Raw genomic sequence first — 57,671 nt, forward strand, 5'->3', positions numbered from 1 at the left:
TCGAAATGCGATTCCACCAATTTTCGCTGTCAATCTTAAGCGGATATTAAAACTGCTAAATGAAAAAGAGTAAGAAATAGACAATGAAATAAGGCACTTTCTGTTCAAATCGAACAGAAAGTGCCTTGTTTTTATCTAAAAAATCAACTCGTCATTAAAAACATAAGTTTTTCAGTGCCCTCTTACTAGGTGTGCTTTTTCTTCTATTTTATTTACGTAATTGTTTAAATACTTTTTGGAAGGCTGCAACTGTTTTGGCAATATGTTCTTCCGTATGGGCCGTCGACATAAAAACACCTTCAAATTGTGATGGTGGAAGGAAAATACCTTCTTGTGCCATCATGCCATAATACTCTGCAAATAATGCTAAATCAGACGTTTTAGCTGTTTCAAAGTCCGTCACCTGTTCATTTGTTAGGAAGTAACCAATCATTGAGCCCGCACGATTTACTGTATGTGGAATATTGTACATTTCAGCGGCTTCACGGAAGCCGTTTTCCAATTGGTCACCCAACTTTTCAAAATGTGTATAGGACTCTTCCGTTAATAAACTAATCGTTTCAAGACCAGCAGTCATAGCAAGAGGATTTCCGGATAAAGTTCCTGCCTGATAAATAGGACCTGCTGGTGCAATTTCTTCCATAATATCGCGACGTCCCCCAAAAGCGCCAACTGGTAGTCCACCCCCGATTACTTTACCAAGGCAAGTAAGGTCTGGTAGTACATTATAATACCCTTGAGCTGAATGATAACCCACGCGGAAACCCGTCATCACTTCATCAAAGATTAAAATTGTACCAGCTTTTGTAGTAAGTTCACGTAAACCTTCTAAAAATCCTGGAAGTGGTGGTACACAGCCCATATTTCCTGCTACAGGCTCAACAATAACAGCGGCGATATCTTCACCATATTTTTCGAACATTTGTTGGACGGCTTCTATATTATTATATGGCACAGTTAACGTATTTTGAGCGATGCTAATAGGGACACCTGGACTATCTGGCAAGCCTAATGTAGCGACGCCAGAACCAGCTTTGATCAATAGTGAATCACCATGCCCATGATAAGAACCCTCGAATTTCAAAATTTTATCGCGTCCTGTAAAACCACGTGCAGCACGAATTGCTGACATCGTCGCTTCCGTACCAGAAGATACCATACGAATCATTTCTACAGATGGTACACGACGAATTACTTCTTTCGCCAACTCATTTTCAATTTTTGTAGATGCGCCAAACGAGGTACCCGACTCAGCAACTTTTTGAATAGCTGAAACAACTTTTGGATGTGTGTGACCAAGAATGAGTGGTCCCCATGATAAAACATAATCGATGTATGAATTCCCATCAACATCTGTAATAATTGCACCCTTACCACTTTCCATGACGATAGGCGCTTGATTTACGGCTTTAAATGCACGTACGGGACTGTTCACGCCACCTGGCATTAGGTTCACGGCTTCCGCATAAATTGCTTGTGATTTTTCAAAAGTTCTAGTCATTATTTTTTTCCTCCAACCAGCGAGCAGCATCTTTAGCATGATAGGTCATAATAAGATCTGCTCCTGCACGTTTCATACTCAGTAGTGTTTCTAGCACTGTTTTTTTCTCATCCATCCAGCCATTAATAGCTGCTGCTTTAATCATCGCGTACTCGCCTGATACATTGTATGCAACAACAGGTAAATCAAAATTATTACGTACATCACGTACGATATCTAAATAAGACAGCGCGGGCTTGACGATGAGAAAATCTGCTCCCTCTTCTACATCTGAAGTTGCCTCACGCATTGCCTCTAGTCGATTCGATGGATCCATTTGATAGGTTTTACGATCGCCAAATTTTGGTGCACCATCTGCAGCTTCACGGAAAGGACCATAATAGGCAGATGCATACTTCACAGCGTATGACATAATGGGTACATCTTCAAACCCCGCAGCATCTAACCCTTGACGAATAACTGTTACGAAGCCATCCATCATGTTGGACGGCGCGATAATATCCGCTCCTGCTTTTGCTTGCGACACTGCTGTTTGAGCCAATAAATCTAATGACGGATCATTGAGGATTCTTTCATCTTCTGACACAACGCCACAATGACCGTGTGATGTATATTCACAAAGACATGTGTCTGCAATAACAACTACTTCCGGATACTGTTTTTTAACAAAACGCGTTGCTTCTTGAACGATTCCATGATCGTGAAAAGCACCTGAACCAACTGAATCTTTCTCTGCTGGCAAACCGAATAATATAACAGATGGGATGCCTAACGATACAACCTCATCCATTTCTTCTTTTAAACGGTCGATTGAAAATTGAAAAATACCTGGCATCGAGGCAATTGGATTTTTAATATCCTTTCCTGCCATTACAAAAATCGGATAAATAAAATCCTCCTTATGCAAATGAGTTTCTTTCACCATTGCACGCATCGTAGCACTTTGACGTAAGCGTCTATGTCTTTTAAAATCCAATTTTGTCATTTTCATCTGTCCTTTCGTAACACAATTTCATCAATTACCGCCTGCATTGTATAAACTGTGGGCGTTATTATTTGCTGTGCACCGGCTGTTGCAAGCGCTTTTTCCGTTATATGACCAATTGCCGCAATATGCAGTTGCGACCACTTGATTTTTGGTCGTATTGTTCGTTCAAAAACACGAACAGCTGAAGGACTCGCAAAAACAATCGTACAATTACTTTTTGCTTGAATAGCTTCTAACATAGCAGCGGCGTATTTTATCGATTCGATGGTTTCATAAATCGTCCATGTTTCAACATGGCAATGCAAACCATCAACGAGTGTATTTTTTGCTAGAGAACCACGAATAAACAAGCATTGTTCATCGGTTGTAATGACAGTATTCATCTCTTCTACCATCGTATCTGCACTAAATCGTGTAGGTTTAAAATGCACTGAAAAACCAGCAGCTACTAAGGCTTGCTCCGTCTGATCTCCAACTGCCGCAATGCGCACGGACCATGCTGTTGCCTGCTTATCAAAACGTACCATTTTTGCAGCAAAAGCCTCGACGGCATGTTGACTCGTAAAGATTAACCAGTCGAAATTCATGCTTCTTCGCAAGAGCTGTTCATCTTCTTTTTGTTGTAACTCTGTCGTTTGGATAAGCGGGTAATGTTCCACCTGACCACCAAGTTCTTGGATATATGACGTGATTTTTTTCGTCACTGCCGTTCCCGTCAAAAGAATCCGTTCGTTTGTTAACGGTTTTTCACTGTTCATCTTGCTCAGCTTTAACGCGTTGGATTAAATCATAGGCTCCCTCAGCAGTTAACTTCTCCGCTACAATTTTACCAGCTTGTTCTGCATCAGTATGCGCAACAGTATGCGTATAAAATACGGAGGCATCAGGCGCTGCTACAAGACCTTCAAAATTTACTTGTCCATCTTTAAATGTTGCATAACCTGCTATTGGCACTTGACAGCCGCCATCCATAGCTGTAAGGAATGAACGCTCTGCAGTTGCAGTTTGCCATGTTGCAGCATCTGTCATTTTCGCCAATGCTTGCAATAACTCCTCGTCATCACCACGACATTCAATACCAAGAGAACCTTGACCTACTGCTGGTACACATACTTCTGTAGATAGAAATTCTGTTACGATCTCATCTGACCAACCCATGCGCTTTAAACCTGCTGCCGCAAGAATAATCGCATCATATTCTGCTGTCGCTAATTTCTCAAGTCGCGTATCGATATTCCCTCGGATCCATTTAATTGTAAGGTCAGGACGTACTTTTAATAGCTGGGCGCTTCTTCTTAAGCTAGATGTACCAACAACTGCTCCTTGCGGTAAATCTGCTAATTTCACATGATTTGTAGCTATAAAAGCATCGCGAGGATCTTCACGTTTAGGAATACAGCCGATAACTAAGCCTTCAGGTAGAACTGCTGGCATGTCTTTCATGCTATGTACAGCAAAGTCGATGTCCTGATTAAAAAGCTCTTGTTCAATTTCTTTAACGAATAAACCTTTACCGCCTACTTTAGATAACTGAACATCTAAAATACGATCACCCTTTGTTACAATTTCTTTGATTTCAAATTCAAATGGAGCTCCTGTTTTTTTCAATTCTTCGATAAACCAGTTCGTTTGTGTTAATGCTAATTTACTTCTTCTTGAACCTACGATAATTTTACGCAAATTTATCCTACCCTTCTATGCAAACCAAATTATATGAAGAATTCATTCCATCCCATTTTATCAGAAAGTGGATGAATACTACATTGTTAACAACTATATTCTTTTATAATAGCATAAAAACATGCTTGTAAAACGTACGATATCGTTACAATCTCCTATGGTAAAAAGTCTTTCTATTAAATAGTCTGCTAGGTGCAATTAACCGTTCAACTTCAGAATTACCAGTAAGATGGAGCCCTTCTAATAGCTAGGTTGGCATTGTAAAAAACCTCTAAAAAATCCAGAAGCTGAAGTTTTTTAGAGGTTGTCTTATTTTATTTTAGTACCAGAAATGAAAACCGGATAAACTACTACCTAAAAAGAAGTTAATAATAATAAATAAGAAGGCATAAATATTTGCCCATGCGTATTTAGTTGATCTTAATTTACCATTACGATTTAACACAATAATAATACAATAGGCTAGCAAGGAAATGATCGATCCCATAATTTTAATATCAAAAACGTTCAAATTATCAACGGTTACATATGCCCACATCAAACCGAGTACAAGGCTAATAAATAAAATGGGTACTCCGATAATAATCGACCATGTTGAGCTACTTTCTGCTTGTTGTAAAGAGGGTAGCCGCGTCCATTGCTTCGTCCATTTTTTCTTTTTTAGTACATTGTATAAAATCGTATAAAGTACGGAGAAAACAAAAGATAGTGAAAAAGCTACATAGGATAAAATCGCAAAAATAATGTGAATCAATAGTAATTCTGACAATAAATCCTGACCCACTGGTGATTGTACTAGTTGATTTGGTGCAAATGTATGGATTACCATAAATACAAATCCGATTATATTAATGAAGAATACCGGTAAATCCACTCGATAAATGCAATGTAATAAAATCGAAATTGATACAAGTAGCCACGAGTAGAAATAAATCCCTTCAAATAAAGTTAATATGGGGAAACGATGTGTTTCATACATATAGATAATTAAAAAAATCGATTGTAATACCCAAACGATTGAAACGAACCAAAAAGCGATTCGACGCGATTTAACATCTTTTTTCAAGTAGTCTATAAAATAAAATATTATCCCGATTGCATATAAAACGACAATCGCTTCATGCAATCTAGTCATAGTTAAATCGACCATACTATACTCCCCTTATGTTTCATAGCTTGAATAATGTAAACAGCTACTCAAATGAGCTAAGCCATTAAATATGCTAACAATATAGTCATTAAAGGATCACTCTTTATATGCCCTATTTGTAGTTCCATATTGGGAACAAAATAAAAAACGTCCTCGTATCTATATAGTAACACATAGATTCGACAACGCTGTATTATTTACGATTAAAATGATAATTTCGATTGTAATTCTTCACCAACTATCGAAGCTTTTTGGCGACGTTCTTTATCATGAAGCTGTTGTTTTTCAACTTCATCTTCTACGTCATCTTCAATGCCAAAAATTTGTTGGAATAATGCTAATTGCTTTTTGGCATCTGCAGTTCCTGCTAATTCTTTTGCTTGCAAAATCGGTTCTTTTAACAATTGATTGACGATTGATTTTGTATGCTTACTTAGCACTTTTTTTTCACGTTCTGTTAAATCAGGCATTTTATTTTCGATACTTTGCATCGTTTCCTCTTGGATACGTGTTGCTTTATTGCGTAATGCAGCAATAACTGGTACAACACCTAAAGTATCCATCCAATTTTGGAAATCGTGCAATTCTGTATCAATCATCGTCGTAATTTGGCTTGCTGCTTTTTCACGCTCTGCTAAATTCGATTCAACAATGCCATGTAAGTCATCAATATCATAAAGAAAAACATTGGATAGTTCGCCCACTTTAGGATCAATATCACGTGGTACTGCAATATCTACCATGAATAGTGGTTTTCCTTTACGTAGCTTCTCAACAAATTGCATTAATTCATAATCAATAACATAATTCGTTGCACCTGTAGAAGTAATAAGGATATCTGCTTCTAATAACGTACATTGTAATTCCTGCATTGATTTTGGTGTGCCATGGAATTTCTCTGCTAGAAGTTCCGCTTTAGATAAAGTGCGATTTAACACGGTCACTTTACGTACGCCGCTACCATATAAATTTTCCATTGCTAATTCGCCCATTTTACCAGCACCTAAAATTGCAACATGCTTATGTTCAAGTGAAGAAAAGATTTTCTTTCCTAACTCAACAGCAGCATATGATACCGATACGGCATTTTCTCCAATTGCTGTTTCATCATGTGCTTTTTTAGCGAAAGTTACGCTTTGTTTAAATAATTGATTAAACATTGTACCAGTTGTACCAATCTCTTGTGCTTCTAAAAAGCTATTTTTTACTTGACCAAGAATTTGTGTTTCTCCTAATACCATTGAATCAATACCAGAAGTCACCTTAAATAAATGTTCCATTGAGGCCTCATCTTCACGAATATAAAGATGACTCTCAAAATCCTCAACGGGAATCTTGAACCAATTTGCTAAAAATTTCTTCACATAATGACGACCAGTATGTAGCTGATCTACCACGGCATAAATCTCCGTGCGATTACAAGTAGAAATAATAACATTTTCTAATATGCTCTTTTCGTTTTGTAAAGCTCTCATCGCCTCAGTAAGTGCATTCTCTGTTATCGAGAACTTTTCACGAACTTCGACTGGAGCTGTTTTATAGTTCAACCCTACAACTATCGTATGCATGAAATCATACACCTCTCACGTTCAATATTAACAAATCATATTATACCACACTAAAAGTATTTTCTTTATTTACATAAGATAATTACGATTTCTGTCATAATTTCCTTCATTAGAATCATTCTTATATAAGTCTACCAAAGTTTTACCCTTCATTCAATGAATTGAACCTTTTTTACATATGTAAAAATGCAGTTGTTCTTATTGTTCTTGTAGTCTAACTAATTTTTCAAGTTCTTGCTGTCGCTCATCTAAACTATAATTCAAAAAGCGTTCATCAACTATTTGCTGTAATAATACCTTATTGTGCCTGTAAGTTTGTCGGCATTGTCCTAGAAATTGAATATAACTGGTATACTTTTCATCAAACTGTTCTTCTAAAGACCTCACTATTTTCTTTGTTAATGCCGGACTATTGGCGTTCGTGCTAACTGTTATCAATAGTTCGCCACGCCGCAACGTTGCAGGCAAAATAAAATCACTTAAAAAAGCATCATCTACACGACATACTAACCCTGCACACTGTTCTTGAATGGCATTGTTTAGCTCTAGCTGATTTGTTGCTATGATGCAGTATTTACTCCGTTCTACATCCTTTTTTTCATAAGGTCTTTGATGCCAAACAAGCTTCTTTAACATAGCTTGCTGAGCTATATAGGCTGTAGCTGTTGGGCTGACTACTGTCACGCTTGCACCACTATTAACTAATAAACGAATTTTACGAGTTGCAATTATACCACCACCGATTACTACAAAATGTAACTGTTCACTATTCAATTCTATTGGTAAATACGACATATAGCACCCCCTTACCTAATTATACCAAAAATCCATATAATCGCCTAATATCATTGACTAATATATGATTGGAACTACGTATCCCTCATATTATGTAGTATAAAAGAAGCTCCGAAATCTCAACGATTTCGGAGCTTCTTTGCCTTCTATTACCTTACATGCGACCTTCAATTTCAGCCCAAGCTTCATCGAAGCCTTTACCTGTTTCAGAAGAGAATAAAATCAATGGATCACTTGCATCCATTTGAAGCGTTGTACGGACAAGTTTTTTATGCTTTTCCCATTGTGCTTTTTTCACTTTATCTGCTTTTGTAGCAATAATAATACATGGGATATTATAATGCTTCAAGAAGTCATACATCATACAATCATCAACAGATGGAGCATGACGTAAATCGACAATTTGAATCGCTGCTTTTAAAAGATCTCGGCTTGTAAAGTATTCTTCAATCATTCTTCCCCATGCTTCACGCTCCGTTTTTGAAACTTTTGCGTAACCATAACCTGGTACATCGACGAAAAATAGTTCTTCTTCGATTTTATAAAAGTTTAACGTTTGTGTTTTCCCTGGTTTAGATGAAATACGTGCCATACTTTTACGACCAATCATCTTGTTGATAAACGATGATTTACCAACATTTGAGCGCCCTGCTAAAGCAAACTCCGGAAAGCCATCCTCCGGGTATTGATTTGGTCGTACTGCACTTATTACTAATTCTACATTATGAACTTTCATTTAAATTATTTCCCTCCGTCTAACGCTATTTTCAATACCTCGTCTGCGTTTGACACGAGCTTAAAAGTAAGCTCTTTTCGTACACTTTCTGGTATATCTTCAATATCATGTTCATTTTTCTTTGGAATGATAATCGTTTTCAGACCAGCGCGATGCGCACTTAAAGATTTCTCTTTTAGTCCACCGATTGGTAACACACGACCTCTCAATGTTACTTCACCTGTCATACCGACTTCTTTACGAATAGGCGTCTCCGTTATTGCGGACACTAAGGCCGTTACCATTGTTACACCAGCTGAAGGTCCGTCTTTTGGAACAGCGCCTTCTGGTACATGGACGTGAACATCATGCGTCTCAAAATAATCTGCGTTGACCTTTAATAAATCCAGTTTAGAGCGTACATAAGAAAGAGCTGTTTGAGCTGATTCTTTCATGACATCCCCTAGCTTACCAGTCAATTGCAGTTTACCTTTACCTGCTGTAATTGATACTTCAATTTGAAGTGTATCTCCACCAACAGTCGTGTAAGCTAAACCTGTAGCAACACCAATTTGATTTTCTTCTTCAGCAAGACCATAAGACACTTTATGATGACCTAAATAATCTGTTAGGTTTTTAACTGTAACAATAACACGTTTTTTCTCATCTGTCACAATTTGTTTTGCCGCTTTGCGACATACTTTTGCAATTGTACGCTCTAATCCACGTACACCAGCCTCACGCGTATAGTAACGAATTAAGTCTAACATAGCATCCGGCTTAAATTGAAGCTGTGATTTTTTCAAACCATTTTCAATAATTTGTTTTGGAGCCAAATGATTGATCGCAATTTGAAGTTTTTCTTGCTCTGTATAACCGCTGATTTGAATGACTTCCATACGATCACGTAGCGGTCCTGGGATTGAACCGAGATCATTGGCTGTAGCGACAAACAATACGTTTGATAGATCATATGTTTCTTCAATATAATGATCGCTAAACGTATTATTTTGCTCTGGATCTAGAACTTCTAACATCGCTGCAGAAGGATCACCGCGGAAATCATTCGACATTTTGTCAATTTCATCTAAAAGGAATACTGGATTGACCGTTCCAGCTTTTTTCATCCCTTGAATAATACGTCCTGGCATTGCACCAACATAGGTTCTGCGATGTCCCCGAATTTCTGACTCATCACGCACACCACCAAGTGAAACTCGGACAAATTCACGATTTAACGAGGAAGCAATAGACTTCGCAAGAGATGTTTTACCAACACCTGGAGGTCCTGCTAAACAGATAATCGGTCCTTTTAATGAACTTTTCAATTGCGTAACCGCTAAATATTCAAGAATTCGTTCCTTCACTTTTTCAAGTCCATCATGGTCATCATTCAAGATTTTCTCTGCCACCGCTAAATCTTGACGATCCTCTGTTTCCTTCGACCATGGAATAGCGATCATCCAATCAATATAATTGCGAATAACGCCGCTCTCAGCAGCTTGAGCAGGCAGTTTATCATAACGGCTTAATTCTTTTAACACTGCTTTTTCAGCATGTTCTGGCATCGCAGCTTCGGCAATTTTCTTTTTAAGCTCTGCAACTTCGCCTGGTTTACCTTCTTGGTCACCTAATTCTTCTTGAATAGCCTTCATTTGTTCTCGTAAATAAAAATCTTTTTGTGATTTTTCCACTGAACGTTTAACTTTTGAATGAATTTTTTTCTCAACATTCAATATTTCTTGTTCATTGGCAATACGTTGTAACAAAACTTCCAAGCGCTCTTTAACATCAACAGTACGTAAAATTTCTTGTTTTGCAACCATTTTCATAGGAAGATGCGTTGCAACAGTATCAGCTAGTAAACCTGCATCGGTAATTTCCACAGACGTATCTAAAAGTTCTGGAGAAATTTTACTTGACACTTTAATATATTTTCCGAAAGACTCCAATAACGTTCTCATGAGTGCTTCCATTTCAATTGTTTTTTCCTCTGAATCTACGAAAGCCTCCACATCAACAACTGTCATTTTTTCCTCGTCAATATAATCCAATACTTTTGCACGGCTAATGCCTTCAACTAAAATACGCGATGTGCCATTTGGCAATTTAATCATCTGCTTAATTTTTGCAAGTGTACCCATGCTATAAAAATCTTTTGTTTCTGGGTTTTCTTTTGCAATTTCCTTTTGAGTTACTAAGAAAATTGTACTATCGTCATTCATTGCCTGCTCAACAGCCGACATCGATTTTTCACGGCCCACATCTATATGTAACAGCATATGTGGGTAAACAATCAAACCGCGTAGTGGAAGTAAAGGTACTCTATACGTTCTCATTTTTTCTGCCATGTGAAGCCACCTCCATTTTATGATTGTACTAGGTTCTATAAAACATAAAAAAGCTGGCTTTCGAAATTGTGCATATTTAGCACTTAATCGAAGCCAGCTAGTATCCTTGTTTTGATTAGGCTGATGTTTTTTCGCTATCTGAATCTTTAACTTCAGTTCCATCTTCTAATAAAAGTTTTGGATGAGCTTTTTCAGTAAGTGTTTCCTTCGTAATAATACATTTAGCGATATCATCACGTGAAGGAAGTTCAAACATCACATCAAGCATAACATTTTCAATGATTGATCTTAAACCACGGGCACCTGTTTTACGTTCAATTGCTTCTTTAGCAATTTCAAGTAAAGCGTCGTCTGTGAATTCCAACTCTACATTATCTAAGCCAATCATTTTTTCATATTGTTTAGTTAATGCATTTTTTGGTTGCGTTAGAATTTGAACAAGAGCATCTTCATCTAGTTGCTCTAAGCTAGCCAATACTGGTAAACGGCCGATAAATTCAGGGATTAAACCGAATTTCAATAAATCTTCCGGTACCAAATATTTCATTAATTTTTTATCATCTGTTTTTTGTTCTTCTGTTGAACCAAAACCGATCACTTTTTGTCCTTTACGGCGTTTAATAATCGATTCGATTCCGTCGAATGCACCACCAACGATGAATAAAATATTCGTCGTATCAATTTGTAAAAATTCTTGATGAGGATGTTTGCGTCCACCTTGTGGAGGAACGCTCGCAACTGTGCCTTCTAAGATTTTTAGAAGTGCTTGTTGAACACCTTCACCTGAAACATCACGAGTAATGGATGGATTTTCAGATTTGCGTGCTACTTTATCGATCTCATCAATATAAATGATACCACGTTCTGCACGTTCGATATCATAGTCTGCAGCTTGTATTAGTTTTAATAAAATATTTTCAACATCTTCCCCAACATAACCCGCTTCAGTTAATGAAGTGGCATCAGCAATAGCAAATGGCACATCGATAATACGAGCAAGTGTTTGAGCAAGCAATGTTTTACCACTACCAGTAGGTCCGATTAATACAATATTAGATTTTGATAATTCTACATCGTCAATTTTACTTTGAGAATTAACGCGTTTGTAGTGATTATATACGGCAACAGATAGGGCTTTTTTAGCGCGCTCTTGTCCGATAACATAACTGTCCAATGTATTAAGAATTTCTTTTGGTTTTGGAATTTCTTTCATTTCAACATCTTCTTCAGTGCCTAGTTCCTCAACTACTATTTCAGAACATAGATCGATACATTCATCACAAATATATACGCCAGGACCGGCTACTAGTTTACGTACTTGTTCTTGTGGTTTACCACAGAATGAGCATTTTAGATTGCCTTTTTCATCATTAAATTTGAACAATTATTTCACCCCTATTCAAGCAACAATATTACAAGATTCTATTGACATTATCAAATATAACGTACTTTCTCAATAATATTTACTTTTAATTGTATGTACAAGAATGTTGCATTATATATGTGAAAAACAAGGTATGGAAGAACCATACCTTGTCAGATTTGAAGAAGATACCATATATGATTCATCAACAAATCAATTTATTACTGTAAAATTATTCAGTGATTTTAGCGTTTTCAACTAAGAATTCAACTGTTTTTTGGATTTTAATGTCATGCTCAAGAACTTCAGTACCGCCAAGAGCAGCTTTGATTTGTTCAGCATCCATATTGAATTGTGCAGACATTTTTTCTAATTCAGCAGTGATTTCTTCTTCAGTTACTTCTAAGTTTTCTGCAGCAGCGATTGCTTCAAGAACTAATGACACACGAACACGGTTGTTTGCGTCTTCAGTCATTTGCTCACGTAGAGCAGCTTCGTCTTGACCAGAGAATTGGAAGTAAAGATCAAGGTTCATACCTTGTTGTTGTAAACGTTGTTCGAATTCTTGCATCATGCGGTTGATTTCTGTGTTAATCATGCCTGCAGGAATATCAATTGTTGCATTTGCAGCAGCTTTTTCAACTAATTGATCACGTAAAGCAGTTTCAGCATTTGTTGCTTTTTCAGCTTTAGCAGCTTCCGTTAATTTAGTACGTAATTCGTCTAAAGATTTAACTTCTGCGTCGATTTCAGTAGCTAATTCATCGTTTAGTTCAGGAAGCTCTTTACCTTTAACTTCATGGATTGTTACTTTGAATGTAGCAGGTTTTCCAGCTAATTCAGCAGCGTGGTATTCTTCTGGGAAAGTAATTTCTACTTCTTTAGATTCGCCAGCTTTAGCGCCGATTAGTTGTTCTTCGAAACCTGGGATGAATGATCCAGAACCGATTTCAAGAGAATGGTTTTCGCCTTTGCCGCCTTCGAATGCTTCACCTTCGCTAAAGCCTTCGAAATCGATTACAGCTGTGTCGCCATTTTCGATTGCGTCTTCTTTAACTACTAATTCAGCAAGACGAGTTTGATTGTCTGCGATAATTTTTTCTACTTCCTCAGCAGTTACTTCAGTAGATTCTTTAGTAACTTCTAGGCCTTTGTAGTCACCAAGTTCAACTTCTGGACGTACAACAACATTAGCTGTGTAAGTGAAAGCTTCATCTTTAGCGATTGTTTCAAAATCGATTTCTGGTTGATCTACTGGCTCAATACCCGCTTCAGCGATTGCTGCTGGGTAGCTTTCGTTGATAACAATTTCAAGTGCATCTTGGTATAAAGATTCAACACCGAATTTTTTATCGAACATGTTACGAGGCATTTTACCTTTACGGAAACCTGGTACGTTAATTTCTTTTACTACTTTTTTAAATGCGCGATCAATCGCTGCATTTACTGTTTCTGCTGGAACTTCAACAGTTAAGACACCGTTGTTTCCTTCTTTTTTCTCAAATTTAGCTGACATTAATATAACCTCCAAAATAAAATTCAAAGTGCTTTAAAAGCGTTCGTTATTACGACTTTGACAACTGTTTTAGTATATCATAGTTCCAATCAGATTCAACTGATTTCATACTTCTGGTATATCAGAATATTTTTCGAGCGTTTTGATGAAGTCTAATAATTCATTGTTAGACACTTGATTTTGCTCGAATAACGAGTGTACATAATCAGTATACCCCTCTACTATATCATCTGCGCTGTATTGAAACCATTCAAAAGGATATGTTACTAAAATATGTCTCGCTAGTAAAAAATGAGCCATTTCTAATAAGCTACCCTCTTTTTCTAAGCGTTCCGTTATGCGTTCAAAAACCTCGAGAAACAGTGGTGTATCATCTGGCAGTAGCATTTCTGCAGTATTGACGACACGACTTTCATCAAATTTTTTAACGGTTACTTGCAGGTCTACTTGTTGCGCAACTAACATATATAATGCGATACTTTGGACCATCGGATGCACTTCTTCAGCTTCAATAATATCTTTTAATTGATTGGCAAGGGGGCGCACATTAATCTCCGTCAATCTTTGTAAATTAGTCAACTGCATAAAAAGAGGTTGATTAAAAAAAGTTGCTACTTCATAGTCATCTGGCTTTATTTCCGTTTTTTCTGGTGTATCATCGATTGAAAGATTTGCTAATTTTTCACTCAAACTTAAAATATTTTTAAACTTCTCCAACGATTCAGGTGGAATAACTTCTTCTTCAAGCAACGATTGAATAATTTGTTGCACATGGAAGAAATCTCTGAGTTCCATGCAGATAGATAAATAAAGTTCCATCAATTCAATATAGCGACTTGGACCTCGTGCTAATAATAATTCACAAAGTTCGCGTGCCTCTTGAAAACGGCGCATTTCATATAATGAGTACACATAGACATTCATCGAATGTTCATCTAACACTTCATATTGCATCGCTTCACTAAATGCTTCAACAGCTAATTCATAATTACTTGTTTCTGCATAGTCATGTCCGGTAGCTAGTAAGCGTTCAACTGTGCCCGGAAACATAATCATATTTTTATCGGTTAATAATTTTCCATGTTTTTTCTTCAACAGCACCCACGCTCCTTATTCGTTAGTTTAGCACACTGATTTTTCACTGAAAACCCGCTTTCATATATTCATGTTAGTAACGACAATCGTTTTAAGTTACTTGTTTGGGGTATGTAGTGTAATAGAAATTTCTTTTCACATAGAAAGCGCTTTTGACATCTATGTAAGCCAACCTAGTAATCCCCTTCTAGGTTGGCTTTTTTTTAATAATTTTTAGCGATCCATTCGACAATTTTATCGATATCCTCAATTGTTCCTACCGCATCCTCAACATACACGCTAATAAGTAGTTTCCTTCCTGTTTGCGTCTCCAAATAACCGGCCAATGTATTGACCGCTGACAAAGAACCTGTTTTTGCACGCACTTTATACGCTGTTGTTTTAGCCCCCAACCTGTCCCGTAACGTACCGCCAACAAGTCTTTTCTGCTTTGCTGCAACTGGTAAAGAAACGATAAATTCATTGAACCATTCTTTATGTTGAATTTTATATAAATAATCATTCATCGTCTTTGTTGTCACACCATTTTTATGCGACATCCCCGAACCGTCTTCAAAAATCCACGTTTCTTCATCAATTTCAAGATTTGCCAAAAAGCTTTTCACAACATGTAGTCCAGCTTCCGTTGTACCTTGTCGGTATATTTCGACACCCATTGTTTTAGTAAGAATATCGGCAATACCATTATTGCTCAGCTTCATAAATGGAATTAACAGCTGATTCAACGTTTCTGAACGCACTATTTTTCTTAATTCTGCATATTTCGGTATCTTTTTTTGTGTCATTTTTTTATTCTTCTTCATCTGAATACCATGATGCTTCATTTCTTCTTTCAAGAGGGCTAATGTATAAGTAGTCGGATTTTTCACCGTCACCCATTTACGCTGTGTCTCATTCACTTCGATACAGCCTGAAACAATTATTTCATTACTTTTATATTTGCGCTCTACCGTTAATGAAGCGCGATTTTTTACCGTTCTAGCATTATTGATAATGACTAAATCACCACAACTGGGCGTTATGTCAATCCTTGGTTTCTTACCTATTTTATTTGCCGTAATATCTATGATTATAGAACCTGTATCATACTCTCCATTAGGTGACATGGTTAATGCCGTTATTGGTGCTGCATAGTATTCAGATTCGTCATGCTTCCAAATACCCGGTGTGAGTAATTGATTATCAAATAACAGGTCATCACCATATAAACGCCCATTTACCGTCGTAATTCCTTGCTGTTTTAATGAATAAGCCAAACTATTGAGTTTATCGCGATTCAAAGTAGGATCGCCACTACCCTTTAAATAAACATCTCCATTTAATACAGATCCGTCAATTTCACCCGTAGTGTATAATGCTGTTGCAAATCGATAATGCCCTCCTAAATAGTCCAAAGCAGCTCCTGCAGTTAATAACTTCATTGTTGAAGCAGGTTTCATCATTATTTTTGCATTATATCTAAAGAGCGCGTCACCTGAATTTGCATCATTAATCATGACGCTTGTTTTAGCATCATCTAAACGCTCCTTGATGAATGCCATCAATTCTTTATTTTTTTGACATTGTTCCATTAAAGCAGCTTGACTCCTCATCGTTTCTTCTTGCATGCAACCACCCCTTTGCATCATTGTAATCTATAATTTACACAATATTCAAATAACAATCGTTTTATATTATGTCTATACCAACTAATGGTTGTGAAAAATAACCGTTACTCAGACAACCACCTTTTATAACAGTCAAAGATCAACACAAAAAGTCCTTTTCATGGATACAATTCCCGCCACCTTATTATTTTATACTTGATGCCATAGAGGTGGGTATAACCCTCTTCAAAAACGATGTATGAAGTAGAATCTTGCTTTCTTAACATAACAAGTTCTTTTATGCTTAGCTATATTGAAAAAATCATCAGCTCTAGCTGCCCATTTTTCAACGTATGAAGCGTTATACGTTGTTATATGTAATTAATATTATTTCCTACAAAAAAAGCGCCGAAATCCGTAGATTCCGACGCTTATATATAGGGCTTGGCTTAGTAAGCTAAACCGTAAAGTGCTTTAATATGAGAAAGGTAACGAATGTTTGAACCTTCTTTCATAAGTGAAGCCGGGAAGCCTTTAAGCTCAGTTTGGCTTGCACCCACAGTAGCGACTCCGTCTTTGCGACCAAGTGAAGCTAATGTACCAGAATCAACTGGTGTGAAATCGTTCATTTGACGACCATTTAAGTAAGCGAAAATGTTGTAACCAACTAATTCGCCCATTTGCCAAGCATTTTGAGCTGTTGGTGGGTACGGACGATCTGTCTCTTTGTTAGCACCTTTAGCATAAGCTGCAGCTGCATCACCAACAACAAATACGTCCGCATGAGATTCTGATTGTAAGAAGTCATTAACGACTGCTTTACCGCGGTTACATACAAGACCTGATTCTTCAACCATTGGGTATTGTGCAACGCCACCAGTCCAAACGAATGTGTTTGCTGTAATAGTAGAACCGTCTTTAAGATTAATAACATTTCCCTCAACGCCAGTAACAGGAAGACCTGTTAAGAATTCTACACCACGTTTAGCTAATGATTCTGTAGCTCGTTCTATTAAAGTTTGTGGTAATACTGGTAAGATGCGCGGGCCTGCTTCAACTAGCTTGATTTTAAGATCAGCTGGTTGTACGCCGTATTTAATCGCTTCTTTTGTCATATTGTCGATAATTTCACCAACAAGTTCAACGCCAGATAAGCCACCGCCACCGATAACGATTGTAGCATCTGCTTCGTTACCTGTTTTAGCGTATTCTTTAATACGTCCGATAATATGCTCACGGATTTGGTTTGCATCATTTACAGATTTTAATACCATAGAGTTTTCTTCTAAACCTGGGATACCGAAGTAACCAGTTTTAGAACCAACACCTACAACTAAAACATCATATGATAATGATTCACCAGTTGATAATTTAACAAATTTTTCTTCTGCTGAGAACGAATCTGCTTTGGCAATTTTAACATCGATGTCTTTACCTTTGAATAATTTTTCAAGTGGGAAAGCAACCGCTTTTTCATTTACCGTACCACCAGCTAAACGGTGAAGTTCAGTGATGATTTGGTGAGTTGGAAATTGGTTGACTACTGTAATTTGAGCTTGTTCTTTTGTTGCAAATTGACGTAATGTTAACGCTGACAATACGCCGCCGTAACCTGCACCTAAAATGACGATTTTTTTTGACATTATAGTTAAACCTCCATGATACTAAGTGTTTGAAAATTATTTTGTAGCTTTATGTTCTTTAGAAACTTCTAAAAATGCATTTGCAAAACGGAAAATACCTTGTACTTGTGGATCTTTTAGTAGTTTAAGCATTCCGAATAAACCGATTGTTTCTTGGTTATCTGCTGCACGATCTTTCGCTTCAATAGCTGTCGCTGCGATATCTTTTGCAGTTTTAACAACTGGTGTAGCCATTTCAGTAACAGTACCAATTGCGTCTGCTCTGAATGTATGATCTGTTGCTAATGTTTGAGCTACATCATAAGCTTTCGTTAAAGTAGTCATCATTTCAGTTAATTTTGGTAACTGGTCCACTAATGTAGTTAATGATGCCTGTACTTCTGGTTTTAATAATTGATCAAGTACATCTAATTGTTCTTGGCTTACTGCCGGTTGTTCTGATTGAGTAGTCTTTTCTGACATATTCAATTCTCCTTTACAATAGCTATTTCTATTACTGAACGGTAAAACCGAACATTACACTTATGAACCAACAAAATTGTTAGCTCATTATACTACATGCTGACATGTAATAATTGAATGAATAAAAAAATAATACTCCATTCTAACAGATTAAAATTAGCAGTCGTTTTGAAGTTTTATGTTACAAATTTTTAAAGAACGTGAAATATATCACATAAAAATGCATATAAACACGGTTAAAAAAACATGCAGAGCATCCCGACAAATGAAAGCTAAATTAATATGCTTTACACTTTTCATACTTCCAAAAAGAATTATACACTTCATACGTAGTAATTCCAATAGGTTGATTTTGATTTCTTTCACTATTTTTAGCTTTTTCACGTAAGATTTAGCTCAAAATCTATCAATGACGAGTGTTTGCTTGCTACTAAGATTTTTATTATTTTAACGTTAAAGAACCCTTTATTTTATTGAAATTATACTTTTCCACTATTTCATTATCTAAATATAAGAATAGTCAGTTTTTTTACACTAAAAAATAACGATATCCAACTGCAACTAAACAGGCTTTTTCTCATAAAAACCCCTTAATTCAATCAGAGGTTTTAGAAAAAGATTTTGTTTGTGTGTATTTTAAAAATAAAACAAGCAATGGCTGAATAACGAACAGTATGAAGAATGTTCGGAAAATCTGAAATCCAGCAACCAAAGGCAAACTAGCATCGACTTCATGTGCAACGACACCCATTTGATCCATACCACCCGGTGCTAGACTGAGAAGTGCTGTCGGAATATCGATTTCCTTCATATATGCAAAAAATAATCCTAAAACAATAGCTACTACGAATAATAAGGCTCCACTAAAAAAAGCCAAAGATAAAATTTGTTTTTTATTGTCTAAATCACGTGGTTTCATCATCAATGCTATATTCAGTCCGATGAATAACAAGGCTAAATCAATGAAGGGTGGTGATAATTCGAGTCCTGTCATACCAATACTTTGCAATAGAGCGGTGACAATCGTAGGTACTAGTAAAAAGGCTGTTGGAAATTTGATTTTTTTACCAAGTAACGCAGCCACTAAACATAAAATTAAAATCAGTGCCGTCATACTGTTCATATGGATGCTCCATTGCGCTGAAATGGAAGAAGTATCTGCAGTACGAACATCTGTAAAAAATGAAAAAACGAGAATAGGCATACCGATCACAATTAACAGAAGACGAATCGTTTGAGTTATCGTCACAATCGTTAAGTTTACATCCTTTGTTTCCTCCGCCATTACAATCATCTGCGTCATACCACCCGGAATACTACTAAGCAAAGCCGTTTGATAATTTATTTTGGCAACTTTTGAAATAACTAATGCCATAACTGCACTTAATGCAATTAATAAAATCGTCATAAGGAACATATAGGGTAGCTGTGCACTTATTTCTTTCACTGCTTCAGATGTTAATGCTTGCCCAATCGTATATCCGATAAAAAGCATGCCGATACTTTTCATGCTCTTTGGCCAATATAAAAAATCAGGGCGCCATGTATTAATCGTTAATGCACAGGCTAGTGGACCAAGTAACCAAGGAATGGGGATATGTAATACTGTAAATAATAGTCCGCCAATACTCCCGATCATTAACGTTAATAGAAATTTCTTTAATTGTAGTTTTGTCATGCTAAAACGCCTCTTTTACATATTAATTAGCGAACGATCTTGGAGTAAATCATGCAATGTATACTTTGTTAAAATAGCTTTTATCGCTAGCGATAATTCCGACGTAATCTCCTCGAAGGATTCATTCACTTGTTGACCAAAATAATTTTCTCCGGTTGTAGCAAGTAATCGATGCCACTCGGGTTGTTGACCTGGATTAACTGCATTATAAATAGCGAACAACGAAATATCTTTACTGTTTTTTGTCATATAATAACCGCCACCTCGTCCCTGTTGAACAGAAACAAGCTGTGCTTCAACTAATAAGGACAGAATTTTTCTTAATTGCGTTTTCTCATACTGAATTAACTTTGCAATTTCACTACTTGAATGTAATTTATTATGTGATGTCATAACAAGCATTGCCTGAAGACCGTAGCCAAAACGTTTAATTTGCGCCATAAACTCCCCCCCTAATCGGTGCTAATTATTACACACTTTACCTTGAATTTCAATCGTCAAAAAGAGGCAAATATTCCATACTTTCAAGAAAAAGTGTGATCCCCTATCCTCCATCAAAAAAACGTTTAAAACCATAAAAATCAGGTTTTAAACGTTTTTCTTTTGCCTTTTGATTATGTCCCAAAGGCGATTTGAACGCCCGACCTACAGCTTAGGAGGCTGTTGCTCTATCCAGCTGAGCTATTGAGACAGTTTATTACTATAATAATTATAACCGTCACCTCTATTATTTTCAAGTTCTCTTCAAAGAAAAAGAAGTCATCTCCACATAAAGTAGCTATGACTTCTTTCTATTCAAATGTAAAATTAGTTTTTCACAGCTTCTTTACGCTCATTTGCATATTCTGCTGCTGCTGTAAATACAACATCAGAAGAAGAATTTAACGCAGTTTCAAATGAATCTTGCACGACACTAATAACATAACCAACACCGATAATTTGCATAGCGACATCCGCTGGAATACCGATTAATCCACAAGCTAACGGGATTAATAATAATGATCCACCTGGGACACCTGAAGCACCTGCTGCTGATACTGCTGCCACTACCATTAAAATAATGGCTGTTGGAATATCTACATTAATGTTTAATGTATAGGCTGCTGATAATGTTAAAACAGAGATTGTAACAGCTGCACCTGCCATATTGATTGTTGCGCCTAATGGAATCGATACAGCATATGTATCTTTGTTTAAGCCTAATTTTTCACTTAATCTCATATTGATTGGAATATTAGCACCGGAACTTCTAGTGAAAAATGCTGTAATACCACTCTCTTTAATAGTCGTAAATACAAGCGGATATGGATTTCTTCTAGTAGCAACGAAAACAATTAATGGATTGACTACTAAAGCAATAAATAACATAGACCCGACTAAAATAATAATCAGCGTACCATATTCTTTTAATGCATTAAAACCATTGCTCGAAATTGCATCAAACACAATACCGACTATACCAATAGGTGCTAAGCTGATCACCCATTGTACAACTTTTGTGACTGCTTCTGCTGAGTTATTAATAAATGTTTTTGTTGAATCATTTGCTTTTTTGAAGGCGAAACCTAAAACGATTGCCCAAGCTAAAATACCGATATAATTTGCTGAAAGTAATGCATCTACTGGATTTGCAACAATATTTTGTAGTAGTGTCTGCATAACTTCCCACACATTTTGTGGAGGCGCAATATCTGTTACACTCTCTTTTAAAGTTAGTTTAACTGGGAATAACTTACTTGCAATAACACCGACTGTTCCAGCCAGCAATGTCCCAACTGCGTACAATACTAATACTGTTTTCATATTTGTTTTCGTACCTGCGGTATGGCTTGAAATAGCTTGTAATACAAGGACAAAAACAAGAATGGGTGCGACCGCTTTTAGGGCGCTAATAAACAGTGTCCCTAGCATGGCAATTGCAGATGCCTTGGGCGCTACAACCGCTAAAATTACACCGATTATAATACCGACAATAATACGACCTACTAAGCTCGAATCATTCCATTTTTTAATTAATTTACTCATAAAGTAATTCCCCCATCAACAAAGTATAATTTCAATATAATTACGGATTCCATTGGAGAAAACACTCTGTACCCTCCATAAACACATTCTATCATATAATTCATATATAAAGTGACTATTATATAATATTTATGTAATTGAAACCGTTTTCATTTATTGATTCCATAAAATATACCATATATCCCTTTTAGTTGATAGACTAAATTTTCGATAATCATTATATTGAAGTTTTTTATTTCTAAATTACTATTTCACGATTTTATTTTTTCATATTTTAAAAAAAGTGACCTCATCGCTATTAAACGATACAATATGCTATACAAAAAAATATAGGCATTTAGTCTTTCTATCTTTTTTTCAAATTTAGTTCAAATGTATTTTATTCGACTACATAAGAAAATAGTCACAAAAAATACACCATTTATAAACAATATAGTGTTACTATAGTTTCGAATCTAATTTTCAGGGGTGAGAATATGTTGTTCACAAAAAATCGTACAGAGAAAAAAACAATTGTCATTTCACAAGATCATGTCGGCTTATTCATTAGCGAACCAACCTTACTAACGCAGTTAACAATTATTGACTTGCAAAAGAAAGATCTTGCAAATATACGCTATTTACAACCCTATGTTAAAGAACAAATCGCTATGATTGTTACTCAATTCTATGATGCAATTGGGACTATACCACAGTTGAAAAATATTATTGAAGAGCATAGTCATGTTGATCGTTTACGTGAAACACTATCACATGCCATTCAACAAATGTTTGACGGTAAAATCGACAGCGCTTATATAGATGTTCGCAAACGTGTTGCACGCGTTCATGTTCACATAGGCCTAGAACCAAAATGGTATTTGGCTGCTTTTTTAAAAATCCAACAAGCCCTACACTCTATTGTTTGGACAATAGATTTACCTGCTTCACAACGAAATGACATGATTCAAGCGATTAGTAAAATTTGTAATTTTGAGCAACAACTCGTTCTGGAGGAGTATGAATTATTCTCCCAACAACTTGCCCATAAACTACAAGAAGATTTACACCAACGAGTACGTGAAGACCTAGGAGCCATCTCAAGCAATTTAGAATTTCAATCGATTAATACTGCCAATGCTATTTCCGAGCTAGTCGCAAGTTCGCAAGAAGTTGATGACTTCATCAAAACTTCCATTAAAGGCTCTGAAAAAACAAAATCAGCCTCACAAGAAGGTTTTACTAAAATGACGCAGTTACGTCACGACACAGCGAAAATTAATAATAGAACCGCTGAAATGTCTGGAATGATCCAATCATTAAACGAATCATCTATTGAAATTAAAGCAGTCATTGAAATTGTCAAAACAATTGCCAATCAAACAAATTTACTAGCATTGAACTCCGCTATTGAAGCTGCTCGTGCCGGTACACATGGTAAAGGTTTTGCCGTTGTTGCACACGAAGTACGAAAACTTGCAGAATTAACAAAGGAATCTGCCGATCAAATCGCTCTACTCATCGATCAATCAAATCAACAAACCGTTCAAGTTGTCAATGAAATCCAAGTTGTTCAAAAACTCGTGACAGCTGGTGAAACACAACAAAAAGAACTCGCAGTTGCCTTTGAAACGATTTCTTCTCATATTGAAGATACAATCATGGACTTTGGCTCTGTCAGCGAACAAGTTTCAACGCTCGCCTCTGTCATCACAATGATGTCCACATCTTCAGATGAATTACAAAATACAGCAAGTGAACTAGATGGTACAATTAAAGATTTTAAGTAAGGCATACTATGAAAAATGACCCTTTATGAATTCTAAAAATTCACAAAGGGTCATTTTTTATTAGTGATTAATCATGTAAATGTAAAGATTTAGTAGAAGCTGCATGAAGTTCATTAAATAAAGCTTCATTATCAACTAATTTTTGTCCGTATGACGGGATCATTTCTTTAATTTTTGATTCCCAAGCTGGCATTTCTGCTGGGAAACATTTGCTCATAACATCAAGCATGGCTGTTACTGCAGTAGAAGCACCTGGTGATGCTCCAAGTAAAGCAGCTACAGAACCATCTTGTGATGTGATTACTTCGGTACCGAATTGTAAAGTACCTTTACCTTTATCTGTATCTTTAATTACTTGAACACGTTGACCAGCGGTTACAGCATGCCAGTCTGAAGTTTTAGCATTAGGAATGAAATCACGTAGTTCTTCAACACGTTTTTCATGGCTTAGCATCACTTGTTGTACTAAATATTTAGTAAGCGACATCTCTTTAGCGCCACAAGCTAACATTGTGAATACATTATTTGGTTTCACTGAGTTAATTAAATCCATATTAGAACCTGATTTTAGGAACTTAGGAGAGAATCCACCAAATGGACCGAATAATAATGATTTTTTACCATCGATGAAGCGAGTATCTAAGTGAGGTACTGACATTGGTGGAGCACCGACTGCCGCTTTACCATACACTTTTGCATGATGTTGCTCAACAATTTCTTGATTATTACATACTAAGAAAATCCCACTTACAGGGAATCCACCGACATGTTTACTTTCAGGAATACCTGTTTTTTGTAGTAAACGAAGGCTGCCACCACCTGCACCTAAGAAGACAAATTTAGCTGTATGATAAGCAATCTTACCATCTTCACTCTTCACTTTAATTTCCCAACGACCATCATCTGTACGTTTAATATTTTGGACGCCATGATTATAGTTTACTTCTACGTCTTGTTTTTCAAGACTTTCCATTAACATGCGTGTTAATGCACCAAAGTTTACATCTGTACCTGAATTGATTTTTGTTGCCGCAATTTTATCGCTAGGATTGCGACCTTCCATCATAATCGGTAACCATTCTTTTAACACTGCAGGGTCTTCAGAGAATTCCATACCTGAAAATAGGTGGTTAGCTGAAAGCGCTTCAACACGTTTTTTCAAGAATTCAATATCTTTTTCACCTTGTACCATACTCATATGAGGAATTGGCATAATGAATTCTGAAGGGTTTTTAATTTTATTGTGATCAACTAAATAAGACCATAATTGACGAGATACTTGGAACTGTTCGTTGACATTAATCGCTTTTTTAATGTCGACAGAACCATCTGCATTTTGTGGTGTGTAGTTTAACTCACAAAGTGCCGAGTGACCTGTACCAGCATTATTCCACTCATTTGAGCTTTCTTCGCCAGCTTTAGCTAATTTTTCAAAAACTTTAATATTCCATTCCGGAGTTAATTCTTTCAAAAGTGTGCCTAATGTTGCACTCATGATTCCGGCACCAATTAAGATAACGTCTGTACTGTTAGTTTTGTTACTCATTATTACCATCCTTATATCTTAATATTTGCAGTAAGGCTGCAGATGCTTTGACAAAGGCCATTGCCCATGCGAAACCTGAATACACACCTTATCTGTATCAAAAATATCCTTATGTTAGTGTAGCATATTTACTAAAAGAATAAAATATGAACGAATCAAGTCAGCATTTCATTGTCAATTTTCAACAAAAATCATGTTTTACTTAGGAAATATCTTTAGTAGTGAGTAATTATAGTATTAGTTTAGGAAAGCGAAAACAGCTACCAATAGTCAAACAAAATTGTTAAATTCACTTCATTATATAAGTAATTTTAAGAATTTTTCGAAATTTATACCAGCTTCTTTTGGCGTGTTACTAAGTGCTGTATCAGCTATTGCAGTTGAGATGAATTGCTCTGCTAGCGACAGCCCCTTTAATAGAGAGTCTCCGCGCATTATACTTCCCATCATAATAGAAGCAAATATATCCCCCGTACCAGAATAACTTTTACCATTGTATGCTGTAAAAAACGTTGCAATTTGTTCCCCATCAAAAAAAGCAGTCCCAATTTGCGAAGTAGCAGCGCTATCTGAAGGTGGATGAATGCCTGTCATAATAATCTTTGCAGTCGTCAATTTTTGCAAGCGTTGCCCTATTTTCCTAATCATTGCCATATAGCCTTCTGCAGTTTGTTCTTTTGCCAAGTCATCATAGTTTAAACCGCTTAGTAAGCAACTTTCAGTCACATTTGGTGTGATGACTGTCGCTTCACTCACTAACGCCTTCATGCGTGCTAATAACGACGGTGTAAAGAATGTATATGCTTTTCCATCGTCCCCCATTACTGGATCAACGAGCAACACCGTATCCGCATGACGAAATTTTTCCAAAAAGCTAAAAATATGATTGATTTGCTCTTCCCCTGTGACAAACCCTGTATAAATACCTTCAAATGAAACATCCATTTTTGACCATTCATTTTCAAAATGATGCATTTTATTTGTTAAATCCTCGCAAAAAAAGCTGCTATAACCAGTTTGCGATGTCAAAATCGCCGTTGGTAAGGGTACGGCTTGTGTTTGCATGACCGACAAAATCGGTATCGCAACTGTTAACGAACATTTACCAAAAGATGATAAATCCTGTATTACCGCTACTTTCTTCATACATACCTCCGAAATAATTTGTTTTTCTTCTAGTATACAAAAAGAACTTACTTCTAACAAAGCTAGAAATAAGTTCTTGAGTTAATTATTTATCTTGATTCTTTTGGTGGTTGGCAAACATCACATTTACGTTGATTATTGTTTTTAAATTTAGTAAATGTTTTTTCGAAGTTTGTCCCACAAGCACATTTAAAAAGAAGTTTTTGAGAAAAGCCATGGTATTCAGTAGAGAGTAATTTACTTTCTGAATTCTTTTCTACGAATTCTCTGATTTTTGAGTATGTCCATCTTTTGTTCATTGTTAAGCACCTCCATAATTTGGGTTTTGCGGAGGCTTGGAGTAGCATTCCACATACATGTCATTAAGCTACTTATTATACCACGCCTCCTATGAAGTTAGTATAAGTTTTTCAACTTACACTTTAGAAACACAGTAAAACAGCGAATTACATATAAAACCTACCGATGACTACAAATGATAGATGCAAAAAACCTCGTCTAGTTACACCTTTTAATAGGATACTAGACGAGGTTTATTCAGTTAAGTTAGTTTAAAAAATTCTCTTTAAACACTTCAAGCTGGTGATCAACAGCAATTGGATCATTGAACATGAAGGCATAACCATTTGCTTCAATAACATGGCCTTTTTTCACAGCTGGAATATTTTTATACGATTTTGTATTTTGGAATGTATTATTTTGATCGGCATACTTACTAATCACTACATAATCACCAATATAATCGCCAATAACTTCTTGTGATAATGAGAAATAACCATCTTTAGCAGTTGCTTTTTTCACCTTATCTTGCATTTTCAAACCTAAAGCTTGATAGAGAACTTCTGTACCGCGACCCCATGCATCACCAAATACGGACATTTCTTTACCATAAGCTTCTAATACTGTAACAGTCGCATCTTCACCAATTTTAGCTTTAATTTCTTTGCCTAAAGCTGCTGAATTTGTTTTATAATCATCAACCCATTTTTGTGCCTCTGCTTCTTTCCCTACTAGGCGACCAAACTCAATATGTTGCTCCATATAATCTAATTTATTATATGTGACAGATACTGTTGGTGCGATTTTTTTCAATTTATTTAGTGTTTTAGATGTACTTGGTGCCACGATTAAATCAGGTTCTAAGGCACTAATTTTTTCAATATCATCTTCTGAAACAATCTCCACACCTTTTAACTCTTTATCATACAACGGGCTTTTCGTAGTCCATTCTTCAACACCTACTAATGGTATTCCCAATGCAATGAAATTGCCGCCATTCGTTAAAGCAACTACACGCTTTGGATTTGCAGGAACCTGCATATCCCCAGTTTCTGATTTATATGTGACCATCTTCGGCGAATCGTTATTAGCCGAAGCCTTAGTATCTTTTTCTTCTTTATTTCCACAGGCACTAATGATCATAACAAGTGCTAACAGCAGAATTACTAATGATTTTTTCACGAGTCCAATTCCTCCTACAATTAAATGATTAAATGAGAGTGATTATCACTTTCAATTACAAGTGTATTATTTACTGGAGTTTTTGTAAATGGATTTTTGCGTAATGATTTTGACGATTTTTCTACTATATTAATAGGAAGAACTTCATTTTTTTCTTAACAGCGGACATGTTTTCTTTTAAATCCAATGCGTCCGTTATCGATATTTTTTTCAATCGTTGCCACTGCTGAAATAGTTGTCGCTCTCCCATCAGATTTTACAATGTTGATGTTACCTATCTCTTTAGCAATAGCTAAAGCTTCTTTATGCAAAGGTTTAAAGGATACTCCAACTGTATGAATAAAATTATTCATAGCTAATTTTGTGCGTAACGGCTGCTCATGAACTTCATCTTTTATCGTATCTAACATGCCCTTCAGTTTTAGCATATCAAAATATTCATCTTTTTGATTACCCAACATCCAACAATAGCAACTCCAGCCAGCCGACATCAATAATTCATCACTACTCGCTATCCAACAGTCAGAAATTTCTTGCCCTAGTGGTGATTCGGCAAGTGTGACTGCGACAACAAAGTCAGAAATCATATAAAAATAAGCGCCTTCCATCCAACGATTAAAATCTTCAGCTGTCATGTTTTTTGCATCGGCAATAACTCCAGCAAAATACATGGCATCATAATTACCGGTAGCATACAGTTGTTCCGCGAGTGATTGATTAATGTGAATCTCCTTTTTCATAGGCTTCATCGCACCAGTAGCCACACCAAAAAGCGGCTCTTGTGCACCATTCGACATATATATTTTCTTCGATCTGTCCTTACCCAATATCGCTAATTCCGCCATCACCTGTTCAAAATTCAACAACAACACTCCCTACCGTATTAGTTAACACTAGTATACTTCATCCAAACAAAATAAACCGCCTAGCTATCAGGCTATTCCCTCTCTTTCCTTGTACGCGATTAAATATTTCCCTTTCATATGAATGAGCGTCACGAGCTAGAGAAAAATCGCGCTTTTAAAGTTAAATTTTATCGTAAACGGGTGTTACTTACCGCTTGACTCGGTTTACTTACCGCTTGAACCAGCTAGTTTCGATTACTCCCTTAATCGCGGCGATAATATTCGTTATCATGTGATTTTTCACGCGAACAATGACGATGATTTGATTTAAAAGTGATATTTTTAACTTATACAGGTGTTACTTACCGCTTGACTCGATTTACTTACCGCTTGACCTCATTTACTTACCGCTTGACCTCATTTACTTACCGCTTGGCCTCATTTACTTACCGCTTGACCCGATTTACTTACCGCTTGACCCGGTTTACTTACAGCTTGACCCGATTTACTTACAGCTTGACCCAGCTAGCTTCGATTACTCCCTTAATCGCGGCGATAATATTCGTTATCATGTGATTTTTCACGCGAACAATGACGATGGTTTGATTTAAAAGTGATATTTTTAACTTATACAGGTGTTACTTACCGCTTGACCTCATTTACTTACCGGTTGGCTCGATTTACTTACCGGTTAGCTCGATTTACTTACCGCTTGACCCGATTTACTTACCGCTTGACCCGATTTACTTACCGCTTGACTCGATTTACTTACCGCTTGACCCGGTTTACTTACCGCTTGACCCGATTTACTTACCGCTTGACCTCATTTACTTACCGCTTGACCCGATTTATGGAGGAATGATGTGAAATCCTTTATGATTTTATTTAAAAGGCATATACTGATAGATGAAGATAATAGAAGGGAATGATTTAGATGCCACAATCACTACAAGGTAAAGTTGCATTTGTTACTGGAGCGGGTCGAGGTATTGGCCGCGCAGTTGCAGAAGCATTAGCAAAAGAAGGTGTGACCGTTGGATTATTAGCACGTACAGAAGCACAAGTAAAAGAGGTTACGGAAGCGATTAAAGCAACAGGCGGCAAAGCAACTTTTGCAACAGCTGACGTGACAAATATGGAGGAAGTTAATAGCGCAATTGCCTCACTAACATCAGAGATTGGTCCTGCAGATATTTTAATTAATAATGCTGGTATTGGTGGTTTTGGTAAATTAGTCGAACAGGATCCAACAACATGGAAGAAAATCGTCGACACCAGTGTTTTTGGCACATACCATGTCACACACGCTGTATTGCCTCAAATGATTGAAAAAAATGAAGGTGATATTATTAATATTTCTTCAACAAATGGTCTAAACGGTGCGGCGACATCAACTGCTTATAGTGCAGCAAAATTCGGTATTATCGGATTAACTGAGTCGTTGGCACAGGAAGTTCGTCGTCATAATATTCGAGTTACCTCACTAGCACCAAGCACAGTCGTTACAGAACTTGCAAAAGATTCTGGTCTAGTAGATGAAGCCAAAGCGGATCGTATGATGCAACCAGAAGATTTAGCTGAAGTTATTGTCAATCAATTAACTTTACCGAATCGTATCTATGTTAAACAAGCAACAATATTAGGTACAAATCCTTACTAAATACCTGAAGGAAAAACCCGAAGTCCTGACCCATTTAATTGGTTCAAACTTCGGGTTTTTTGATGTTGTTTTATTTACCAACTAATTCACGATGCACGCGATCATAGGCTGTTGCTATTAATTCTTTATCCGCAGGAAATTGTTTATGTAATTCCTTTTTCATATCATAAATGGTTCCATATTGATGCACAATTTGATTATTCATAATCATCGCCCACAATTCTTCGATATAATGATTGTTTTCCAAAATAATTCCTCCTCTTCTACTTATTTCGACAAATAAAAAACACATGCCCTTTTAAAGGAATGTGTTGGATTTTTATGCAAAAACAAATAAGCAAAAAAGCACGCTTTTTTACATTGTTCGCACAAAACACCACCTAATTCCACGTAGGTCTTTGGTGTGTACTCGAATTAGGCAGGTCTCCTGACTTATCTTCAACACTTTTTTACTCCTTCCCGTCGAAACAGTGGTTACGTAAAAAAGCTCCAATTTACAGTTGCGGGACAGCGCCGGATTTCCACCGAACTTCCCTTTTAAGTATATTTTCATATACACCTATTCATGACACAAGTATGAATCTAAATATCATTTTAACATACAATTATTCATTTGGAGTTTAAATTTAATTATGATTTTTGACAAGTAATCATCGTAAAGATAAATGGTTCTTTATCGGGGTTTTCTTTATGCGGTTCGATAATTTTTTCTACTTTTTTTAAACCTACCTCTGCAAAATCTTTTTGAATGGCTTGCTCATTATAAAAATACATTGTTAAATTTGGCATGATTTCAAAATAATTCTCAGCTATTTTTTTCCCTTTAGCATACATAGGTGACTCTTGAGAAATTGTCACAAAAACCATTAGGCCACCGTCTTCTAATTGCTCATAACAATCTTTTATGAACTGTTGTCGTTCACCAGTAGGCAATAGATGCAGCAAAGCATAACTGTATATTCCATCATATTTTTTATCGTTAAATGGCATGCTTGTAATACCGCCATGATAAATGGGTACTGTTATCTGATGGGTTCGAGCTAATTGAATTGCCGTATCGGAAATTTCAATGCCCTCTACCTCCATACCATTTTCCATGAAAACTTTGGCATTGCGACCATAGCCAAAACCTGGTATTAACACCGTTTTCACTTTATTTTCAAGGAACCGCTCTTTTGTTTTAACAGTGGAATCTGCTGCTTTAAATCCCCACATTTCTCGATTTTCCTTAAAACTTTCTTCCCAAAATTCAGACATATCCATTCCTCCTCATTATAGAGTTTTAATATCTGTAATTAAACAAAAAAACATCCGAGTATGCTTTTTTCTTATGTTAAATTACCGATATGAGCTTCAACCTTATCGATTGCGCGCTGTATTAAGCAAGTAGAGTCTGTCTCCTTGCAGTAATCAAAAATAAACTCTATTACAGATTTAATATATCTATAATAGAGTTTATTTTATAACAAGTCAATTTTTCATTAGTATGGCATCTAACGAATAAGCCAATTGAATATTGTTTAATGATAGATTTGTATAGTATTTATTTGCACCACTGCCACCAATAAAAAATTTACTCATCTGTTGCTGCTCGGCGAATTCATCCAGTTCTTTTAAAACATCGCTGGAGTCTCTCATAATCTTGTCTGTCGTGGCAGACAATAATACAGTAGATGGCTGGAGTTTTTTCACTAAAACTTTGATTGTGTCCAATGTTGGTGAGCTGCCAATCAAAAATGTTTGGTATCCAGCTAACAATGTTTCTAATAGTAGAATTTGCAAAGGAATTTCATGAAATTCTCCCGGTAGGCAAGCCCCTAAAACAAGTGGTGCTTCCGCGGATTGTGGGTAGCTTCTACGGATATGAGCTAAATAATCTCGAACTGCTGCTGAAGATACTTTTTCTTGATGTTCAAACCATTGTTTGCTCTCCCAACGTTCGCCAACTTCTTGAAGAAAAGGCACGATTACTTCTCTTAGAAAACTTTTTAATCCAAGCTCTTGATGTGCCCTTGTCAAGATACGTGTGATTTCTACTTCATCAAAGACATTTCCCGCTTCTAATAATTTTATAAAAAAACTATTATTTTGCAGTGGAAGGACATCTGATTTTTGAAGATTGTCCATTTTTTTTTGCGTATTTAATGCCATGGATACAGCTAGTTTAGTCGTCATGCCTTCTCGTATATATTTTTGAATTTGTAATAATAGGTCAATATGTTCCTGTTCGTATTCTCTATATCCATTCTCTAATCTCTCTGGTGTCATAAATTGATATCTTTGCTCCCATTTTCGAATTGTGTCCTTGGATAAACCAGTTATATCTGCCACCTGACCAATTGTATAATGGGTTTTTTCATGTGAATGTTGGTTCATTTCAACCATTCTCCATCCTTAACTATATTATGAACCAAGTATATATTATTTATTAAGCGTTGACAACATTGTCCATACTTTTTGATAAAAGGTTTGACAAAAGTTATTTTAAAGTATAAATTATACTCATAAGTATAGTTAGAATTGGATGAATAAATTCACATTCTCGTTGACAATAAAGGAGACTATCACATGAAAAAAATTAGCGTTGTAGGGGCTGGCCCTGGTGGCTTAACAGCAGCAATATTATTGGCAAATGCCGGTTATGAAGTAGAAGTTTTTGAAAAAGAAGGATTTATTGGCGGCAGAACAAGTCCTATTCACATTGGTGATTTTACATTTGATCGTGGTCCAACATTCGTAAATATGATGTATTTAATTAAAGAGATATTTGATTTAGCAGACCGTAATCTAGAAGATTATGTGGAGTTGGTCGAATTAACACCACTTTACGATCTAATTTATAATACAAAACGTTTGACGGTTACTTCTGATTACGAGCAAATGATCTCTAATATTGAAGAAGTTTTCCCAGGAAATACTGCAGGCTACACACGTTATTTACAAGAAACACATAAAAAATTAGAGGCACTTGTTCCATTGCTACAAAAGAAAATGGATAGTATTACTGACTTACTTTCTATAGATGCTGTAAAAGCATTACCCGAACTAGAGATAGGTAAATCATTAATGCAAAAATTAGCCGAATATTTTAATGATGAAGAACTACAATTAGCCTTTACTTTCCAATCGAAGTATTTAGGTATGTCTCCTTGGAGTTGTCCTGGTGCATTTTCAATCCTGTCATACATCGAACAAGCATATGGTGTATTTCATATTAAAGGTGGCGTCAATCAACTAACACAAGCAATGGCCACTGTACTTGAGGAAATGAATGTCAAAATCCACTTGAATACGCCTGTTAAAGAAGTGCTAAAAACGAAGAAAAAAGTAGCGGGTTTACTATTAGAAAATGGTGATATTATTTATTCAGATGATGTTGTAATCAACGCTGACTTTGGATACGCTATGACAAAATTATTAAAAGAACCACTTGCTTCAAAATGGACGCCTGAAAAAGTGAAGAAAAAACAATTTTCTTGCTCAACATTTATGCTCTATCTTGGATTAGATACACAGTATGATTTACAACATCATACAATTATGTTTGCGGAAGATTATAAAAAAAATATGGAGGAAATTTCTGATACAAAAATATTATCTGAAGATATGTCCATCTATATTCAAAACCCTGTTGTTTCCGACTCCACTTTAGCTCCTGCTGGTAAGTCAACACTGTATGTGTTAGCTCCTGTGCCAAATAATTTTAGCGATATTGATTGGCCACAAATAAAAAAACAGTATCGAGATGTTTTAATCAAAACACTAGAAAGTCGTTTAGATTTAAAAGATTTAGAACAACATATTGAAGAAGAGCTTGTTTTTTCTCCACAGGATTGGGAACAGCAAATGAATGTTTATCAAGGGGCGACATTTAATCTTGGACATCAATTATCTCAAATGATGACATTTAGACCACATAACCAATTTAAACCGTATCAAAATTGCTGGTTAGTTGGTGGGGGTACTCATCCGGGTAGTGGTTTACCCATCATTTTAGAATCTTCACGTATTACAGCTAATTTAATTTTGGAACGAGACGGGATTAAAACTTATCCCATTCAACCGTTACCAAAAAAAGTGAATTATAGTATCCCTAAGGTGCCTGCCTATGATCCAACTACTATATAGAATTTATATTATATGGTTCGTTATCGGATTTTTCTTGGTGGGATTAAATTTAATCCCTCCCTGGCTAGAATGGGCTAATAGTATGTTTTTAATCTTGTCTGGTAGCTTATCCATTCTGTATGCCTTGTATACATTTGGTAGTAAAAAAGGGATTATGATAAGTGGTGGCATTTTTTTCACAACATTTACAATTGAAGGATTAAGTGCTCATTTCGATATTTTTTTCGGAAATTATGATTATACGCCCTTATTTCCTCCCCTGCTTTTTGGTGTACCAATCGGAATTGGCTTTGCGTGGATCACAATGATTATGGCAGGGCATGCACTTACTATTCATATAAAAAATCGCTTAACTCGCTCAGTTATTGCTGCTTTCTATGTTGTGGCATTAGATTTAATTCTCGATCCAGTAGCCTATATTGTAAAAGGTTACTGGATATGGGATGATACGAGTTTCTACTATGATATTCCACTTAGTAATTTTCTTGGTTGGTTTACAATTGCCTTCTGTTGGCAATTACTATTAACGACACAAAAAAACAACTCTTATTTATTTTTACAAAATAAAATAATTGTCGTTTTTTGGACAATTGCTATTCTTTTCATTTGGATTGCATTGTTAAATAAATTATTTTTAGCTTTTACTGTGTCTATGATAGCCTTTGTTCTTACTGAATTTTTGCGGAGGTCTGCACGTGAAAAAAAATAAACACTCACAATGGTTTTTTCGATGGGGACAGCGATACTTGCTCAAAAAAGCGTTTCATCAACTGAATGTATTGCATCATACCCCAACTGCACCCGTTTTAATTGTCGTAAACCATAGCAATTTTTATGATAGTCTTGTGTTATTTGAATTAGAACAACAAAATCTACTACCAAATTCAGTTGTTGCCGTAATGGATAAAGCGGGTTTAGACAAGCATAAATTATTCAATGGACTCGGTGTTGTGCCTGTTTCCACTCCGATGAAGCTATCTGAGTATAAACAACTAATCAGTTTGATGAAACAGCATTCCTTATTGATTTTTCCACAAGGAAAAGAAGAACATATTGAAAAGCGTCCTTTTTCTATAGAAAAGGGCGCTGCTTCATTATTACTTAAAAATCCTCATCACGGCATACTATTTGTTTCTTTATACTATTCTTATGGTGCAAAACCCAAAGGGGAAATTGCCTGTCGTATGTTGCATATTAAAGCTATGGATCGACCTCATGAATTACAGGATATTCAACATTTTATTGAAACGACAATGACAGCAGAGGTTGATCATCTCAAGGAGGATGTTATTATGAAAAAATTCGATAGCTATACGGAGCTATGGTAATCATCCTTGTTCTTTATATTTTCGGTACTATTTGGATGTGTTGGAATGTTACTCAGATGAAAAAACTAACTATAGTAGATACTGTAAAGCCTTTTGTTAGCATTCTTATTCCCTTAAGAAATGAAGAATCACATATTAAAAATCTAATCAAAAACTTACAGGAGCTAGATTATACAAATATAGAATTTATCTTATATGATGATGATTCAGACGATGACACACTAAATAAAGCCATTCATCATACCGCTACAGATCATCGCTTCCAAATTATAAAAGGCGGATTACTTCCTAATGGCTGGAAAGGCAAACCCCATGCTTGTCACCAACTTTCTTCCTATGCACAAGGTGATATTTTTTTATTTTTGGATGCCGATGTTCTATTAAAACCACAGACTGTTGATGCTGTCATTGCTTCTATGGTAGTAAATAAGGCGGATGCAATTAGTTGTTTTCCTCATTTTAGAAACAGTAGTTTTTTGGAATATTGTTTAACACCGTTGCTGCACTTTTTCATTTATATGCACTTACCTATTCGGCTTTCCAACAACCAAAAACTACTAACAGCAACTGCGGCAAGTGGTGCATTTATAGCTGTTACTTCGACTTGCTATCATGCGATTGGTGGGCATACTAGTGTGAAAAATAATATTGTGGAAGACGTAACACTATTTCAAAATATCAAAAAGAATCATTTTAACGCATTACTTTTAAGGGGCTCCGACTTTGTAGAATGTAAAATGTATGGTTCTTCTAGCGCTACTTGGCAGGGGTTTTTGAAAAATTGTTTTGCTGCTTTTCACCACTCCTACCTAACGGCTATCGCCATTATTTTTGTTTATACACTGTATTATTTATCCCCCTTTGCTTTACTGATCTATGGTCTTTTTAGTGGGCAATGGTGGACCATAATTCCGTATCTATGCATTACAATACAACGCTTGATTAGTGACTATTTAAGTAAGAACATCAATCTATTCTCACTGTTGATGCCCTTATCTGCTGCGCTATATATTGCGTTACTCCTTACTGCAATGTATAAATACACCGTCAATGACAAGACGAGTTGGAAAGGACGATTATTATGAGAAAAAAAGCACTGATTATTGGTGGTGGTTTGGGAGGACTTTCTGCAGCACTTACTTTGAGTACGGAGTATGATGTCCAGATTATCGAAAAAAATGCACAGCTTGGTGGCAAAATGCGCGCGATAAACCTTGATGGTTTCCATTTCGATTTTGGGCCAAATACCTTAACAATGCCTCATTATTTCTGGGATGTGATTGCTCCTTTTGGAGAACCAGAAAAAAGGTTACCCTTTAAAAAAATTGCATTGCCAACTCACCATCAACTAGATGATTTTGAGTTAGTTTTCACAACTGATCAACAAGCTATGATTGAACAACTTGCCAAAATCGATCATAAAAGTGCTCAAAATTACCCTGCTTTTATTCGTGAAATCACTTCCTTATACAAGCGTAGTGAAAAACCATTTTTACAAAAAACCTTTTTTAGTTTTGCTGATTATTGCGACCCTTCTTTGCCCGCTAGTATTATTCAAATGCATCCATTTACCACACTGTCTGCATTTTTAGAAAAATATTTTCCACACCCATTTGTACGTCAATTATTTGAACGTTTTGCAACGTATATCGGTTCTTCTCCTTTCGAAGCGCCCGCTACATTTGCACTCATTGCTTACTTTGAACTGGTAGAGGGGACCTATTCACTTGAAGGTGGCGCCTCTAAAATCGCTGCTGTCTTTGAAGAATTATTAATTGCTCAACATGTAGTGATTCATACAGATGAACTCGTGACTTCTTTGAACCACCTAAACAATAAAATCACTGGTTGCACTACGACAAAGGGGCATTATGAGGCTGATCTCGTCATTTGTAACGCTGATTATGACGTTTTCCAACAATTGTTAGGGCGAAAAACAACTAAAAAACAACGCTCTACCTCTGCTTATGTCGAGTTAATTGGTTTGAAAAGTCCAGTACCTTTACATCACCATAATGTACTATTTAGTGCTGACTATAAGAAAGAATTCCAAGCGTTACATACTGGGCACTACGCTGAAAATCCAACCGTCTATAGTTGCTATCCCTATGCTTCTGATTCCAGTAATCCACCTGCTCTTTTTGTCCTGATAAATGCACCAAGTAATGCGCCACTTGCTGTAGAAAAACTTACTCTGCAAGTAGATACAGCTCTATTGAAATGGGGGATCTCCAAACAGCATATTGTAACAAGACAGGTTTTACCACCGTCATTTATCGCAGAAGAATTTTTAACTGCAGGTGGTGCTATATATGGCCAAGCTTCTAATTCTTTAAAAAATAGTTTTTTCAGACCACGTAATCGCGATTCTCAATTTAATAATTTATATTATGTTGGCGGTTCTGTCCATCCTGGTGGTGGCTCACCCATCGTTGTAAAGTCCGGTTATGAAATGGCCAAAAGAATACTGAAAAATAATGAAGCGACTCTCACTAATTGAGATCTTGCTTCTTTTTTATTGCCCAAGCTGTCCTGGATTCTAGCATCATTTAGCAGGACTACTCTTACGACATCTTTACACCCTACTTCCTAAGTAATTATTGAAAAAATGAATGCTTATATATTTGGCAACCCCCTTATTATACAGTTTGAACCAATCGTTATACGATTATTTACCACTATATAGCTACTTGTTTTTGACATATCTTTTTACGCTTCTTTAGTTACGCCATTCATTATCAAAGAATACTCTGCTAAAATAAGTGTTACATCTTTTTTGGAGGGATCATATGAATTTTCTAACTAAACGATTGCTCGACATGTCTTTATCCAAAAAACTATTTTGGCTTGTACTAATTTGTTGTGTAATCGCTTCATTTCTATTCGTACATAATAATTATGCCTTTTACGATGATACGATTGTAGCTGTAACTGCGACCAAAATAGTTGATGAGCAAACAGTTACAGATCGTCATGACAATATGGATAAACTATTTACCCAATATGTATCTGCTGTTGTGAAAAATGGTAGCGCACAAGGTGATACGATTCGACTAACCAATAACTATTCAAAATCGCAGGCTTTCGACGAACCATATAAAGTTGGAGACGAGCTATTTGTGACACTTACTTCCAGTGATGCTAAAAAAATGAGTGCGACGATCACCGGTGTCAAACGGGATAAGTATTTACTATTAGTGGCTTGGATACTCGCTATCGTATTGCTACTCGTTGGAAAAAAACAAGGTTTTTCCTCTCTACTTACGCTTCTAGTGAATGCCGTTATTTTATCATTTGCTTTAGACTTGTATATAACACAATCAAATCAGTCGTTATTGTGGATTTCTGCAGGTTGTATAATACTGTTTACCATTTTATCTTTACTATTCGTCAATGGGCGAAACAAAAAAACTGCTGCAGCGATTATTGCCACTTTACTTGGGACATTCAGTTCATTACTGATCACCTATTTAGCACTCACAGTAACCAGTGGCAAAGGGCTGCGTTACGAAGAACTTCAATTCATCACGCGTCCCTATGAAATTGTCTTTATGGCTGGCTTATTTATCGGTGCACTTGGTGCCGTTATGGACGTTGCTATTACCATGTCAACATCTATGTTCAGCTTATACGACAAAGATCCTACCATGTCTATTAAAGCACTGAAAAAATCTGGTCTCGAAATAGGCAAAGATATTATGGGGACGATGACAAATGTATTATTTTTCGCATATGTCAGTGGCTCGATTCCGATGCTCATACTTTATTTCAAAAATACTCTACCATTTGGTTATACGCTATCTGTCAATCTATCATTAGAGATTGTACGCGCGCTAGCAGGTGGTCTCGGTATTGTTTTAACCATTCCACTCGGGCTGTATAGTGCCCTATTTTTCATCAAGAGACAGAGGGCTAAATTATGAATACAATCGTCCTAATGACCATTCTACTACTTTTAGCAATGACCATTATTGGCGGAAAAAAAGGTTTCCGCTCTTTTATCGCTCTTTTTCTCAATTTCAGCGTGATGATTATCCTCTTATTCTTTATGAATATCCAAAGTATGAATGCTATTGTCCTAACATTAATCGCTTGCGTTGTAATTGCTTGCATTAATTTATTTTTCATCAACGAAATAACAACTACAACGAAGGCAGCCTTCCTATCAACTTTATTGACAACTTCAATACTGTTACTTGTTATTTTAGCCGTTTCAGATTTAGCATTAATTCACGGTTTTGGCGAAGAGGAAACAGAGGAGCTAGGCGCTTTTTCCCCATTGATTGGCATTAGTTTTATGCAACTTGCTATTTCAGTTATTATTATGAGTACGATTGGCGCAATTACAGATGCAGCTATTGCTATTGCATCACCTATGAGAGAAATGTATATTCACCATCCAACTAGCTCGCGCAAAGAATTATTTCAATTCGGCTTATTAATTGGACGCGATATTATTGGTACGAGTACGAATACGCTATTTTTCGCCTTTATTGGTAATTATTTAGCACTCATGATTTGGTTCAAGGACCTCTCTTACTCCATAGGTGATATTGTCAATTCAAAAATTTTCAGTTCTGAATTTATTACAATTTGTTGTGCGACGATTGGTGTCATTTTAGTTATTCCCATTACAGCTGCTATCGCTGCGCAATTTTTCGTACGAAAATCATCAGACCGTAAGTAAACCTACAAAAAAGGCCTATCACATTTTATGTGGTAGGCTTTTTTTGAATAGCTCTAGTTAATAAATGATCCTACTTATTTAAAGTGACTTTTATATGCCGAAATAAATGCTTCAGGTGAAGTTTTCACCGTATAGGCAAAGACACCACGCGTAGAATGTAAATAGAGCATACCCCCTTCATTTGCTATCTCGCGAAAAGAAAAATCTCTCACGATTTGGATGGGAAACTCTCTATGTTGCGTAACAACCTTATCCTGATATAAATAAATCACACGATCAATTTCAATAACCACTTGACTAAGACCTTCTACCTTTTTTTCTACTTTTATATAAGGATGTTGTGCAATGAGGTTCATGAAATCCTCCTTTTCTAATCTATTCTTACTCCATACAATACCATATTATATGATATTCATTAGCTATGAATACCCACTATACTCCTTTTTTATTCCCTTGATTTCAACTCATCATATATACTGCTATACATCATCAAAAAAGAGTTACTTGGTATCGCGACCAAATAACCCATTTTATGTCCTTACTCTTTCCAACTTTTTTGTACATAATTATACGTAATTTTCAACTTCTCAATATGCTGTTCATAATCTACCGCCAAATAATGATAGTACAATAAATCCACAATATAATGTTGCGCAATTAAGGAAGCCGTGGCAGCACTTCTCAATGAATCAACTTGTTCACTTTGACTATGCACCAAGCTAACAGTCGATTTCCGAGCCAATGAACTTCCTGCATTCGATACGATACTGATGATCGGAATAGACAATTCATTACAGACTTTTGCGATAATATCGATTTCTTTTTTTTCACCTGAATTTGAAATCAGAATCATTAATTTACCTTTTGGTCTAGAGGATAATGCAGATATTATTAAATGTGTATCTTGCGTATCCAATACTAATTTTCCAATTCGAATAAATTTTTGAGCTAAATCTTTAGCAATAACATACGATGCCCCTATGCCAAAAATAACAATATCGTTTGCCTGGTGGATTAACTTACTACCGGACACAATGGCTTCATTTTGCACAAGGGTCTCTGTTTCACTTAATGCATTTGTTATTCTTAGCCTTAACTGTTGCTTTATTTGATCAAGTGAATCTGTTGGTTTAATCTCTTCTAAAATCGTTGCAGGTGTAGATTGTTCTGCTGACAATATTATTTTAAAATCAGGAAATCCTTTTGCTCCAATGGATTTGCAAAAGCGTGTAATAGTTGCATTACTCACACCCACTTTTTGTGCTAATTGTTGGGTCGACAAATGAATCACTTCATCGCTATTTGCTAACACATAGTATGCAACTAGCTGTTCTGCTTCTGAAAGAGTCGCAGCTTTTAATTGAATTGTAAAACGTAAATCTTGTACCATATTTAAATCTCCTTTAATCTTCTAGGACCGTTTCCACCATTGCATCTTTTGGAACACCAAAGAAATAGGTTAGGAGGAATCCACCGGCATACCCACCTAATAAACCAAATACATAATATAACATATGTCCTGTAGTAATGAGTGGAATTAATGCTACACCCGACGGACCGATGGCAATTGCCCCTACACCACCTAAAGCACCAATGATCGCACCGCCTACACCCCCACCTAAACAAGCAGTTATAAATGGTCTTCCTAAAGGTAATGTTACACCATAAATAAGCGGTTCTCCAATCCCTAAAATACCAACTGGTAACGCTCCTTTAATCATATTTGTCAGCTGTTTGTTTTTACGACATTTTATCCATAAAGCAATTGCAGCCCCTACTTGCCCTGCTCCGGCCATCGCTAAAATAGGAAGTAGTAAAGTCGAACCCGCACTCGTAATCATCTCTAGATGAATTGGCGTTAAAATTTGATGTAAACCAAGCATAACCATCGGTAAGAATAAGGCTCCTAACACAAATCCAGCAAACGCCCCACCGACATTTAATACCCAAGTGATTGAAGTTACTAATGATACTGATACTACACCAGCAATTGGCATAATAATAAAAATTGTGATTATTCCGATAATTAATAATGTAATTGTTGGTGTAATAATAATATCTAGGGAATTTGGAATGAACTTGCGTAACCATTTTTCTACTGCACACATAATCCATACAGCAAAAATAACACCGATAATACCTCCTTGGCCAGCAATCAAAGCATTGTCATTAAAAATATTCATAATTGGCTTCTCAGGCGTCATACCCGCCAGTAATGTGACTGCACCAATAACACCACCAAGACCTGGCGTACCCCCAAATTCACTTGCCGTATTAATACCAACATATATAGCAAGATAAGCAAATACACCATTTTTAATAACATTTAAAACAAGAATAATTTGATCCCAACTTGAACCAATATCCCCTGCTGTTTGTAAATTGACTAAAATTGCTGCAATCCCACCAATTAAACCCGCACCGACAAAGGCTGGAATAAGTGGTACAAAAATATTAGCAATAGATTTTAACGCTCTTTTCATCGGTGAAGATTTTTGTTTTGATTTTTGAGCGGCTTTCACTTCTGCAGCCTTCGCTTCAACTGCCTCTTTATTTGATCGTTGTGATGAAGACTTATTTGAAGAAGGGAATTTTTCACCGAGCTTCACGCCCGCCATTTGGACCATTTCATTTGCCACTTTATTCACTGTTCCTGGTCCAACAACTACTTGTAATGTATCATCTTCTATAACACCTAAAACACCTTTTACTGCTTTCAATTTTTCCAAATCGACCAATGAATAGTCTTTAATGGATATACGTACACGTGTCATACAATGAATTATTTTCTCAACATTATCTATGCCACCAATATGATCATAAATGCCTTTTGCTATATTAAATTCTTTGGACTCTGTCATTTTCTCATCACCCTTCGTGTATTAAAAAGTATCTTTTATAAATCCATGACTCGCTAGTAAACGTTTTTTCGCTTCTTCAGCGGATATAGAACACAAAATCATGACGATGGCTACTTTCACATTTAGCTCCGCCTCTTTATATGCTTTTTGAGCGATTTCTTCAGAGCAATCTGTCGACTGACGAATAATGCGAATTGCACGCACCCGCAATTTTTCATTGGAGGGTTGAACATCGACCATTAAATTATTATAAACTTTACCAATACCAATCATGGCACTAGTCGATAACATATTTAATACAAGTTTTTGAGCCGTTCCTGATTTCAAACGTGTCGAACCAGTTAAAATTTCTGCTCCCACCTCAACTTCAATAACAATCTCAGCTTCTTTACTTATTTCAGCATGACGATTGCAGGATAGACTAACTGTATTAGCCCCTAGATTACGTGCAAAGCGTAGCCCACCAATTACATAGGGTGTACGCCCGCTCGCTGCAATACCAACGACTGTATCTTTCGCAGTAATTCCACGTCCTATCAAGTCTTTTTCCGCTAACTGCAGATCGTCCTCTGCCCCCTCTACTGCTTTCATCATCGCTGTCTCTCCACCAGCAATAATACCTTGAACCATTTTTGGATCTGTACCAAAAGTAGGGACACATTCTACAGCATCTAATATACCTAAGCGACCGCTTGTTCCAGCTCCAATATAAAATAATTTACCGCCCTTATTAAAAGTGTCAATAATCTTTTTAGTTGCAGATTCAATTGATGCTAAATTTTTTGCAATTGCTTTTGGTACAACTTCATCTTCTGCGTTCATCAATTGTAGTATTTCACGTGTTGAATACTCATCTAATCCCATCGATTTTTCATTTCTTTTTTCGGTCGTTAATTTATCTAAATCCATTCTGTCACCTCAGTTAGTATAATTTTTTGTTGCCCTTCACATAGTGATAATAGAGGGATATCTTCTTCTATTATTCGCCCAATCTTCAGGACAAACGCATCCAATGGTATATGTTGTTTTACCAAATTAATCTCCCCACTATAACGCAATAGTTCTTGAGAATTGATCGTTATATCACCTATTTTTCGTTCACATACAGTGCCGGTAAACTGATGGTTATAAAATAAAGACCGACTTTCTTGAAGACGAATTACATCGCGTGCAATTTCAGGACGACTTGTGAATACACAGTGCGTAATTGGTACGTAATCACCATTAAATGCCACCGTTAGCATCATAACTTTTTCACTATAGTATGACTCGAATTGTCGCATAGCCTTTCTAGAAATTGATGGATCACCAATCATAATTTCATCGACGGAATACCTATTAATCAGCTCAAGAGCATTTGCAAAAACAGCAGAGTTACGATGTTTTTCAAGTGTCGGTAATCCTTCATACATCGGTCCACGTAATTGTTGATCTCCCATAACAAAGGCCACAACCTTCACATGAACTTCATGTAAAAACGTATTTTGATTAAGTAAAAAAAATGCATCTAAGCCTGTATTACGCCTCGGATAATAATTATGCCAAGCTTCAATATGGGAAAAATTAACTTTCAAATCCTGTAATTCCCTAACCATATCAACCGTTATTGTACTAGCATTCAACGCCACTTGAAAGCGTTTGCAATACTGCGCAATTTCCATGATAGAGAAACCGTCATCTAAGCGTAACCCCCTCACCCCTAAATCACTTAACTCATCTGCTGACATCGGCAATTTCTCCATAATTTCTCGTGAGACATCTACCATAAGTTGAAGTTTTAAATCCTTACACAGAGCGATTAATTGTTGAAATACTTGCCAACTAGATGCCAAATCATACTCGGGTATATGTAGTGATGTAAACACCCTGTCAAAACCCGAATTTTTCATATTTATCATATAGTCGATTTGAAGTTCATCATACAAATAAACTGAAAACCCTCTCAACTACAAATCACTCCCTTCGATTAGTTTTATCATAATCTATATGAAATAAAATCTCAATTTTTAAGCGAAATTATGTTTTTACTGAAATAAATTTTCTTGAATTATATAAAAGCAAGTATCTACCTACCAAATGCGATGAGACGCGGTGACGTATCATCACTGTTCTCTCCAAAGAAACTTTTTTAGTCAAAACAAAAGCACTCATAATGAGTGCTTTTGTTTTGACCTACTTATTAATTGCATTACATAGTGATTTTTTTGTAACAAGACTTGCATAATTCCATAATACTTTTTTCTGGTATCATGATCCCGCATTCTTTACAGTTTGAGTACCCATACTCATTATTACAATTTTCACAGTAATACGATTTATTTTCATGGTTTAATTTAACCTCTTCATTACACTCCATACAATATTCTGCTCCTGTCATTAATCTCACCACCTACTATTAATAACTCGCATAATTAAATTACCCTTTTCCACATAAAAATAACGCTAGTCAATCGACTGCATTATATTTTGTCCAAATAAATAGCGCTATTATACTGCTTGCAGTCTTGAAACACTTCATATTTTTAAAGAATTGGCGCCCTATCATGAGTACAGATGGTTTAACTGAAATTATGAGTTTATGTATTTTTCTATGCTTTTTGTGTAATCATGTAAGTAGACATGTTTTCTCTTAACTTCAATATGACATGATTTTTTATAAAAACACTGCAAATAAAACAGTTAGTAATGAAGGTATAAATAAAGCACTAAGAATACTATTAGAAAATTGATCTCTATCGCGTATTACAGTTCATGGTTTAAGACATACTCATGCTAGTGTACTTTTGTACAAAGGCGCTAACGTTCATTCCGTTTCGCAGCGATTGGGCCATGCCGATAGTCAAACAACACTTGATCATTATGCGCATGTGCTGGATGAGATGAAAGAGAGAGATGAATCAATAGCCGTTAATATATATAACTCTTATTAGTGGTCACATCGGTGGTCACATCGGTCACTCTTTCTTTTCATTGTTCATGACACTCTGTTTATTTTAACGAATAAAAAAAGTGCCACAAAGCCTTATTAGTAAAGGGTTTATAGCACTTTTTATATTTTTCTGTTTCATCGTATAAAACACTTATTATGTCCCAGGAGGGATTCGAACCCCCGACCGATGCCTTAGAAGGGCATTGCTCTATCCAGCTGAGCTACTGAGACAATATTATCTTTTAGTGAATCAACTTACTGATTTCCTAAGGACAATATTTATTATATGCAATATAGCAATGAAAGTCAACATTATTTTTTTAATATAGAAAATAAATGTTTAGAGATGATTTTTTTATCTGGTGTTTTGAAATAGACGGTCAGATCATTTTCATCATCTTCCCACTCGACTGTAGCATAACTTTTAGCGTTTCCATCTCTTGGTAAAGTCAGACTTCCTGGGTTCAGGAATAGCCTATTATTAATTACTTCTGCTCCCATTAGATGAGAGTGGCCAAAAAATACGAAATCCGCGTCAGCTTCTTGAGCTTGATCATTTAATAGAGCTAATGTTGTTTTAATATCATATAGATGCCCATGTGTTATAAATACTTTACGGTCATCTAGGTTGACGATAATATCATTTTCAAAGTTGTCATCAAAATCACAATTACCTTTAACACGAATCATATCGTTAAAATGGTCATCGTTGTAGCTAAGTTCACTATCCCCACAATGGAAAAATACATCTGCATCTTGCTCCTGATTAAATACGGTTGAAATTATTTCTGCATCGCCATGTGTATCACTAAGTACGACAATTTTCATTTTATTACCACCTTATCGTTCGCCTATTTTTTCTTGCAATAATTTTAATGCGTTTCCTCTATGAGAGATTGCACCCTTTTGTGCTGGCGTTAGTTCTGCCATTGTTTTTTCTTGTGAAGGTACATAAAATATTGGATCGTAGCCGAAACCATTTTCACCGCGTTTTTCTTCAAGGATCAGCCCTTCACATGTACCAAATACAGTCGTTGTTGGGAAATCTGGACCTGTGATTGCTAAACAACAGCAAAACCGTGCTGTACGTTCTTCTGGCGGAATATTTTCTAAGTTTTTCAATACTTTAACAATATTTGCTTCATCATCATGATCCCCAGCATAACGTGCCGAATAAACGCCAGGTTCGCCATTTAATGCATCAATCATCAATCCACTATCATCTGCGATAACTAATAGATTAAGCGCTTTAGCAAGCGTCTCCGCTTTAATAATCGCATTCTCTTCAAATGTTGTACCTGTTTCTTCTATTTCCATATCAGGTGCGACATCAAACATCGTTACAACTTCATACCCCATTGGTCCAAAAATTGTTTCAAAATCTTTTACTTTACCTCTGTTTTTTGTTGCGATTACGACTTTTTTCATGTGACTACCTCCTGTATAAATTCCTCTTCATTTTACCATAAATTCATATTTCAACATAAAGAAAGAGCAACGAATTTTCACTTTTCGCTGCCCATTAAGTACTATAGGTCTATCTTCTGTGCTTGTGTATCATCGAGTTTAAGCCAGTGGTCTAACACCGTCTGGAATTTAGGTACGGAACCTGTTGCAAAAAATTGGTGCTTACCTCTTATTCCACTCGTATTATCAATCGACATAAATTCAAGTATTTCCTTTGCATGCTTGGCTGTTTCAGTTGCAGATGACACAACATGTACTTTTGGGCCAACAACATGTTCAATCAATTCTTGAATAATTGGATAATGCGTGCAGCCTAAAATCATCGTATCGTATGTAGCCTCTTGTAGGGGGGCCAACGTCTTCTCAACGAGTTGTTGAGCAAAAGTACCTGTCGACTGTCCGCTCTCTACAAGGGGCACAAGCGCTGGACATGCTAAAGATGTAATAACACTTTGAGAATACAAGGAGTATAACGCATCCTCGTAAGCGCCACTTTTCACTGTACCGGCAGTTGCAATTACCGCAATTTCATGTGATTTTGTTTCTTTAATCGCTGCTGTTGCACCTGCATTTATTACACCGATCACCGGGAAGTCACATTGCTTCTGAAGTGGTTCAAGAGCCACTGCCGTTGCTGTGTTACATGCGATTACGAGCATTTTAATATGCATGCTCTTTAATTTTTCCGCTAGTTCGGTTGTAAAATCTAATACTTGCTCACCAGTACGCGGTCCATATGGGCATCTAGCGGTATCACCAATATAGTAAATCGTCTCGTTTGGTAAGTATTTTAGCATTTCTTTTACAACGGTCAACCCACCCACGCCTGAATCTATAACCCCGATGGGAGCATTCATAAGTTACCGCCTCAATCCTCATTCATATCTTCGTTCATTTTTATATACAGCTTTTGTAGTAATACGGATAATTGTGATACCTCTTCATCTTCAAAATCGCTCACAATATCTTGTAGATAAAGCTGACGTTTATCGATGACTTCTTTAATAATCTTCTCCCCTTCTGGTAGTAGATGAATGCGTACAACTCGACGGTCTTGCATATCACGTAAACGTTGTACGAGCATGTTTTTTTCCATACGATCAATTAAATCTGTCGTCGTACTAAAAGCTAAGTACATTTTATTCGATAAATCACCAATTGTCATGTCCCCAAGCTCGTCCAACCACTGTAGCGCAATAAACTGCGGCGGTGTAATCGTATAATTATTTAGGATTTCGCGACCCTTTTGTTTTACGATTGCTGCAATATGTCGTAAATCTTTTTCTAACATACCAATCTCATCGCGATTTACCTTTACATCTTGTTGTTCTCCTGCCATGACTATTCACTCCTACTTCGATTAATTTACTTCAAAACTCGAATTACTTTATTAAATTAACGTATTAAGTATATTGTGAATGTTAAGTCGAAGATTGGCAAGTATTCTTCTCAAATTCGGCTATTTTACATAGTAATTAATAAATATTTATGCTTTTTAAGATATCTAATTGCTCAGTCGTCCACTTTGAAGAACGCCCTGTTGTTGAATCCATTTGAACAACGGTCCCTCTACCCGTTAAGCGAATATCGCCAGAAACTACACCCATATAATGAATTTCTACAGATGAATTGCCAATACGCGTATATTTTGTATAGATACGTACCGTCTCACCAAAAAATATTTGGCCTAAAAAATCACATTGAATGTCGGCCACTACAGGCACAATGGGATTGTCTTCTGCTGTAAAATCATTGAATAATTTACTGTCTCCCATAAATTTCATACGCGCTGATTCAAAATAAATAAATGGTACTGAGTTATTCAGATGTCCAAGCATATCGGTTTCCGAAAATCGCACTTCAATATCTTCATAAAAAGTAAAATCCTTTTGCCACTTCTCAAAGTCTTCAATATAGGTTTCCTTCATCATTATCCCCCTAAAAGTGAATCATTATTCATAATGTAATTGTATCAGAATAATATTTAAATAGGAAAGAATATAGTTTCTTACAGCAAGATTTATCCTCACTAACACGCTGCGCCTATACGTGTAGCAATATTCTTTTTTTTCATACGATTTAATATCACCCAATCATGACTCATTATTGAATTTTAAAACTAAATTATTTCCGTAACTGGATGTTACTTACCGGTTGAGCTCGTTTACTTGCCGGTTGAGCCGATTTACTTACCGGTTGGCTCGATTTACTTGCAGCTTAACTAGCAAGATTGGATTACTCCCTTATACGCGACAATTCCTTTCGATTGTATGTGATTATCGCCGCGAATGTTGACATAACTACTCTTTTAAAGTGAAAAGTTTAACTTATACAGGTGTTACTTACCGGTTGACTCGATTTACTTACCGGTTGAGCCGATTTACTTACCACTTGACTCGATTTACTTACCGGTTGGCTCGATTTACTTACCGGTTGGCTCGATTTACTTGCCGCTTGAGCTGATTCAACTAACATTACAGATTTCAATGGCGATGGAATTTCTTCCTTTTATGTGTATACAAAAACGGCTTCATCTACAAGTAGATGAAGCCGTTAGTTCATTCTTAGTCGACCATGTGGTCAGAACCGAAGAAGTTTTTGAACATTTGTACTGTTGCTGCACGGTTAAGTGAAGCGATAGAAGTTGTTAAAGGAATACCTTTTGGACAAGCTGCTACACAGTTTTGTGAGTTACCACAGTTAGCTAAGCCACCATCACCCATGATTGCATCAAGGCGTTCGTCTTTATTCATTGCACCTGTTGGGTGAGTATTGAATAGACGAACTTGTGATAATGGAGCTGGTCCCATAAATGAAGATCCAGAGTTCACGTTTGGACATGATTCTAGACATACACCACAAGTCATACATTTTGAAAGCTCGTAAGCCCATTCGCGTTTGCGTTCTGGCATACGAGGACCTTCGCCAAGATCATATGATCCATCGATAGGAACCCATGCTTTAACTTTTTTAAGTGAATCGAACATGCGTGAGCGGTCGATTTGTAAGTCACGGATAACAGGGAAAGTGCTCATTGGTTGTAATTTTAATGGTTGCGTTAATTGGTCAACTAATGCTGAACATGATTGACGTGGACGACCATTGATTACCATTGAACAAGCTCCACATACTTCTTCAAGACAGTTCATGTCCCAAGCTACAGGTGAAGTTTCTTTACCTTCAACAGTTGTAGGGTGTTCACGGATGAACATTAGTACTGAGATTACGTTCATATTTGGACGGTATGGAACCTTAAATTTCTCCCAATATGGACTAGAGTCAGTGCTGTCTTGACGTTGAATTTCTACGTCTAACATTTTTTGATCTGCCATGATTAGTGGGCACCTCCAGTATAGTCACGTTTACGTGGTTTAATCATTGAAACATCTACTTCTTCATACGTGATAATTGGATCGAATGAAGGAGTGAATTGCGCAATTGTTGTTTTCAAGAAGTCTTCATCATTACGTTCTGGGAAATCAGGTTTGTAGTGAGCTCCACGTGATTCGTCACGTAATAATGCGCCTTTTGTAATAACGAATGCTAATGCAATCATATTTTTCAATTGACGAGTAAATTGTACGCCTTGGTTAGACCATTTATTCGTGTCATTGATATCAATATTATTCCAACGCTCTTTTAATTCTTCAAGCTTCACTAAAGTATTTTCTAAACGGTCGTTATGGCGTACAACTGTTACATTGTTAGTCATTACTTCGCCTAGTTCTTTGTGTAATAGGTATGCATTTTCTGTGCCTTTAAGGCTCATAACTTCATCCCATTTAGCTTGTTCTTCTTTAACAGCATCTTCATAGATAGCAGTTGGTAAATCTTCAACATGTGTATCTAAGTGTTTGATGTAGTTAACTGCGTTTGGACCTGCAACAGAACCACCATAAATAGCTGATAGTAATGAGTTCGCTCCTAGACGGTTACCACCGTGTTGAGAGTAATCACATTCACCGGCAGCAAATGCGCCTGGAATTGTTGTTTGTTGATCATAATCTACCCATAATCCACCCATAGAATAGTGAACTGCTGGGAAAATTTTCATAGGAACTTTATGAGGGTCGTCACCTACGAATTTTTGATAAATCTCGATGATTCCACCAAGTTTAATATCTAATTCATGAGGATCTTTGTGTGATAAATCAAGGTATACAACGTTTTCTCCGTTAACACCAAGTTTTTGGTTAATACATACGTCGAAGATTTCGCGCGTCGCAACATCACGAGGTACTAAGTTACCGTATGCAGGATATTTTTCTTCAAGGAAGTACCATGGTTTCCCATCTTTATAAGTCCAGATACGACCACCTTCACCACGAGCAGATTCCGACATTAGACGTAATTTGTCATCTCCAGGAATTGCTGTTGGGTGAATTTGAATGAACTCACCATTCGCATATTTTGCACCTTGTTGGTACACGATAGATGCTGCAGAACCAGTGTTGATCATTGAGTTCGTAGATTTACCAAAGATAATACCAGGACCACCACTTGCCATGATTACAGCATCAGCAGGGAATGCTTTAATTTCATGAGTCGTTAAATCTTGTGCTTTGATTCCTTTACATACACCGTTTTCGTCAAGTACTAGACCTAGGAATTCCCAGCCTTCATACTTAGTTACTAAACCTTCAACTTCCCATTTACGAACTTGTTCATCAAGTGCGTATAAAAGTTGTTGACCAGTTGTAGCGCCAGCAAATGCTGTACGGTGATGCATTGTACCGCCGAAACGACGGAAATCTAAAAGACCTTCTGGTGTACGGTTAAACATAACGCCCATACGGTCAAATAAATGAATGATACCAGGTGCAGCATCACACATTGCTTTTACTGGTGGTTGGTTTGCTAAGAAATCTCCACCGTATACTGTATCATCAAAGTGAATCCAAGGAGAATCCCCTTCACCTTTCGTATTTACAGCACCATTAATTCCGCCTTGCGCACATACAGAGTGTGAGCGTTTTACCGGAACTAATGAGAATAATTCTACTTCAGTGCCCAATTCAGCAGCTTTCATAGAAGACATAAGGCCGGCAAGACCGCCCCCAACAACTATCAATTTGCTTTTCGCCATGTTTTTTCTCACTCCTCGTTCAATTAGTAGTCAAGCGCTTTCATACATTCTTAAGTCCCTCAAAAGACTAAGTGAATGCTAGGATCGCCATCACGCCTACTACTGATAACAATACAAAGATAATCATTGTAATGTAAGTTGTAACTTTTTGTGATTTTGGAGATTGGATAAGTCCCCAGCTTATTAAGAATGACCAAATACCGTTAGATAAGTGGAATGTAGCAGAAATAATACCTACGATATAGAATGCAAGCATCCATGGAGTTGAAACAACATCAGCCATTAAGTTGTAATCAAGTTCCGTACCGTGAAGTGTTTTTTGGAAACGAGTTTGGAATATATGCCACGCGATGAAAATCACAAGGATAATTCCTGTTAAACGTTGTAACATGAAGAACCAGTTACGTGTAGTACCAAAACGTTTTAAATTTGGTTTTGCAGTGAACGCAATGTATACACCATAGAATGCATGGAACATTAATGGGATATAAATTACTACCCACTCAACGATTGGTAGGAATGGAATACTCTCCATTAATCCTGCAGCTTTGTTGAATGCAGCTTCACCATTTGTTGCTGAATAGTTTACTAATAGATGCACGATTAAAAACAGTCCTACTGGAATTAAACCTAGGAATGAATGTAATCGACGCAAGTAAAACTCACGATCTTTCGACAAGACAGTTACCCCCCTTAGTACTTAAGATAATACATATCCACATACCAAACGATTACGAATGGCTTATTGGACTGTTTACCTTATCATGGTACAATATTATGACATGTTCAATTGTACTCTCATAACAAATGAGAGTCAATGTTACCACCACTATTATGCCCCTGAAAAAGTGCGTAATATTCAACAGAAATGTATACTTTTCGCTATTCCAGTAGCATATTCCCTACAAAAGGTGAAAAGTGAGCGAAAAATAAGAAAGAAGGCTTACTAAATGACCACTGACACGAAAACTGTAACTGTATTTGGTTACGAATTACTGCGAGACCATATTTTATCAGCGATTGTTGGTAAAAATGAAGAAGATATTTTATATTGGTGCGGTAAAGAAATCGCACGGAAATTTCCCTTATTAGAGTTAGACGAGGTCACTGATTTTTTCACAGAAGCATCATGGGGCCATCTCATACTTGATAAAACATCAAAAAGCGAAGCATTCTATTCCTTGACAGGCGATGCCGATATTTTAAAATTTGATCAACGTAGCTTCAGACTTGAGGCTGGTTACTTAGCGGAGCAACATCAAAAATACAATGGCTTTTTAACAGAGTGTCACGAGGAAGTTGACACCAAAAAAAACACAGTGAATTTTCACATAAAATGGGATCGTAAAGACCCTATTCACTCAAAATAATGATGTACATACCTATTAAATAGCTGTTTTATTTTTAATCCAATTCATCGTTATATCGTTAAAAACCCAACGATTTTGACTAATGTCAAATCGTTGGGTTTTCTTTTTTATAATATATTAAAATAATTTTGTTTTTTAAAATTACTATTCTTTACGCGATAGTTTCAGGCAGAATGGACAAATCAAATTGCTCATGTAATGCGTTTGCTGCATGGAGCATTTCTTCTTGTGGAATAACGACTGACACTTTTATTTCAGAAGTACTGACCATTTTCACCGGAATACCTTCTTTATATAAACAATCAAACATCGTGGCAGCAACACCTGGATTCGATGCCATACCTGAGCCGACAATCGACACTTTTGCAAGTTCTGCTTCATGATCAATATGGTCGAAACCCAATGTATCTTTATGCTCACCTAAGATAATTAATGCTTCTTTTAACTGTTCTTTTTTCACTGAGAATGACACAGTTGGCGTCATATTTGGAATGACAGATTGTACGATAATATCAACATTAATATGATGTTTTGCTAAAGTCGTGAAAATACTTGCTAAAGAACTCGTATAAGGCGCTTCATAATATACCGTTAAACGAATAATATCTCCTTCAAAAGCAACACCTCTAACAACTATATCTTTTTCCATCTGTACTTCCTCCTTCAACATCGTTCCTTCTTCTTCGCAATAGCTTGAGCGAACAGACATCGGCATTTCATAGTTTTTTGCTAATTCAACAGATCGTGGATGTAGGACACCCGCCCCTAAATGCGCTAATTCCAGCATTTCATCGTAGCTCAGTTGTGGAATTTTACGGGCATTTTTGACATAGCGTGGATCACTTGTATAGACACCCTCAACATCGGTATAAATATCACAACGTTGCGCTTGAATAGCTGCGGCAATTGCCACAGCTGTTGTATCTGAACCGCCACGTCCTAAAGTTGTAATATTATCATTGCTGTCCACACCTTGAAAACCAGCAACAACGGCTACCTTGCCTTCCGCTAATGCTCGTTCGATTGCTTGTGTGTCAATCTGTTCAATACGCGCATTACTTGGTACTGTTTCCGTATGAATACCAGCTTGCCACCCGGTAAAAGATTGCGCTTTTAAGCCTAATTTCTGCAGAGCAATAGAAAGCAAAGAAATTGTCACCTGTTCACCCGTTGTTAACAAGACATCTAGCTCGCGTTTTGAAGGTTCTGCACACAGCTCGTTAGCCATATGCACAAGTTGATCTGTTGTTTTGCCCATTGCAGATACGACAACAACTAAACTATTGCCTTTTTCTACTTCTTTTAAAACCCTCGCTGCTACACGTTGAATATGAGCCGTTGTCGCTACGGAAGTTCCACCAAATTTCACAACTAATTTATTCATCCAATCTCTCCCATACATAATTAATATGCGGGCGATGACCACAATGACTTCCAAAAAAACAACAAAAAAAGACGGCACTTTATCTTGGTAGATAAAGGCCATCTTGCATGTCTATTCTTAAAGAACATTCATGTGTGATAGCCCTCCAGAGTTGTTCGACTCTGACAATTCTTCATCTCTTAAATGAAGAACCAGCGAAAGGAAGGTAGTATACCTCTCACTTCGGCAGTTTCCCCTTTCACGAATATTCATCGAGCTACTACGCTCTCCCATTCGCTACTATTGAAACCTGCACCTCTATCATCACTATTTTCAGTGATTTAAATCACTATTACTTTAGCATAATATTTGGTAAAAGACAATTATTTTCCGGAAAAATATTCAATTGCAGCATTAGCGAGATTTTCTGGTAATCCACTAGCAATTAGTTGTTCTTTCGTTGCCTCTTTAATTTTCTTCATGGAGCCAAAATGTTTTAATAATTGCTGCTTCCGCTTCGGACCAATACCAGGTATATTGTCAAGTTGTGACGTCAAAGCATTCTTTTCACGTAATTGACGATGAAAAGTAATGGCGAATCGGTGTACTTCGTCTTGAATACGCTGCAATAAATAAAACCCTTCGCTATTACGTTTAAGCGGGATTTCTTGTGGAGGATTCCCATATAATAGTTGCGATGTTTTATGTTTATTATCTTTTGCTAAACCTGCAATTGGTATATCTAAACCCAACTCATCTTCAATAATTTCACGTGCGACTTCCATTTGCCCTTTACCACCATCTGTCAATAAGAGATCCGGTAATGGCAATCCTTCTTTGACGACACGTGAATAGCGGCGACGAATTACTTCGCGCATCGCACCGTAATCATCATGGGCTGCTGCTGTAGTAATTTTGAATTTGCGATAATCCTTTTTACGTGGGCGACCATCTTCAAAAACAACCATTGCAGATACTGTATCAGAGCCAAATATATGTGAATTATCAAAAGCTTCAATACGCAAAGGTGTTTGAATATTCATCGCTTCACCTAGTTCTTCACAGGCACCGATTGTTTTTTGCTCTTGACGTTGTAATATTTGAAATTTCTCATCAATTTTTAATTGGGCGTTTTTCGTCGCTAAATCTAGTAAATCTTTTTTATGACCACGATGAGGTGTCGTAACCTTTGTTTTTAATGCTGCCTTTAATAATTCCACGTCTATATGTTTAGGTACGATCACCTCATTTGGTTGAAGATGATTGGCCTCTTCATAAAAACGAGCAACGAATGTTAAAAACTCCTCCTGCGGGTCAATGTAGGTCGGGAATAATGACACATCCCTCTCAATCATCTTCCCTTGACGTATGAAGAATACTTGCACACACATCCAGCCTTTGTCGACTGCATAACCAAACACATCACGATTTGTAAAATCACTCGTCGTAATCTTCTGTTTTTCCATGACCGTTTCAATATTGATAATTTGATCGCGAAATTCTTTCGCACGCTCAAAATCAAGTTCTTCAGAGGCTAACGTCATACGTTTAGTGAGCTGTTCTTTCACCGCTTCATGTCCACCATTTAAAAAATCCGAAATTTCCTTCACAATTTTGTCCATCGACTGCTCTGGAACCTCTTTCACACATGGTGCTAGGCACTGCCCCATATGATAGTATAAACAGACTCTTGGGGGCATTTTATCACATTTACGTAAAGGATAAATCCGGTCTAAAAGTTTTTTCGTTTCAGCAGCTGCAAACGCATTGGGGTAAGGGCCAAAATATTTTGCTCGATCTTTTTTCACTTTGCGTACGGTAAGAAGACGTGGATATTTTTCATTCGTTATTTTTAAATAGGGGTATGTTTTATCATCTTTTAACATAATATTATACTTTGGATCATGTA

53 protein-coding genes, 2 tRNA genes and 2 riboswitches (1 of these 57 running past the window's edge) are annotated in these 57,671 nt (G+C 36.5%); of the genes, 11 read left to right on the plus strand and 44 right to left on the minus strand.

The genetic code is table 11. The features are described from left to right. Window positions 1–208: 208 nt before the first annotated feature. The 19 genes from hemL to sstT form a co-directional block, all read right to left on the minus strand. Window positions 209–1,501: a glutamate-1-semialdehyde 2,1-aminomutase gene (hemL, locus tag DEX24_RS03955; protein WP_109305112.1), complete on the minus strand. Its 1,293-nt coding sequence runs from the start codon at window positions 1,499–1,501 to the stop codon at window positions 209–211. Beyond that, window positions 1,494–2,486, minus strand: a complete 993-nt coding sequence (hemB, locus tag DEX24_RS03960; protein WP_109305303.1) for a porphobilinogen synthase — start codon at window positions 2,484–2,486, stop codon at window positions 1,494–1,496. The genes hemL and hemB overlap by 8 nt, the downstream gene beginning before the upstream one ends. Window positions 2,487–2,488: 2 nt before the next feature. After that, window positions 2,489–3,247 (minus strand): uroporphyrinogen-III synthase, encoded by a 759-nt coding sequence (locus tag DEX24_RS03965; RefSeq protein WP_109305113.1) that lies wholly within the window; start codon window positions 3,245–3,247, stop codon window positions 2,489–2,491. Further along, window positions 3,237–4,169: a hydroxymethylbilane synthase gene (hemC, locus tag DEX24_RS03970; protein WP_109305114.1), complete on the minus strand. Its 933-nt coding sequence runs from the start codon at window positions 4,167–4,169 to the stop codon at window positions 3,237–3,239. The genes DEX24_RS03965 and hemC overlap by 11 nt, the downstream gene beginning before the upstream one ends. A 319-nt stretch (window positions 4,170–4,488) precedes the next feature. After that, on the minus strand, window positions 4,489–5,319 hold the full coding sequence (locus DEX24_RS03975) for a cytochrome C assembly family protein (RefSeq protein WP_109305115.1): 831 nt from the start codon (window positions 5,317–5,319) through the stop codon (window positions 4,489–4,491). A 203-nt stretch (window positions 5,320–5,522) separates the two neighbouring features. Further along, window positions 5,523–6,887: a glutamyl-tRNA reductase gene (gene hemA / locus DEX24_RS03980; protein WP_109305116.1), complete on the minus strand. Its 1,365-nt coding sequence runs from the start codon at window positions 6,885–6,887 to the stop codon at window positions 5,523–5,525. A 198-nt stretch (window positions 6,888–7,085) separates the two neighbouring features. Beyond that, window positions 7,086–7,682: a precorrin-2 dehydrogenase/sirohydrochlorin ferrochelatase family protein gene (locus tag DEX24_RS03985; protein WP_109305117.1), complete on the minus strand. Its 597-nt coding sequence runs from the start codon at window positions 7,680–7,682 to the stop codon at window positions 7,086–7,088. Window positions 7,683–7,836: 154 nt separating this feature from the next. After that, window positions 7,837–8,418 (minus strand): ribosome biogenesis GTP-binding protein YihA/YsxC, encoded by a 582-nt coding sequence (gene yihA, locus DEX24_RS03990; RefSeq protein ID WP_109305118.1) that lies wholly within the window; start codon window positions 8,416–8,418, stop codon window positions 7,837–7,839. A 5-nt stretch (window positions 8,419–8,423) separates the two neighbouring features. Continuing rightward, window positions 8,424–10,748: an endopeptidase La gene (lon, locus tag DEX24_RS03995; protein ID WP_109305119.1), complete on the minus strand. Its 2,325-nt coding sequence runs from the start codon at window positions 10,746–10,748 to the stop codon at window positions 8,424–8,426. 115 nt (window positions 10,749–10,863) lie between these two features. Next, entirely contained in the window at window positions 10,864–12,132 is a 1,269-nt protein-coding gene (gene clpX, locus DEX24_RS04000) for an ATP-dependent protease ATP-binding subunit ClpX (protein WP_109305120.1), read from the minus strand. 211 nt (window positions 12,133–12,343) lie between these two features. After that, window positions 12,344–13,627: a trigger factor gene (tig, locus tag DEX24_RS04005; RefSeq protein WP_109305121.1), complete on the minus strand. Its 1,284-nt coding sequence runs from the start codon at window positions 13,625–13,627 to the stop codon at window positions 12,344–12,346. Window positions 13,628–13,732: 105 nt separating this feature from the next. Continuing rightward, the gene (locus tag DEX24_RS04010) at window positions 13,733–14,722 is read right to left on the minus strand and encodes a hypothetical protein (RefSeq protein ID WP_109305122.1); all 990 of its coding nucleotides are present in this window, start codon (window positions 14,720–14,722) and stop codon (window positions 13,733–13,735) included. A gap of 203 nt (window positions 14,723–14,925) precedes the next feature. Then, window positions 14,926–16,329: a D-alanyl-D-alanine carboxypeptidase/D-alanyl-D-alanine endopeptidase gene (gene dacB, locus DEX24_RS04015; protein WP_170112832.1), complete on the minus strand. Its 1,404-nt coding sequence runs from the start codon at window positions 16,327–16,329 to the stop codon at window positions 14,926–14,928. Window positions 16,330–16,757: 428 nt separating this feature from the next. After that, window positions 16,758–17,951, minus strand: a complete 1,194-nt coding sequence (locus tag DEX24_RS04020) for an NAD(P)/FAD-dependent oxidoreductase (protein ID WP_109305124.1) — start codon at window positions 17,949–17,951, stop codon at window positions 16,758–16,760. A 36-nt stretch (window positions 17,952–17,987) separates the two neighbouring features. Beyond that, complete coding sequence (locus tag DEX24_RS04025; RefSeq protein ID WP_109305125.1) at window positions 17,988–18,413, minus strand: DUF1641 domain-containing protein; 426 nt, start codon at window positions 18,411–18,413, stop codon at window positions 17,988–17,990. A 595-nt stretch (window positions 18,414–19,008) separates the two neighbouring features. Then, a complete protein-coding gene (locus DEX24_RS04030; protein WP_109305126.1) occupies window positions 19,009–20,091 on the minus strand; it encodes an AbrB family transcriptional regulator in 1,083 nt (360 codons plus the stop codon). A 15-nt stretch (window positions 20,092–20,106) separates the two neighbouring features. Further along, entirely contained in the window at window positions 20,107–20,532 is a 426-nt protein-coding gene (locus DEX24_RS04035; protein WP_109305127.1) for an RrF2 family transcriptional regulator, read from the minus strand. 176 nt (window positions 20,533–20,708) lie between these two features. Then, a tRNA-Arg gene (locus DEX24_RS04040) sits at window positions 20,709–20,782 on the minus strand. A 116-nt stretch (window positions 20,783–20,898) separates the two neighbouring features. Beyond that, the gene (sstT, locus tag DEX24_RS04045; RefSeq protein WP_109305128.1) at window positions 20,899–22,116 is read right to left on the minus strand and encodes a serine/threonine transporter SstT; all 1,218 of its coding nucleotides are present in this window, start codon (window positions 22,114–22,116) and stop codon (window positions 20,899–20,901) included. A 476-nt stretch (window positions 22,117–22,592) separates the two neighbouring features. Here sstT and DEX24_RS17445 point away from each other — a divergent pair, with 476 nt between their 5' ends. Further along, window positions 22,593–23,885, plus strand: a complete 1,293-nt coding sequence (locus tag DEX24_RS17445) for a globin-coupled sensor protein (RefSeq protein WP_109305129.1) — start codon at window positions 22,593–22,595, stop codon at window positions 23,883–23,885. Window positions 23,886–23,952: 67 nt separating this feature from the next. Here the strand turns inward: DEX24_RS17445 and DEX24_RS04055 are convergent, their stop codons facing one another. The 5 genes from DEX24_RS04055 to DEX24_RS04075 all read right to left on the minus strand — a co-directional run bounded on the left by DEX24_RS04055 (window position 23,953) and on the right by DEX24_RS04075 (window position 28,901). Next, the gene (locus tag DEX24_RS04055; protein WP_109305130.1) at window positions 23,953–25,431 is read right to left on the minus strand and encodes a malate:quinone oxidoreductase; all 1,479 of its coding nucleotides are present in this window, start codon (window positions 25,429–25,431) and stop codon (window positions 23,953–23,955) included. 297 nt (window positions 25,432–25,728) lie between these two features. Continuing rightward, window positions 25,729–26,577: a pyridoxamine kinase gene (locus DEX24_RS04060; protein ID WP_109305131.1), complete on the minus strand. Its 849-nt coding sequence runs from the start codon at window positions 26,575–26,577 to the stop codon at window positions 25,729–25,731. Window positions 26,578–26,666: 89 nt separating this feature from the next. Continuing rightward, window positions 26,667–26,876 carry a hypothetical protein gene (locus DEX24_RS04065; protein WP_109305132.1) on the minus strand — a complete coding sequence of 70 codons (210 nt, stop codon included), beginning with the start codon at window positions 26,874–26,876 and terminating at the stop codon, window positions 26,667–26,669. A 247-nt stretch (window positions 26,877–27,123) separates the two neighbouring features. Then, window positions 27,124–28,038, minus strand: a complete 915-nt coding sequence (locus tag DEX24_RS04070) for an iron-hydroxamate ABC transporter substrate-binding protein (RefSeq protein WP_109305133.1) — start codon at window positions 28,036–28,038, stop codon at window positions 27,124–27,126. Between the two features lie 155 nt (window positions 28,039–28,193). Continuing rightward, entirely contained in the window at window positions 28,194–28,901 is a 708-nt protein-coding gene (locus DEX24_RS04075) for a DNA alkylation repair protein (RefSeq protein ID WP_109305134.1), read from the minus strand. 916 nt (window positions 28,902–29,817) lie between these two features. Here DEX24_RS04075 and DEX24_RS04080 point away from each other — a divergent pair. Further along, on the plus strand, window positions 29,818–30,543 hold the full coding sequence (locus DEX24_RS04080; protein ID WP_109305135.1) for a 3-ketoacyl-ACP reductase: 726 nt from the start codon (window positions 29,818–29,820) through the stop codon (window positions 30,541–30,543). A gap of 70 nt (window positions 30,544–30,613) precedes the next feature. Here the strand turns inward: DEX24_RS04080 and DEX24_RS17110 are convergent, their stop codons facing one another. The 3 genes from DEX24_RS17110 to DEX24_RS04090 form a co-directional block, all read right to left on the minus strand. Then, window positions 30,614–30,790, minus strand: a complete 177-nt coding sequence (locus tag DEX24_RS17110) for a hypothetical protein (protein WP_170112833.1) — start codon at window positions 30,788–30,790, stop codon at window positions 30,614–30,616. Window positions 30,791–30,943: 153 nt separating this feature from the next. Next, window positions 30,944–31,121: riboswitch (cobalamin riboswitch) on the minus strand. 52 nt (window positions 31,122–31,173) lie between these two features. After that, window positions 31,174–31,800: a class I SAM-dependent methyltransferase gene (locus tag DEX24_RS04085; protein WP_109305136.1), complete on the minus strand. Its 627-nt coding sequence runs from the start codon at window positions 31,798–31,800 to the stop codon at window positions 31,174–31,176. A 213-nt stretch (window positions 31,801–32,013) separates the two neighbouring features. Then, window positions 32,014–32,919, minus strand: a complete 906-nt coding sequence (locus DEX24_RS04090) for a MerR family transcriptional regulator (protein WP_170112834.1) — start codon at window positions 32,917–32,919, stop codon at window positions 32,014–32,016. A gap of 192 nt (window positions 32,920–33,111) precedes the next feature. On the opposite strand from DEX24_RS04090, the gene DEX24_RS04095 reads away from it, so the two are divergent. From DEX24_RS04095 to DEX24_RS04125, 7 genes are all read left to right on the plus strand, one after another. Continuing rightward, complete coding sequence (locus DEX24_RS04095; protein ID WP_109305138.1) at window positions 33,112–34,671, plus strand: phytoene desaturase family protein; 1,560 nt, start codon at window positions 33,112–33,114, stop codon at window positions 34,669–34,671. Window positions 34,672–34,753: 82 nt separating this feature from the next. Then, window positions 34,754–35,380: a carotenoid biosynthesis protein gene (locus DEX24_RS04100; RefSeq protein ID WP_170112835.1), complete on the plus strand. Its 627-nt coding sequence runs from the start codon at window positions 34,754–34,756 to the stop codon at window positions 35,378–35,380. After that, the gene (locus DEX24_RS04105; protein WP_170112836.1) at window positions 35,367–35,999 is read left to right on the plus strand and encodes a 1-acyl-sn-glycerol-3-phosphate acyltransferase; all 633 of its coding nucleotides are present in this window, start codon (window positions 35,367–35,369) and stop codon (window positions 35,997–35,999) included. The genes DEX24_RS04100 and DEX24_RS04105 overlap by 14 nt, the downstream gene beginning before the upstream one ends. A 56-nt stretch (window positions 36,000–36,055) precedes the next feature. Beyond that, window positions 36,056–37,084: a glycosyltransferase family 2 protein gene (locus DEX24_RS04110; protein WP_170112837.1), complete on the plus strand. Its 1,029-nt coding sequence runs from the start codon at window positions 36,056–36,058 to the stop codon at window positions 37,082–37,084. Then, window positions 37,081–38,499, plus strand: coding sequence for a phytoene desaturase family protein (locus DEX24_RS04115; RefSeq protein WP_109305142.1), 1,419 nt, complete (start codon window positions 37,081–37,083; stop codon window positions 38,497–38,499). Before DEX24_RS04110 ends, DEX24_RS04115 begins: the two co-directional genes overlap by 4 nt. Window positions 38,500–38,788: 289 nt before the next feature. Next, window positions 38,789–39,922 carry a YibE/F family protein gene (locus tag DEX24_RS04120; protein ID WP_170112838.1) on the plus strand — a complete coding sequence of 378 codons (1,134 nt, stop codon included), beginning with the start codon at window positions 38,789–38,791 and terminating at the stop codon, window positions 39,920–39,922. After that, window positions 39,919–40,686 (plus strand): YibE/F family protein, encoded by a 768-nt coding sequence (locus DEX24_RS04125; protein WP_109305143.1) that lies wholly within the window; start codon window positions 39,919–39,921, stop codon window positions 40,684–40,686. Before DEX24_RS04120 ends, DEX24_RS04125 begins: the two co-directional genes overlap by 4 nt. A 74-nt stretch (window positions 40,687–40,760) precedes the next feature. Here the strand turns inward: DEX24_RS04125 and DEX24_RS04130 are convergent, their stop codons facing one another. The 5 genes from DEX24_RS04130 to DEX24_RS04150 all read right to left on the minus strand — a co-directional run bounded on the left by DEX24_RS04130 (window position 40,761) and on the right by DEX24_RS04150 (window position 45,493). Further along, window positions 40,761–41,042 carry a hypothetical protein gene (locus tag DEX24_RS04130; protein ID WP_109305144.1) on the minus strand — a complete coding sequence of 94 codons (282 nt, stop codon included), beginning with the start codon at window positions 41,040–41,042 and terminating at the stop codon, window positions 40,761–40,763. Between the two features lie 182 nt (window positions 41,043–41,224). Next, a complete protein-coding gene (locus DEX24_RS04135) occupies window positions 41,225–42,076 on the minus strand; it encodes a MurR/RpiR family transcriptional regulator (RefSeq protein ID WP_109305145.1) in 852 nt (283 codons plus the stop codon). 13 nt (window positions 42,077–42,089) lie between these two features. After that, on the minus strand, window positions 42,090–43,547 hold the full coding sequence (locus DEX24_RS04140) for a PTS transporter subunit EIIC (RefSeq protein WP_109305146.1): 1,458 nt from the start codon (window positions 43,545–43,547) through the stop codon (window positions 42,090–42,092). A 21-nt stretch (window positions 43,548–43,568) separates the two neighbouring features. Beyond that, entirely contained in the window at window positions 43,569–44,456 is an 888-nt protein-coding gene (gene murQ / locus DEX24_RS04145; protein WP_109305147.1) for an N-acetylmuramic acid 6-phosphate etherase, read from the minus strand. Further along, on the minus strand, window positions 44,447–45,493 hold the full coding sequence (locus DEX24_RS04150) for a MupG family TIM beta-alpha barrel fold protein (RefSeq protein WP_109305148.1): 1,047 nt from the start codon (window positions 45,491–45,493) through the stop codon (window positions 44,447–44,449). The genes murQ and DEX24_RS04150 overlap by 10 nt, the downstream gene beginning before the upstream one ends. A 795-nt stretch (window positions 45,494–46,288) precedes the next feature. Between DEX24_RS04150 and DEX24_RS17450 the strand changes: the two genes are divergently transcribed. Then, a complete protein-coding gene (locus DEX24_RS17450; RefSeq protein ID WP_170112849.1) occupies window positions 46,289–46,477 on the plus strand; it encodes a tyrosine-type recombinase/integrase in 189 nt (62 codons plus the stop codon). A gap of 156 nt (window positions 46,478–46,633) precedes the next feature. On the opposite strand, the gene DEX24_RS04165 is transcribed toward DEX24_RS17450, so the two are convergent. The 10 genes from DEX24_RS04165 to DEX24_RS04205 form a co-directional block, all read right to left on the minus strand. Further along, window positions 46,634–46,707 (minus strand) — tRNA-Arg (locus DEX24_RS04165). Between the two features lie 81 nt (window positions 46,708–46,788). After that, a complete protein-coding gene (locus tag DEX24_RS04170) occupies window positions 46,789–47,304 on the minus strand; it encodes a metallophosphoesterase (RefSeq protein WP_109305150.1) in 516 nt (171 codons plus the stop codon). A gap of 12 nt (window positions 47,305–47,316) precedes the next feature. Beyond that, window positions 47,317–47,904, minus strand: a complete 588-nt coding sequence (locus DEX24_RS04175; RefSeq protein ID WP_109305151.1) for an XTP/dITP diphosphatase — start codon at window positions 47,902–47,904, stop codon at window positions 47,317–47,319. Window positions 47,905–48,005: 101 nt separating this feature from the next. Next, complete coding sequence (racE, locus tag DEX24_RS04180; RefSeq protein WP_109305152.1) at window positions 48,006–48,800, minus strand: glutamate racemase; 795 nt, start codon at window positions 48,798–48,800, stop codon at window positions 48,006–48,008. 11 nt (window positions 48,801–48,811) lie between these two features. Continuing rightward, entirely contained in the window at window positions 48,812–49,282 is a 471-nt protein-coding gene (locus tag DEX24_RS04185) for a MarR family winged helix-turn-helix transcriptional regulator (protein WP_109305153.1), read from the minus strand. A gap of 136 nt (window positions 49,283–49,418) precedes the next feature. Further along, the gene (locus DEX24_RS04190; RefSeq protein ID WP_186819604.1) at window positions 49,419–49,871 is read right to left on the minus strand and encodes an acyl-CoA thioesterase; all 453 of its coding nucleotides are present in this window, start codon (window positions 49,869–49,871) and stop codon (window positions 49,419–49,421) included. A gap of 394 nt (window positions 49,872–50,265) precedes the next feature. After that, window positions 50,266–50,430 (minus strand): hypothetical protein, encoded by a 165-nt coding sequence (locus DEX24_RS17115; protein WP_170112839.1) that lies wholly within the window; start codon window positions 50,428–50,430, stop codon window positions 50,266–50,268. A gap of 77 nt (window positions 50,431–50,507) precedes the next feature. Further along, complete coding sequence (gene sdhB / locus DEX24_RS04195; RefSeq protein WP_109305155.1) at window positions 50,508–51,275, minus strand: succinate dehydrogenase iron-sulfur subunit; 768 nt, start codon at window positions 51,273–51,275, stop codon at window positions 50,508–50,510. 2 nt (window positions 51,276–51,277) lie between these two features. Continuing rightward, on the minus strand, window positions 51,278–53,029 hold the full coding sequence (sdhA, locus tag DEX24_RS04200; RefSeq protein ID WP_109305156.1) for a succinate dehydrogenase flavoprotein subunit: 1,752 nt from the start codon (window positions 53,027–53,029) through the stop codon (window positions 51,278–51,280). Between the two features lie 67 nt (window positions 53,030–53,096). After that, a complete protein-coding gene (locus DEX24_RS04205) occupies window positions 53,097–53,708 on the minus strand; it encodes a succinate dehydrogenase cytochrome b558 subunit (protein WP_109305157.1) in 612 nt (203 codons plus the stop codon). 271 nt (window positions 53,709–53,979) lie between these two features. On the opposite strand from DEX24_RS04205, the gene DEX24_RS04210 reads away from it, so the two are divergent. Continuing rightward, window positions 53,980–54,399: a DUF2507 domain-containing protein gene (locus tag DEX24_RS04210; protein ID WP_109305158.1), complete on the plus strand. Its 420-nt coding sequence runs from the start codon at window positions 53,980–53,982 to the stop codon at window positions 54,397–54,399. Between the two features lie 151 nt (window positions 54,400–54,550). On the opposite strand, the gene DEX24_RS04215 is transcribed toward DEX24_RS04210, so the two are convergent. Both DEX24_RS04215 and uvrC read right to left on the minus strand, forming a co-directional pair. Beyond that, window positions 54,551–55,783 (minus strand): aspartate kinase, encoded by a 1,233-nt coding sequence (locus tag DEX24_RS04215; protein ID WP_109305159.1) that lies wholly within the window; start codon window positions 55,781–55,783, stop codon window positions 54,551–54,553. Window positions 55,784–55,913: 130 nt separating this feature from the next. Then, a riboswitch (Lysine riboswitch) is annotated at window positions 55,914–56,091 on the minus strand. A 54-nt stretch (window positions 56,092–56,145) separates the two neighbouring features. Then, on the minus strand, window positions 56,146–57,671 hold the 3' portion of the coding sequence (gene uvrC, locus DEX24_RS04220) for an excinuclease ABC subunit UvrC (RefSeq protein WP_109305160.1). Its footprint extends 250 nt past the window's final position; the window shows 1,526 of its 1,776 coding nt (coding positions 251–1,776); its start codon lies off the right edge, out of view — the gene reads right to left on this strand; its stop codon occupies window positions 56,146–56,148.

Source organism: Kurthia sibirica (assembly GCF_003143975.1).
GTDB classification, from domain to species: Bacteria; Bacillota; Bacilli; order Bacillales_A; family Planococcaceae; genus Kurthia; species Kurthia sibirica.

What these genes read in the sequence shown, in the direction of transcription:
- DEX24_RS04210 (WP_109305158.1), top strand. Translation starts at nt 53,980, where the DNA reads ATGACCACTGACACGAAAACTGTAACTGTATTTGGTTACGAATTACTG.
- sdhB (WP_109305155.1), bottom strand. Translation starts at nt 51,275, where the DNA reads ATGGCAGATCAAAAAATGTTAGACGTAGAAATTCAACGTCAAGACAGC.
- DEX24_RS04130 (WP_109305144.1), bottom strand. Translation starts at nt 41,042, where the DNA reads ATGAACCTCATTGCACAACATCCTTATATAAAAGTAGAAAAAAAGGTA.
- DEX24_RS04025 (WP_109305125.1), bottom strand. Translation starts at nt 18,413, where the DNA reads ATGTCAGAAAAGACTACTCAATCAGAACAACCGGCAGTAAGCCAAGAA.
- DEX24_RS03985 (WP_109305117.1), bottom strand. Translation starts at nt 7,682, where the DNA reads ATGTCGTATTTACCAATAGAATTGAATAGTGAACAGTTACATTTTGTA.
- DEX24_RS04090 (WP_170112834.1), bottom strand. Translation starts at nt 32,919, where the DNA reads ATGAACCAACATTCACATGAAAAAACCCATTATACAATTGGTCAGGTG.
- dacB (WP_170112832.1), bottom strand. Translation starts at nt 16,329, where the DNA reads ATGCAAGAAGAAACGATGAGGAGTCAAGCTGCTTTAATGGAACAATGT.
- DEX24_RS04055 (WP_109305130.1), bottom strand. Translation starts at nt 25,431, where the DNA reads ATGAGTAACAAAACTAACAGTACAGACGTTATCTTAATTGGTGCCGGA.
- DEX24_RS04140 (WP_109305146.1), bottom strand. Translation starts at nt 43,547, where the DNA reads ATGACAGAGTCCAAAGAATTTAATATAGCAAAAGGCATTTATGATCAT.
- DEX24_RS04135 (WP_109305145.1), bottom strand. Translation starts at nt 42,076, where the DNA reads ATGGTACAAGATTTACGTTTTACAATTCAATTAAAAGCTGCGACTCTT.
- DEX24_RS04170 (WP_109305150.1), bottom strand. Translation starts at nt 47,304, where the DNA reads ATGAAAATTGTCGTACTTAGTGATACACATGGCGATGCAGAAATAATT.
- DEX24_RS04085 (WP_109305136.1), bottom strand. Translation starts at nt 31,800, where the DNA reads ATGTCTGAATTTTGGGAAGAAAGTTTTAAGGAAAATCGAGAAATGTGG.
- DEX24_RS04125 (WP_109305143.1), top strand. Translation starts at nt 39,919, where the DNA reads ATGAATACAATCGTCCTAATGACCATTCTACTACTTTTAGCAATGACC.
- sstT (WP_109305128.1), bottom strand. Translation starts at nt 22,116, where the DNA reads ATGAGTAAATTAATTAAAAAATGGAATGATTCGAGCTTAGTAGGTCGT.
- DEX24_RS04110 (WP_170112837.1), top strand. Translation starts at nt 36,056, where the DNA reads ATGAAAAAACTAACTATAGTAGATACTGTAAAGCCTTTTGTTAGCATT.
- DEX24_RS04035 (WP_109305127.1), bottom strand. Translation starts at nt 20,532, where the DNA reads ATGGCGCAAATTAAACGTTTTGGCTACGGTCTTCAGGCAATGCTTGTT.
- DEX24_RS04020 (WP_109305124.1), bottom strand. Translation starts at nt 17,951, where the DNA reads ATGTCAAAAAAAATCGTCATTTTAGGTGCAGGTTACGGCGGCGTATTG.
- hemA (WP_109305116.1), bottom strand. Translation starts at nt 6,887, where the DNA reads ATGCATACGATAGTTGTAGGGTTGAACTATAAAACAGCTCCAGTCGAA.
- DEX24_RS04120 (WP_170112838.1), top strand. Translation starts at nt 38,789, where the DNA reads ATGAATTTTCTAACTAAACGATTGCTCGACATGTCTTTATCCAAAAAA.
- DEX24_RS03975 (WP_109305115.1), bottom strand. Translation starts at nt 5,319, where the DNA reads ATGGTCGATTTAACTATGACTAGATTGCATGAAGCGATTGTCGTTTTA.
- DEX24_RS04100 (WP_170112835.1), top strand. Translation starts at nt 34,754, where the DNA reads ATGTTTTTAATCTTGTCTGGTAGCTTATCCATTCTGTATGCCTTGTAT.
- DEX24_RS04080 (WP_109305135.1), top strand. Translation starts at nt 29,818, where the DNA reads ATGCCACAATCACTACAAGGTAAAGTTGCATTTGTTACTGGAGCGGGT.
- hemL (WP_109305112.1), bottom strand. Translation starts at nt 1,501, where the DNA reads ATGACTAGAACTTTTGAAAAATCACAAGCAATTTATGCGGAAGCCGTG.
- racE (WP_109305152.1), bottom strand. Translation starts at nt 48,800, where the DNA reads ATGAATGCTCCCATCGGGGTTATAGATTCAGGCGTGGGTGGGTTGACC.
- tig (WP_109305121.1), bottom strand. Translation starts at nt 13,627, where the DNA reads ATGTCAGCTAAATTTGAGAAAAAAGAAGGAAACAACGGTGTCTTAACT.
- DEX24_RS04175 (WP_109305151.1), bottom strand. Translation starts at nt 47,904, where the DNA reads ATGAAAAAAGTCGTAATCGCAACAAAAAACAGAGGTAAAGTAAAAGAT.
- DEX24_RS04190 (WP_186819604.1), bottom strand. Translation starts at nt 49,871, where the DNA reads ATGAAGGAAACCTATATTGAAGACTTTGAGAAGTGGCAAAAGGATTTT.
- DEX24_RS04215 (WP_109305159.1), bottom strand. Translation starts at nt 55,783, where the DNA reads ATGAATAAATTAGTTGTGAAATTTGGTGGAACTTCCGTAGCGACAACG.
- DEX24_RS04115 (WP_109305142.1), top strand. Translation starts at nt 37,081, where the DNA reads ATGAGAAAAAAAGCACTGATTATTGGTGGTGGTTTGGGAGGACTTTCT.
- lon (WP_109305119.1), bottom strand. Translation starts at nt 10,748, where the DNA reads ATGGCAGAAAAAATGAGAACGTATAGAGTACCTTTACTTCCACTACGC.
- murQ (WP_109305147.1), bottom strand. Translation starts at nt 44,456, where the DNA reads ATGGATTTAGATAAATTAACGACCGAAAAAAGAAATGAAAAATCGATG.
- DEX24_RS03965 (WP_109305113.1), bottom strand. Translation starts at nt 3,247, where the DNA reads ATGAACAGTGAAAAACCGTTAACAAACGAACGGATTCTTTTGACGGGA.
- DEX24_RS04095 (WP_109305138.1), top strand. Translation starts at nt 33,112, where the DNA reads ATGAAAAAAATTAGCGTTGTAGGGGCTGGCCCTGGTGGCTTAACAGCA.
- yihA (WP_109305118.1), bottom strand. Translation starts at nt 8,418, where the DNA reads ATGAAAGTTCATAATGTAGAATTAGTAATAAGTGCAGTACGACCAAAT.
- DEX24_RS04065 (WP_109305132.1), bottom strand. Translation starts at nt 26,876, where the DNA reads ATGAACAAAAGATGGACATACTCAAAAATCAGAGAATTCGTAGAAAAG.
- hemB (WP_109305303.1), bottom strand. Translation starts at nt 2,486, where the DNA reads ATGACAAAATTGGATTTTAAAAGACATAGACGCTTACGTCAAAGTGCT.
- DEX24_RS04030 (WP_109305126.1), bottom strand. Translation starts at nt 20,091, where the DNA reads ATGACAAAACTACAATTAAAGAAATTTCTATTAACGTTAATGATCGGG.
- DEX24_RS04060 (WP_109305131.1), bottom strand. Translation starts at nt 26,577, where the DNA reads ATGAAGAAAGTAGCGGTAATACAGGATTTATCATCTTTTGGTAAATGT.
- DEX24_RS17445 (WP_109305129.1), top strand. Translation starts at nt 22,593, where the DNA reads ATGTTGTTCACAAAAAATCGTACAGAGAAAAAAACAATTGTCATTTCA.
- sdhA (WP_109305156.1), bottom strand. Translation starts at nt 53,029, where the DNA reads ATGGCGAAAAGCAAATTGATAGTTGTTGGGGGCGGTCTTGCCGGCCTT.
- DEX24_RS04185 (WP_109305153.1), bottom strand. Translation starts at nt 49,282, where the DNA reads ATGGCAGGAGAACAACAAGATGTAAAGGTAAATCGCGATGAGATTGGT.